General features: G+C 58.0%; 32 protein-coding genes and 1 tRNA gene. 20 read left to right on the top strand and 13 right to left on the bottom strand.

The window, feature by feature from the left end; all coding sequences use genetic code 11:
- Nucleotides 1–267 (bottom strand): hypothetical protein (locus tag VGK48_16970; GenBank protein HEY2382870.1); only part of this gene is annotated, 267 nt, incomplete at its 3' end.
- A 137-nt stretch (nucleotides 268–404) separates the two neighbouring features.
- On the opposite strand from VGK48_16970, the gene VGK48_16975 reads away from it, so the two are divergent.
- On the top strand, nucleotides 405–1,613 hold the full coding sequence (locus VGK48_16975; GenBank protein HEY2382871.1) for a PQQ-dependent sugar dehydrogenase: 1,209 nt from the start codon (nucleotides 405–407) through the stop codon (nucleotides 1,611–1,613).
- Nucleotides 1,614–1,652: 39 nt separating this feature from the next.
- Here VGK48_16975 and VGK48_16980 read toward each other — a convergent pair whose 3' ends face one another.
- The 3 genes from VGK48_16980 to VGK48_16990 all read right to left on the bottom strand — a co-directional run bounded on the left by VGK48_16980 (nucleotide 1,653) and on the right by VGK48_16990 (nucleotide 3,820).
- Complete coding sequence (locus VGK48_16980) at nucleotides 1,653–2,507, bottom strand: hypothetical protein (GenBank protein HEY2382872.1); 855 nt, start codon at nucleotides 2,505–2,507, stop codon at nucleotides 1,653–1,655.
- 98 nt (nucleotides 2,508–2,605) lie between these two features.
- Nucleotides 2,606–2,776 (bottom strand): hypothetical protein, encoded by a 171-nt coding sequence (locus VGK48_16985; GenBank protein ID HEY2382873.1) that lies wholly within the window; start codon nucleotides 2,774–2,776, stop codon nucleotides 2,606–2,608.
- An 81-nt stretch (nucleotides 2,777–2,857) separates the two neighbouring features.
- Nucleotides 2,858–3,820 carry a TIGR03435 family protein gene (locus VGK48_16990; protein HEY2382874.1) on the bottom strand — a complete coding sequence of 321 codons (963 nt, stop codon included), beginning with the start codon at nucleotides 3,818–3,820 and terminating at the stop codon, nucleotides 2,858–2,860.
- A 366-nt stretch (nucleotides 3,821–4,186) separates the two neighbouring features.
- Here VGK48_16990 and VGK48_16995 point away from each other — a divergent pair, with 366 nt between their 5' ends.
- Nucleotides 4,187–4,405: a hypothetical protein gene (locus VGK48_16995; protein HEY2382875.1), complete on the top strand. Its 219-nt coding sequence runs from the start codon at nucleotides 4,187–4,189 to the stop codon at nucleotides 4,403–4,405.
- A gap of 382 nt (nucleotides 4,406–4,787) precedes the next feature.
- On the opposite strand, the gene VGK48_17000 is transcribed toward VGK48_16995, so the two are convergent.
- Both VGK48_17000 and VGK48_17005 read right to left on the bottom strand, forming a co-directional pair.
- Entirely contained in the window at nucleotides 4,788–4,955 is a 168-nt protein-coding gene (locus VGK48_17000) for a hypothetical protein (GenBank protein ID HEY2382876.1), read from the bottom strand.
- A 373-nt stretch (nucleotides 4,956–5,328) separates the two neighbouring features.
- A complete protein-coding gene (locus VGK48_17005; GenBank protein ID HEY2382877.1) occupies nucleotides 5,329–6,444 on the bottom strand; it encodes a MerR family transcriptional regulator in 1,116 nt (371 codons plus the stop codon).
- A gap of 304 nt (nucleotides 6,445–6,748) precedes the next feature.
- On the opposite strand from VGK48_17005, the gene VGK48_17010 reads away from it, so the two are divergent.
- The 4 genes from VGK48_17010 to VGK48_17025 all read left to right on the top strand — a co-directional run bounded on the left by VGK48_17010 (nucleotide 6,749) and on the right by VGK48_17025 (nucleotide 11,379).
- A complete protein-coding gene (locus VGK48_17010; protein ID HEY2382878.1) occupies nucleotides 6,749–7,261 on the top strand; it encodes a sigma-70 family RNA polymerase sigma factor in 513 nt (170 codons plus the stop codon).
- Nucleotides 7,258–9,636 (top strand): VWA domain-containing protein, encoded by a 2,379-nt coding sequence (locus tag VGK48_17015; GenBank protein HEY2382879.1) that lies wholly within the window; start codon nucleotides 7,258–7,260, stop codon nucleotides 9,634–9,636. Before VGK48_17010 ends, VGK48_17015 begins: the two co-directional genes overlap by 4 nt.
- Before the next feature lie 26 nt (nucleotides 9,637–9,662).
- Nucleotides 9,663–10,064 carry a peptide-methionine (R)-S-oxide reductase MsrB gene (msrB, locus tag VGK48_17020; GenBank protein HEY2382880.1) on the top strand — a complete coding sequence of 134 codons (402 nt, stop codon included), beginning with the start codon at nucleotides 9,663–9,665 and terminating at the stop codon, nucleotides 10,062–10,064.
- 73 nt (nucleotides 10,065–10,137) lie between these two features.
- Nucleotides 10,138–11,379, top strand: coding sequence for a nucleoside transporter C-terminal domain-containing protein (locus VGK48_17025; protein ID HEY2382881.1), 1,242 nt, complete (start codon nucleotides 10,138–10,140; stop codon nucleotides 11,377–11,379).
- Nucleotides 11,380–11,404: 25 nt separating this feature from the next.
- On the opposite strand, the gene VGK48_17030 is transcribed toward VGK48_17025, so the two are convergent.
- Nucleotides 11,405–13,684: a protein kinase gene (locus VGK48_17030; GenBank protein ID HEY2382882.1), complete on the bottom strand. Its 2,280-nt coding sequence runs from the start codon at nucleotides 13,682–13,684 to the stop codon at nucleotides 11,405–11,407.
- A 147-nt stretch (nucleotides 13,685–13,831) separates the two neighbouring features.
- On the opposite strand from VGK48_17030, the gene VGK48_17035 reads away from it, so the two are divergent.
- The 10 genes from VGK48_17035 (at nucleotide 13,832) to VGK48_17080 (ending at nucleotide 27,123) form a co-directional block, all read left to right on the top strand.
- Nucleotides 13,832–14,863 carry a metallophosphoesterase gene (locus tag VGK48_17035; protein HEY2382883.1) on the top strand — a complete coding sequence of 344 codons (1,032 nt, stop codon included), beginning with the start codon at nucleotides 13,832–13,834 and terminating at the stop codon, nucleotides 14,861–14,863.
- Nucleotides 14,838–17,207 (top strand): Npt1/Npt2 family nucleotide transporter, encoded by a 2,370-nt coding sequence (locus tag VGK48_17040; protein HEY2382884.1) that lies wholly within the window; start codon nucleotides 14,838–14,840, stop codon nucleotides 17,205–17,207. Before VGK48_17035 ends, VGK48_17040 begins: the two co-directional genes overlap by 26 nt.
- 102 nt (nucleotides 17,208–17,309) lie before the next feature.
- On the top strand, nucleotides 17,310–18,689 hold the full coding sequence (locus VGK48_17045; protein ID HEY2382885.1) for a carboxylesterase family protein: 1,380 nt from the start codon (nucleotides 17,310–17,312) through the stop codon (nucleotides 18,687–18,689).
- Between the two features lie 137 nt (nucleotides 18,690–18,826).
- Entirely contained in the window at nucleotides 18,827–21,331 is a 2,505-nt protein-coding gene (locus VGK48_17050) for a DUF1592 domain-containing protein (protein HEY2382886.1), read from the top strand.
- Nucleotides 21,328–22,653 carry a DUF1552 domain-containing protein gene (locus VGK48_17055; GenBank protein HEY2382887.1) on the top strand — a complete coding sequence of 442 codons (1,326 nt, stop codon included), beginning with the start codon at nucleotides 21,328–21,330 and terminating at the stop codon, nucleotides 22,651–22,653. Before VGK48_17050 ends, VGK48_17055 begins: the two co-directional genes overlap by 4 nt.
- Before the next feature lie 92 nt (nucleotides 22,654–22,745).
- Nucleotides 22,746–24,062 carry an ankyrin repeat domain-containing protein gene (locus VGK48_17060; protein HEY2382888.1) on the top strand — a complete coding sequence of 439 codons (1,317 nt, stop codon included), beginning with the start codon at nucleotides 22,746–22,748 and terminating at the stop codon, nucleotides 24,060–24,062.
- On the top strand, nucleotides 24,059–24,892 hold the full coding sequence (locus VGK48_17065) for a DUF4159 domain-containing protein (protein HEY2382889.1): 834 nt from the start codon (nucleotides 24,059–24,061) through the stop codon (nucleotides 24,890–24,892). Before VGK48_17060 ends, VGK48_17065 begins: the two co-directional genes overlap by 4 nt.
- A gap of 25 nt (nucleotides 24,893–24,917) precedes the next feature.
- Nucleotides 24,918–25,694: a DUF4159 domain-containing protein gene (locus VGK48_17070; protein ID HEY2382890.1), complete on the top strand. Its 777-nt coding sequence runs from the start codon at nucleotides 24,918–24,920 to the stop codon at nucleotides 25,692–25,694.
- Nucleotides 25,695–25,729: 35 nt separating this feature from the next.
- Nucleotides 25,730–26,005: a MoaD/ThiS family protein gene (locus VGK48_17075; protein HEY2382891.1), complete on the top strand. Its 276-nt coding sequence runs from the start codon at nucleotides 25,730–25,732 to the stop codon at nucleotides 26,003–26,005.
- Nucleotides 26,002–27,123, top strand: a complete 1,122-nt coding sequence (locus tag VGK48_17080) for an exo-alpha-sialidase (GenBank protein ID HEY2382892.1) — start codon at nucleotides 26,002–26,004, stop codon at nucleotides 27,121–27,123. Before VGK48_17075 ends, VGK48_17080 begins: the two co-directional genes overlap by 4 nt.
- A gap of 437 nt (nucleotides 27,124–27,560) precedes the next feature.
- Here VGK48_17080 and VGK48_17085 read toward each other — a convergent pair whose 3' ends face one another.
- From VGK48_17085 to VGK48_17100, 4 genes are all read right to left on the bottom strand, one after another.
- Nucleotides 27,561–28,064, bottom strand: a complete 504-nt coding sequence (locus tag VGK48_17085; protein HEY2382893.1) for a hypothetical protein — start codon at nucleotides 28,062–28,064, stop codon at nucleotides 27,561–27,563.
- 168 nt (nucleotides 28,065–28,232) lie between these two features.
- Nucleotides 28,233–28,979: a glutaminyl-peptide cyclotransferase gene (locus VGK48_17090; protein ID HEY2382894.1), complete on the bottom strand. Its 747-nt coding sequence runs from the start codon at nucleotides 28,977–28,979 to the stop codon at nucleotides 28,233–28,235.
- 1 nt (nucleotide 28,980) lies between these two features.
- Nucleotides 28,981–30,993: a dehydrogenase E1 component subunit alpha/beta gene (locus tag VGK48_17095; GenBank protein HEY2382895.1), complete on the bottom strand. Its 2,013-nt coding sequence runs from the start codon at nucleotides 30,991–30,993 to the stop codon at nucleotides 28,981–28,983.
- Nucleotides 30,994–31,080: 87 nt separating this feature from the next.
- The gene (locus VGK48_17100; GenBank protein HEY2382896.1) at nucleotides 31,081–32,244 is read right to left on the bottom strand and encodes a DUF763 domain-containing protein; all 1,164 of its coding nucleotides are present in this window, start codon (nucleotides 32,242–32,244) and stop codon (nucleotides 31,081–31,083) included.
- Nucleotides 32,245–32,303: 59 nt separating this feature from the next.
- On the opposite strand from VGK48_17100, the gene VGK48_17105 reads away from it, so the two are divergent.
- Nucleotides 32,304–32,645, top strand: coding sequence for a rhodanese-like domain-containing protein (locus VGK48_17105; protein HEY2382897.1), 342 nt, complete (start codon nucleotides 32,304–32,306; stop codon nucleotides 32,643–32,645).
- Here the strand turns inward: VGK48_17105 and VGK48_17110 are convergent.
- Complete coding sequence (locus tag VGK48_17110) at nucleotides 32,632–33,174, bottom strand: Hsp20/alpha crystallin family protein (GenBank protein HEY2382898.1); 543 nt, start codon at nucleotides 33,172–33,174, stop codon at nucleotides 32,632–32,634. The genes VGK48_17105 and VGK48_17110 overlap by 14 nt on opposite strands.
- A gap of 86 nt (nucleotides 33,175–33,260) precedes the next feature.
- Between VGK48_17110 and VGK48_17115 the strand changes: the two genes are divergently transcribed.
- Nucleotides 33,261–33,347 (top strand) — tRNA-Ser (locus VGK48_17115).
- Nucleotides 33,348–34,133: 786 nt separating this feature from the next.
- Here the strand turns inward: VGK48_17115 and VGK48_17120 are convergent.
- Nucleotides 34,134–38,039, bottom strand: a complete 3,906-nt coding sequence (locus tag VGK48_17120; protein HEY2382899.1) for a carboxypeptidase-like regulatory domain-containing protein — start codon at nucleotides 38,037–38,039, stop codon at nucleotides 34,134–34,136.
- Nucleotides 38,040–38,209: 170 nt separating this feature from the next.
- On the opposite strand from VGK48_17120, the gene VGK48_17125 reads away from it, so the two are divergent.
- Nucleotides 38,210–38,905, top strand: a complete 696-nt coding sequence (locus VGK48_17125; GenBank protein HEY2382900.1) for a hypothetical protein — start codon at nucleotides 38,210–38,212, stop codon at nucleotides 38,903–38,905.
- Nucleotides 38,906–38,953: 48 nt separating this feature from the next.
- Nucleotides 38,954–41,485, top strand: coding sequence for a hypothetical protein (locus VGK48_17130; GenBank protein ID HEY2382901.1), 2,532 nt, complete (start codon nucleotides 38,954–38,956; stop codon nucleotides 41,483–41,485).
- Nucleotides 41,486–41,636 lie beyond the last annotated feature (151 nt).

Raw genomic sequence — 41,636 nt, forward strand, 5'->3', positions numbered from 1 at the left:
CATTGTGAAACGGACGACGCGGCCTTTCGGGACGTTGGGTTTTTCGCTGAAGGCCGGGTCGGGTGCATAAGGCGGGGCGATCCGGAAATTGCCGTCGACGTCCAGACGCACGGGCACCAGGGGCGGCGCCGTCGACGGCCGGGGCCCGGACGGCTGCGGCGCTGCGGTCGGTCCTCCCCGTTGCGCGTAAAGGCCCACAGTCAGCGCCGCGGCAGCGATGAAAACGACAAACAAAAGATGAATGCGCCCTTTTCCGGGATTCGGCATCGAAAACCTCCAGTTCAGATGTGCATGAATGTGGGTGTCAGCAAATCATAGATTCGCCGCCTTGGCAAGACGGCGTCTGCGTTTCACTTCGGAGATGCAGCGTAGTAATATCGCCTCCGACCCAAAGGTGCACATTCATGAAACGTTGGATGGTATTGGCGGCAATCGTCATTTCGGCGAGCGCCCTGGCCCGGCAACAGCAGCCCGTTCCGCGCCCCGACATTTCGGTGCCGCCGCTGGGCGCGGGACCGTTCGTTTTCGACACGGCCGAGCAGCATAAGATCCACGTTGTTGTGGTGGCGAAAGACCTCTCACATCCGTGGGGGATGGTCTTCCTGCCGGATGGCGCCATGCTGATCAGCGAGCGGGCCGGCCGGCTGCGCATCTTGCGCAATGGCGTTCTCGATCCCAAGCCGGTTCCCGGTGCGCCCGAGGTCCGGGCGCAGGGATTGGCGGGTCTCATGGATATCGCGCTGCATCCGCGTTTCGCCGAAAACAAATGGCTCTACTTCACGTATCACAAAGCGAACCCGAATCCTGCGCCGAATGCGCCCGCAAACAGTCCCGGTGTGATCACGCTGGCACGCGGCCGGTGGGCGGGCGACAAGGTCGAGGATCTGACGGACCTCTTCTCGTCGATTCCGGATAACAATGCATCCCGGATCGCCTTCGGAAAAGACGGAATGCTCTACATGTCGGTCGGAATCGCCGATCCGCCAAACGCGGCGCGCGCCCAGGACCCGAACGACCTCGCTGGCAAGGTTCTGCGCCTGAAGGATGACGGGACCATTCCGCCCGACAATCCCTTCGTGGGCAAAGCCGGCTACAGACCGGAAATCTTCACGATGGGCCATCGCAACCCGATGGGGTTGATCCTTCATCCGCAAACCGGAGCCATCTGGGAGAACGAGGACGGACCTAACGGCGGCGACGAAGTTAACATTCTTCAACCGGGCAGGAACTATGGCTGGCCAGTGGTCAGCGACGGCAGAGCCTATGCAGGTCCGCGCGTTACCGAAAAGCCGTGGCAGGAAGGCATGGAATTGCCGCTCGTGTTCTGGGTGCCTTCGATTGCGATTTCCGGAATGGCGGTTTACACCGGCGACCGGTTTCCCAACTGGAAAGGCAATGCGTTCGTCGGCTCGATGCGGCAAGGCGAAATTCCAGGCACCGGACACCTGGAGCGCATCGTCTTCAATGACAAAACTCAGGAACTTCGCCGCGAGCCCATGCTCGTCGAACTCCGGCAGCGAATTCGCGACGTGAGGCAAGGCCCAGACGATCTTCTATACCTCCTCACCGAAGAGAATCAGGCCGCGCTACTGAGGATCGAACCGGAAAATTAGGTTTGAGAACTCCTCCGGAAATCGGTTGCGGCGGACTGACTATGCCTGGATGCTTCCTCGAGCCCGGATGATTCCCGCGATATAAACGATCGCGAGAACCACGAGACACAACTCTCCGAGGCGAACATAGGTCTGCATCATTCCTGGGATGGTCCAGCCATAGTTCTCAACCAGCTGGCTCGGGTCGGTCTGAGTTCCTTCCTGAACACCGAATGGAATGTCTTCCTCGCGGCCTGACCACGTATGAAAAGCGTCCATGAATGCGGCAGCGCCGATGACGACGAACCCCCAGCGCAGTTCATTCTGATAAACGGCGGTATCTCTGCGCACGTACAAGCTCGTCATCAGCAGAGTGCCGAGGACCAGCGCGCCGCCATCTCCTCCGAAAATGATAAGCGCCTGCGCGCGGGCCCACGGCAGGTGCCGACAGTACAGGTGGACCAGGAACAGCAGAACGCTGACGGCAATCAGGTACCGGCGATCACTCTTCCAGCCCCAGGCGCCGAGCGCCGCAAGCCCCCCGATCACCACCAGCGATACCCACAGTTCCCTTTCCTCCGACACCGGTGTAAACCAGATACCGGGAGTCGCGCTGAAGCCGCAGAACCAGGCCGTCACAGCGTGCCCGGTTTCGTGGACGAGCATGGTCAGAAGCCGGACCAGAAAGGGAAAAACCGCGACACCGGCGCGGGCGACAAGCAAGGCCAGCGGAATCCCAAGCAGCCGGCATTGGAATTCCTGACGAAGCTCCTTTTGCAGTTCGGGATCCTCGACTGCAGGCTTGGCGGGCTTTGGAGCTTCCGTATGGGGATGGTATTTCGCGAAAACAATGCCGCAACGGTGGCATTCGACCGCTCCGTCTTCGTTTTCAAAATGACATTTCGGGCACTGCATCAGACAAGATACTTGTGGGCTGCGCAGGATGCCAAGATCCAATCGAATTCCACCGAAACAACGGGCGGTCATAGACCGCCCCTACAGAAGAACATACTTCAGGTCGGTTTCGTGATCGGCGGCACGGGCCGGCCTTGTTCGCGCAGAAGCTTCAGCGCGTATTCGTCGGCGTCCGGTTTATCACAAATCTCGGAGTACCGCTCCTCATCGCTCAAGACCAGCATGTGTTGCAGCTCCCCTTCCTGCAGCCGGTGGAGTGTATCCTCCATGAAAAGTTCGGAGAGCTCGCCGGCGTCGCAAGGACAGGCCGGCGTGGAACGACTCCAGCTTTTTCAAGCGCTTCTCTTAACTCAATTCTCGATCGGCTTTTGAGCCGATTCGACGACGAGGACCTCGATCGGCACTTTGACGGATTCCAACCTCAAGCCGAGTTGCTGGATCGCCGATGCAAGCGGCGGGACCGGATCGGTTGCGGCCGGGACTGTTCCCGGTTCGCCTCGCTGCGGCGGTACCGACCAGCGGTCCGGGCCGAACTGGAATTTGAAGTCGTACAGCTCTTTCAGATTCGTTTTGTCGATAACCGGGCGGCCGCTGTCGTTCGCCGCAACCATCAACAACATGTTTATTTGTACCGCGTTTCCAGTTACCGTCACCGATCCCGGCGCATACTGAAAACTGATAATGCCCCGCATTTTTGCCAGATCGAACGGCGCGACGCGCTGACCGGGAACAGGTGGTGGGGTTACCGACGCCGGTGGAGCTGTCGTTGGTGGAGGACACAGGACCGGTGCGTTGTTTCCGGCCGGATTGAGCGGCGTCTGGTCCGCAGAGAGCTTGAATTTCAGCCCTTCCTTCGCAACGACCAGGTCGTAACTCGGAGTTTCTCGCGGCTCCGTGTGCGCTTTCAGGTGAAACCGGTCCTCGAGCATCGATTGAATCATGAGCGCATACCGGGCTCGATCGATCGGGCCGTTGCTGCAGTCGGCCTTCGCCTCGATGTCGAACATGTCCGTATCCAGCCATGGCGGCCCTCCGATGATGTCGAGCTGACGGTTGGTTCCAGGGGCCGCCGGATACGCGGTCTGCAGCAGCGATTTCAGTGTCGTCCTCGACATCACGAGACGGTCTCCCCTCGGACCGCTGCTGCCACGTTGTCCATTTCCCGGCGCGCTCGGCTTGATGGAGACAACATCGAAGGAGAACTTTTGCGCTTGAACTGCGACTCCGGCCGTGAGTAAAGCTGCGGCGGCAAAAACTGCAATCGGTTTGCCGAGATACATATAAGCAAGATTCCCCTTAACCACTATAGACACCAGGGCTCATCCGTTGGTTCGCCCATCGAACTCGATAACTGGAAATGGGTGTGGATAAATATACAAGGGTCCGTGCGGCAGCGGAAAGAAATATAAGTTTTGCTGTCAACGGAAGCATACGGATCTCGCCGGTCTGTCCAACCTGGACTTGATCGAAAGGGCCGCCGACTTCCCGATCTTCCGCTGCCTCGCCAGCGATGATCAGTTCACTTAATTTTTCAGTTGGCCTCCGAACGTTGTCTATCACCAATACGTCTTCCTTTACGATGCCTCTTCTACGGAAAACGCTTTGCCGGAACGACGGCAACGAGGCAGGCCGGTTATCCGCATGTTAAAATTCATAATATGAAAACTATTGCAATAACGATGGATGAAAGCCTCATCCACCGTGTGGACCGGCTATTGTCTTCCAAAGGTGCGGCGAAGACGAACCGGTTGAGGATTGTCCGGGAGGCGGTGATGGATTACCTGTCGCGCGTCGAGCGCGAAGCGGAACAAGAACGCGAGAAGAACATATTCCGCAAGAACCGCGAAAAATTAGCAAAACAGACCGCCGCCTTGGTGAAAGAGCAGGCCAAGCCGTAAAACGTGGCGAGATTTACCGGTCGCTGGAGAAACTTCCCGAACGTGGGAACAAACCGGGATTCTATGTCGTGGTCTCACGGGATTTCATCGCCGCGAATGACGACGTCGAGACGGTGGTGTGCCCGCCGGTTTACAGCGAGATTCTCGATATTCGGAGCGAAGTTCTGGTTGGAGCCGACGAAGGACTCCCCCGGGATTGTGGGATCCGTTGCGATTTCCTGGCCCTCATGTTTAAGAGAAAATTGACATCTTTCGTGTCGACGTTGCCTGCACGGAGACAATCGGAATTGGACGCCGCCCTCTGCTACGCTCTTCAGCTTCGATAGAAGCTAAAATAAAAAAAGCGCGCCGCGGGTTTTTGCCCGCGGCGCGCCCAAGTGAGCTACTTCGCCAGCTGCCGCCCATCGGCATACGTGTAGATGTAACTGCCAAAACAGACGTTGGCCGGTCCCCACATGGGCGGCTGCGCTCTCGTGGCCTTCGCCATCATATTGGCGATGGCGAAGCAGTCGGTGGGCACCCCCATCATTAACAAAGGAGTCCGGGTCATTCATAGAGTCTTCACGGCGCCGTCAACGCCAGTGATAGCTGAAACCAATTGAGACACGATGAAGATGGTATGCGCAGCCGCCGCAGCAGCAGCAACTGCGTTCACTGGAACAGTAGTCGATATCAGAGTTATGCCGGCGGAATTCCCAGTTGATGCGACCGCCTCTCAAAATCGCCTAGCTTCTCGACAGAGTACGGATCCCATGCGCGTAAAGCTGGAATTTCGTGTCATCAAGCTTCGAGTGGACAGGCGCCACCTGTCGGCACCCACCTCACCCTTGAGCCCAAACGTCGACGAGCAGCGGAACGTTTGACTGCACGACGTCAGCGTCGGAATTAGTATCGGTAAAGGTTAGCGTGTTCTGATCTGCCATTTAATCCTCCGTTTTCGCGTATATCCGCGCTTCAGCGGACGCGACAGCCTTATCGATAAAGTTGGCGGCCTTATCGAATCGTTCGCCAGTCACCATGGAAAGAGCTTCCTCCAGCCAGCGTCGCGTAGCTGTCCAGTTCGGGCGGTCTGCCCACGTCTTGATCAATCCCGCTTTGACTCCCGGATCGCCGCCGCTGGCAGCATCCAAGTGAGCCATCCAGCGTATGGCTAGCCTCTTTCCGTTCTCGCCTGCGGGATCCTCGCCAAGAGAGGATTCAATTTCGCGGAAGATATCGACTCGGCTCTGCCACATCACCGAATACAGCGCAGGGTCTTTCCGGATTTCTACCATTTTGGCCCAGGCCTCTTCGCTGAAGTATTTCTTCCGCGAGGAGAGGACCGCCCGTTGGAGGAATCCGCTGACTTCCTCCAGATTGAACTCCGCGATTCTGCGCTTCATGGAGGGCGGCCAATTTTCCCGGTCCAACCAAGCCGTGGGGGAGTGGGTTTGGAGTTCGGGGTCGCCACTGTCGGCCCTTACGGCCAGCTTCAGCCAACGGTCCGCCAACTCTTGTGGTGCGTCGCTCGCGGGGTCTTCTCCGAGGGCTGCATCAACGTCGCGATAAAGTTCCTGCCATTCGCGCGACGGTCCCTCCTCATAGAATCGCCGGCGCTTCTCCCATGCTTCTTCCGTGCTGTAGTACTTCTTCATGACTTCGATGTCCTCTTGCATGTCGATCACCTCTATGATTTTCTTCAGAATCGCCGCGTCCGCTGGTCTACCTGCCCGAATCGCGTCTTCGGCCACGCAGATCGCGCGGACCGCACGAGACAGAAGGTGTTCCTTCTGCTCCAGCGCCTTGCGCTGCATCCGCAAAGCGGCCGGCAATTCGAGCGCCGGCCGATCCAATATGATTTTGATTTGCCTTAAAGGAACCCCGAGAAACTTGAGCGCGATGATCTGTTCGAGCCGCTCCAAATCGTGTTCCGCATATGTCCGGTATCCACCATTTGTTCGTCGGGGCTTTAACAACCCCAACCTATCGTAATGGCGCAGGGCCTTAACCGTAACACCGGCAAGTTCGGCGAATTCATGGATGTGAAAAAACCGGCTCAAACCGTCACCTCCGCGACCATACTCAGCTTTGACCTAAGGTCAGGGTCAAGCCCAATTTTACTTCGGAGCGAATCGTACTGTCGGGGATTCCTCCTCGCGATGCTTAAGGGTGAGTTGATGATAAATCGGGCGAACGCGCAGTTCACTTTGAGCGATCGAAAAACCGTGACGGGCGCTTTATTTCAAAATGTTCCAGAACGGGGCAAATACGACCCTGTTTCCCGGGTTGCGAGGATTCCGGGATTTTACAGTCTAAGAAACCGCGAACCTCAAACGTTATCTCTATGAAGGCGGAAAACAGCGGTTGAGAGAAACGCCAGAATCCGACTGGGTTGTCGAGGCCCTCGGCCTTTATGAAGCACGGCTTCTCCGGTATGCCACATGGGTGCTGCGAGATCCCGACCTTGCACGAGATGTTGTCCAGGAGACGTTCCTGCGGCTCTGCCGGGAACAGCCGTCGACTGTCGGCGGCCATCTCGCCCAGTGGCTGTTCACGGTCTGCCGCAATCTCGCCTTCGACACGCGCAAGAAGGAGGTTCGCATGGCTCCGCTCGAAGAAGTTCAGACCACTGTCGACGCTGCGATTCATTCCGGCATCGAACAGCGTGAAACCGTGGGCGAGATCTTTAAACTGCTCGAAGACCTGCCGAAGAACCAACGGGAGGTTATTTACCTGAAGTTCCAGTGCGACCTGAGTTACAAAGAAATCAGCGAAGTCACCAAACTCTCCGTCACCAACGTCGGGTTCCTGATTCATACAGCCTTGAAAACCATCCGCAAGCGCGTGCTTTCCGAGCCTGCAAGGAGGAATCCATGACACGCATCAATCCAGACGATCCCAAATGGACCGCATACATTCTCGGCGAGCTGAGCGATTCCGAACGCGCCGCCGTCGAAGCCGCACTGGAAGCGTCGGAGGAAGCCCGCACTCTGGTCGAAGAACTCCGTTTCGCGGCGGAGCTCACGAAAGCGGAATTGACGGAACAGGCGCCGGTCCGTCCGCTGACGGAACAAGAGCGCGAATCCATCCGCGCCGCGGCAGGCGTGGAAAGACCGCGAAGATGGTTCGGTGCGCGCCCGATGGCGTGGGCGGCAGGCCTGGCCGCCGCAAGTATCGCTCTGACCGTGGCCTTGATGCCACACCATGCGCAACAACAACATACCGCGGTACCTGTTCAGACAGCGCAATCGATCGCCGTGGAGCAACCAGAGAAACAGCCGGAGAAGACTTTCCGGGATGAGCATGCGTCATTGCCGATCACGAAGAAGCAGGCCATCACTTCGACCGCGGCTGATGGAACGCGGGCTCGAGATATCGCGTCCGCCGAACCCTCACATAGCGAGAAAGACAAGACTTCGGATGCGGCCGGCCGGATCTCTGGAACTGTAAATGATTCTGCCGCTGCCCGGATTCCTGAAGTTGTTGTGACGGCGAGGAACACACAAACAATCTCCGGCACAAGTGCGGATACAAATCAGCCGGGAACTGCGGATTCAATTTCAATAAGGACGGCTCCAGTTGCCGGTCCTGGCGTTGGCGCCGGACGCGGAGGAACGGCTGGACGTGGAGCTCAAGCAGCTCAAGCAGCTCAAGCAGGCCAACAGGGCCAGCAGGGTGCGATTGCAAAACAAGCACTTGCGCCGCCTGTGCCGTCCATGACGTTTATGCCACGGACGGCGGCGCCGGCCACCGAAACTCCTGGAACCGTTGGCGGAGCCGCTCCGGGTCTGCCTCGAGTCTTTGATCGCATCTTCCCACGGCCGAATATTCCCGGCGAGGCTTACAACGCCGTCACGGACAATCCCTTTCTCAACGTCGATCAGAATCCGCTCTCCACTTTTTCAATCGATGTCGATACGGCGTCGTATGCGAATGTGCGGCGCTTTCTGAACCAGAACCAGCTGCCGCCGCGCGATGCTGTGCGGATCGAAGAAATGATTAACTACTTCCCCTACGACTATCCGCAGCCTTCGGCCGGCAATCCGATTGGAGCGACGCTGGAAGCGGCGGCAGCGCCGTGGAATCCCCAGCATCGCCTGGTGCGGATCGCGCTCAAAGCCAAAGACGTCGATGTGCGGCGAAGGCCGCCCAGCAATCTGGTGTTTCTTCTGGACGTGTCCGGATCGATGCAGCCTGCGGAGCGCCTGCCGTTGTTGAAGCAAGGCATCCGGATGATGGTGGATCAGCTGACGGCAAACGATCGCGTCAGCGTGGTCACCTATGCCGGGACGACGGGCGTGGCCCTGCAGCCCACAGCCGGAAATCAGAAAGACACCATTCTGGGACTGATCGACAGCCTGGAAGCCGGCGGCTCGACGAATGGCGGCTCGGGTATCCAGCTCGCGTATCAGCAGGCAACTGCGAATTTCATTCCGAACGGAGTGAATCGCGTGATTCTTGCGACGGACGGCGACTTCAACGTGGGCATCACCGACAGGAATCAACTAGTCCGCATGATCGAAGACAAAGCCAAAAGCGGCGTGTTTCTGACCGTGCTGGGTGTTGGAATGGGAAACTACAAGGATGCGACTCTCGAAATGCTGGCGGATAAAGGCCACGGCAACTATGCCTACCTCGACACCGTCAACGAAGCGCGAAAAGTACTCGTGGATCAGATGAGCTCCACGTTCGTGACGATCGCGAAGGACGTGAAGGCGCAAGTCGAATTCAATCCTGCCATCGTCGGCGCGTACCGGTTGATCGGTTATGAAGACCGCGCGTTACGGCCTGAGGACTTCAATAACGACCTGAAAGATGCGGGCGACATGGGCGCGGGCCATACTGTCACGGCGTTGTATGAAGTCGTACCTCGAGGAGTGTCGATCGATTCACCCGGCGTGGATCCGCTCAAATATCAGCAGCCGGCCGCGGCACCGGCGCCAAAGAGCGCATCGAATGAAATGCTGACCGTCAAAATCCGCTACAAGGAACCGACGGCCAGCGACAGCAAGCTGCTGGCATTCCCTCTGGTCGATCGCGAGCAGGCCTTCAGCCGGGCGAGCGCGGACTTCCGGTTTGCCGCCGCGGTCGCCTCATTCGGGATGCTCCTGCGGGACTCGCCGTACAAAGGCACGGCCACATTCGATTCCATGCTCGCCATTGCCGAAGACAGCATGGGCTCCGACCGCAACGGCTATCGCCGCGAGTTCATGCAGCTCGTCGAGCGCGCCCGTCAGATCCGGGGACGTTAGGAACAGGCCTTGTGTACAATGTCGATATGACAGACAAAATCCAAAAATCCGAAGAGGAATGGAAGAAGGAACTGACGCCTGAGCAATATCAGGTCTGCCGGATGAAAGGCACGGAACCGGCGTTCACCGGAAAGTATTACAAGACGAAGGATCCGGGAGTTTATCTGTGCGCCGCCTGCGGGAATCAGTTGTTCGATTCAGACACCAAATACGAATCGGGAAGCGGCTGGCCGAGCTTCTACAAGCCGATCGGCGAGGAGAATGTCGAGACCGAAAACGACGACAGCCATGGAATGGACCGGACTGAAGTGATGTGCAGCAAGTGCGGCGCGCATCTGGGGCACGTATTCCCCGACGGCCCGCGGCCGACCGGCCTGCGGTATTGCATCAACTCCGCCTCATTGAAGCTGGATCCGAAGAAAAAATAAAAAATCAGCCGCAAAAAGCACGCAGGAATCCTTTTGTGCCTTTTGTGGCTAATTTCCCCTGTAGAATCTCGCGATGCGTCTACAGGGAGTCCTCGGCATCATTGTTTTTCTCGCGATCGCATGGCTGATCAGCGAGAAACGTAAGCTCGTCAAACTATCCACGATCGCCGCAGGCGTGGCGGTTCAGTTCGCGATCGCGGCTCTGCTTCTGTACGTGCCGTTCTTTCAAAGATTCTTTCTCCTCCTGAATAATGTCGTACTGGCTCTGGATTCATCGACCAGAGCGGGAACGGCATTCGTGTTCGGCTATATCGGCGGCGGCCCGCCGCCGTTCATGATGTCGGATCCCGGCGCGAACTTCGTTCTGGCGTTCCAGTCGCTGCCGCTCGTTCTGGTGATCGGCGCGTTGTCTTCGTTGTTTTTTTACTGGAAGATCCTGCCCTACATTGTCCAGGCATGCTCGTTGGTATTGCGAAAGACGCTGCACATCGGCGGCGCGCTCGGGATTGGAGCGTCGACCACAATTTTCCTCGGCATGGTGGAAGCGCCGCTCGTGATCAAGCCGTATCTCAAGAACATGACGCGAAGCGAGCTGTTCTCGCTGATGACGGTCGGCATGGCCTGCGTGGCGGGGACGATGATGATCGTCTATGCGACGATTCTTAACGGCATTGTTCCGAATCCGCTCGGCCACATCCTGGTCGCATCCTTTATTCATGTGGCGGCCGCGGTCACCATCGCCCGCGTCATGGTTCCGGAGACCGGAGAAGAGACGGCCGGCAGCCTGATTCCGCAGCGCAACGCCACGAGTTCGATGGACGCGATTGTGAAAGGCACCTCGGACGGCCTGAACCTTCTGTTCAACATTATCGCCATGCTGATCGTCATCGTGGCGCTGGTGCAGCTCGCAAACGTGCTACTGGGAGTTCTGCCGAATTTTCTGGGCCAGCCGATCACCCTGCAGCGGATTCTCGGATTCATCATGGCTCCGGTTGTCTGGTTGTTCGGCATCCCCTGGTCGCAGGCGCAGATCGCGGGGTCGCTGATGGGGACGAAAACCATCCTGAACGAACTGCTGGCGTTCATCGATATGTCGAAACTGCCGGCAGGGACGCTCGATCCCCGGAGCCGTCTCATCATGACCTATGCGCTGACCAGCTTCGCGAACCTCGGCAGCCTCGGAATCCTGATTGGCGGACTGGGCAGCCTGACGCCGGAACGCCGCGATGAAGTGGTCGCGATGGGCATGAGCGCCGTCGTCGCGGGAACGCTGGCGACCTGCATGACCGGCGCCGTGGTGGGGATCCTTCTCTGAACGCGAATTCCGGATAAAGGCCCGTTCACGAGAATGAGGGCAAATTCACGCGCTTGATGATCTCAAGGAAGCGGGGATGCGAACGCAGTGGCGCAAAATGAGCGGCCGATGGCATAAAGCCCAGCCACGGATCGCAGTCCTCGACGCCGGTGTCCAGCCAGTCCAGGGCGCGCTCCGTGTTACCCAGCGCCACGGCACAAAGCGCCGGCGCAAATGCGCATACAAACCTGTGGCGCCGCGTCTCTTCCCATTCCGCCAGCAGCCGCTCGGCTTCGGCGCGGCGTCCTGCGCGCACGTAAGCGAAGCCGAGATAACCCATAAAACCCGGAGTGGTCGGAATGGACTGCCGCGCCTTCTCCAGCCATTCCACGCCTTCATCCAGGCGCCCGAGACCCGAGTAAGCTTCACCAAGCATCGCGAGGGACCCTGCATTGGCGTTGAGATCGCACGCATGGATGGCATGCCGAAGGGCATGCTCATAGCGGCCGCGGTTGATGTTCAAAAAAGCCAGAAGATAGTGCGGGAGGGAAGACAGCGGATCCAACTCCAGGGCCTTATGGTAGCTTCGCTCGGCTTCGTCCAGCCGCCCATTCGTCAACCAGATGTTGCCGCCCCAAACGAAATACCAGAAAGTCGGCGGCAAATGTGCGGCCTCCCTGATTTGAGCCAAAGCTTCGGTCCAGCGATGCTCGTAGAAGCCATGAACCAGGCACAGAGCTGCTTGAGCCGCGCCGAGATCCTTATCCGCGGCGACCGCGTGCCGGGCGGCGTCCAATGCCTGAGACATATCCTCGCCGGGCAGACCGAACGCGCTCATGCTCCTGTGAATGTGGAATTCCGCCAATTGCACCCAGGCCCGGGCATGGCCGGGTTCGATGGCGACGGCCTCTTTGAGATACTCGCGGCCTTCGGCCATGTTGTCCGGCGTGAATTGGCGGATGTGAAAGACTCCCTTCAGGTACAGACTGTGGGCTTCCAGATTTTCCGTGTAATGCTTCACCAGCGGAACCAGCGGCCCGCCGGCCCCGGCTTCAAATCTTACTTTCAGCTTCTCGACAATTGCCTGAGCCACTTCATCCTGAATGACGAATATATCGGTCATGTCGCGATCGTAGCGTTCCGACCAGAGTTGCGATGCGTCGGCTACATTGATCAGTTGCGCAGTCACCCGGACGCGGCTCCCGGCCCGCCGCACGCTGCCTTGCAGGATATTGTTCACTTTGAGTTTCTCGGCGATCTCGCCGAGCGCATGCTCGCGCCCGCGAAACGCGAATGCCGAAGCGCGGGCGATCACACGCAGTCCCTGGAGTTGGGTAAGCGCGTTGAGGATATCTTCCGCGAGGCCGTCGGAGAAGTATTCATTTTCCTTGTCGGAACTCAAGTTCGAAAAGGGCAACACCGCAATCGAAGGAATTGTGGTTGGTTCACAAACCGCCGAACCCGTTCTGCCGAGATCTTCCAGCGCCAGTTTCAAATCCAAGGCGGTCTGGAAACGCTTGTCCGTTTCTTTGCGCAGGCATCTGGATACGATGCGCTCGAGATCGCCTGGAATCTGCGGTGCGGCTTCGCGTAACGGCCGCGGCTCCTGGCTGACGATGGCCGCAAGCGTGGTTATTGCATTGTTGGAGCGAAACGCCCGCTGGCCTGTCAGCATTTCGTAAAGCACAAGGCCGAGCGAGAAAATATCGGAACGCGCATCGACCGGACGGCCCACAGCTTGTTCGGGAGACATGTAGGCGGCGGTACCGAGAATTACGCCCGGTTCCGTCTCCGCCGTCACCGCGCTGCCGGCCGTACCACCCTGATCGTCGAGTTTGGCCAGACCGAAGTCCAGAACTTTGATGACGAGATCGGCCGTCAGCATAATGTTCGCCGGCTTCAGGTCGCGATGGACGATGCCCAGGGCGTGAGCCTTAACCAACGCCGCGACGATCTGATGGGCATGAGCGATGACGGTCGCGGCGTCCCATCCATCCGGCGGAATGGCATCGCACAAGGTCTTGCCGTCGACGTATTCCATGACGATGAAGTGGAGTGCCTCGTGCCGGCTGATGTCGTGGATGGCGACGACATTGGGATGATTCAGTTGCGACGCAGCCCGCGCCTCGCGCAGGAAGCGCTGCAAACGCTCCGGATCCAGCGTTTCCGAAGGCAGTACTTTGATGGCGACATCGCGGCCGAGACGGTTATCTCGCGCGCGATACACTTCACCCATGCCGCCCGCGCCAAGCGGCGCGAGGACTTCATAAGGACCGAGACGCTTGCCGCTGGAGAGAGCCATCGTTTCGTTTTGCCGCATGCTCATCGGGCCGCATGATACCACTCCGTTCTTGTACCTCTTGTGCTCATCGAGTCCGCTTCTTTCTGCCTGCCCAACGGACAGAGTGCCCGGCGCGACTCCATCAGCGTTGTTGACAATGCAGCAGTGGCACTCTAGGATTCGCTGCAAGCGATGAAGACGCTTCGATTTGCGTTCACGATTCCGCTCTTTTACCTTCTCCTTTCCGCCGCGGCGCCCGCTGCGCCAGAGCGTGTCGTCGCGATCGGCGATATTCACGGCGATTTCGACGCCTTCACCGGCATTCTGCAGCGTGCGCACCTGATCGATCCGATGCTCCGCTGGGCGGGGGAGAACGCCACGCTGGTTCAATTGGGCGATTTCCTCGATCGCGGTCCGAAAGCCCGCCAGGTTATGGATCTGCTGATGTCGCTTCAGAAAAGCGCGCCTCGTCAGGGCGGCCGCGTCATCGTCCTGATGGGAAATCATGAAGCGATGAACCTCTACGGCGACTTCCGGTACGTAACCGCAAACGACTATGCCTCATTCGCTCAGGACCGCGTTTCGGCAAAACGCCATCAGACCCTCTACCCCGGCCGGCCGGCCGGTTTCTCCGAACGCTGTGAGGCTTTGAGTGCCGACGGCATATACGGCAAGTGGATCCGCACATTGCCGGCCATCGTGCGGATTAACGATTCCATCTTTCTCCACGGCGGCATCAATCCCGAACTCGCTTCATCTACGGTTGAGGAATTGAACAATTCGATCGCGGCAGAGATTCGTTCGTTCGACGCATTCAAAGACTATATGGTTCATCGCAATCTCGCCCAGCCCTGCAGCACGCTGGACGAATTGATCTCAGCAGCCCGCAACGGAATCAAGCAGGCAAAAGGAAAAGACGGCGACCGGATGAAAGCATTTCTGACGTACGCCACCTGGCTGAGCATCAACCCCAACGGGCCACTTTGGTTTCGAGGGTATGCCGAATGGACGGATGCCGAGGGCGCTCCTCAAATCGAAAAACTGATTAAGGCGTTTGACGTCTCGCGATTCGTGGTCGGACACACGCCTCAACCCGGAAATATCGTTTCCCGCTTCGACGGCAAAGTCTACCTCATCGACACCGGAATGCTTTCCGGTTACGTCCCCGGCGGCCGGGCATCGGCACTGACCATTCTGGATGGAAAAATCACTTTCATTTATTAATCGCGTATTCAATCTGCGGCCGGGTGATTTCGCCCGTGCCCTGCCTTTATTCGTCTATAACCTCCTGATCATCACCTTTTACGCAATGGGACGGGCCGCTCGAGTCGCGATATTTCTCGACCATTTCAAAGCCGTGCAGCTTCCATATGCCGACATGTCGGTTGCAGTGGCCGCCGGTTTTATCGTCGCCCCGTATATTCGCGCAGGGCGCCGTGCCAGCCTGCCGACACTCCAGACGGGCTGCCTGCTTTTGTTCTTTGCGAACCTGATCGGCTTCTGGTGGGGACTTCACGTTCGGAACTGGACCTGGCTGGCGCCGGTCTTTTATGTCTGGGTTGGAATCTGCGGCGTTCTGACAGTGGCGCAAGTATGGACGCTGGCAAATTTCGTGTGGAACACGAGGGAAGCCAAGCGGCGGTTCGGAATGCTGGCGAGCGGAGGTATTGTCGGCGGCATCGCCGGAGGCTTTCTGACCAGCTGGATTGCCCGCCATCATGGGACGGACGCGCTGCTTCTCTGTATGGCGGGCATCCTGCCCGTCTGCGTCGCGCTTATCCGGGTTGTATGGAAGCAGAAGCAGGAGACCTCCGGCGATCCTGCTGCTGCCGATGATAGTGAGACACCGCGCAGCCTCAGCGACAGTTTCCGGCTGGTCCGCCAATCGCCGCACCTGAAGACGATCGCAGCGCTGATATGTCTTTCGTCGATTGTGACGACCCTGGGGGGCTGGCAGCTCAACGCGATCGCCAAGGACACACTCGTCAAAAAGGATGTGATGGCGGCGTTCCTCGGATCGTTTACCTTCTATGCCGGGATCGCTTCACTGGTGGCGCAATTGCTGCTCACGACCAAGCTGTTACGCCGGTTCGGTGTTGGAGTGGCGCTGTTGATCCTGCCGCTTTCGCTGGCTGGGGGTTCACTGGCTGTCCTGACCTGGGGCACGTTGTGGGCTGCCGCGATCCTGAAGGGCAGCGACGGAGTCTTCCGTTATTCCATCGACACATCCGCCGTTCAACTCCTCTACTTGCCGATTTCCGGACGAATCAAGGTTCAGGTGAAATCTTTCATCGATACCGTCGTCTGGAAATTCGGCGATGGGCTGGCCGGACTGACGCTCCTGGTGCTCGCGACGACTCTGCATTGGACTCCGCGGCAGATCAGCTGGGTCAATCTTTTCCTGCTCGCGGTCTGGATCGCAGTGGCTGTGATGGCGCGCAGGCAATATGTCGCAACTCTGCGTGAAAATATTCAGCAGGTTCGGATCCATCCGGAGCAGGAGTTGGTGCCGGTCGTGGATCGATTTGCCACGAACGTTTTCGCCGAGAAACTGAACTCGAACGATCCGAATGAAGTTCTCTACGCATTGAGTCTTTTCGAGATGGGGCAGCAGGCCAAAGGGCATTCCGCAATCCGCGCTCTGCTGGAGCATCCGTCTCCATACGTCCGGACCAAGTCGCTGTCGATTTTGAATAACGCGAATGACCACGCCGTGCGCCACCAGGTGCGCGGGATGATGTACGACAAGGATCTCGCGGTGCGGGCGGAAGTCCTGCATTATCTCAGCCGGCACGATGAAGCCGATCCGCTGACCTATGTCGAGCGGCCGCGGGATTATTCGGACTTCGCGATCCGATCCGCGACGTTTCTGTTCCTGAACCGGCCGGGTGAGGGCCAGAACACTCCGGTGGCAAGAATGATTCTCGACGGTATGGTTACAGATCTCGGCAATCCGGAATTGACGGCGGACGCCGTTCGGACACTCACGCAATTGGGCGACGATGCCATCGTCTCGTTGCACGACCATCTGGCCGACACCGCAGTGCCGGTAGAGATCAGAATCAGGATTCCGAATATTCTCCTGGAGATCGGCACGGACCCGGCGGCGGCGTCCCTTGCCGAAAATCTCATTCAGCCGGATCCGGACTTGCGGACGAAAGTGATCTCCTCACTGAACAAGCTTTGTGATGACAGGGGACGCCTCGCCGTCGACCGCAGTTTGGTCGAATCCGCCATGACCGCCGAAATGATGGGACATTACCGGTCGTACCAGATTCTGGGAAAACAGAACAGCGGCTCGAGCGACAAACTCAAACAATCGATGGCGGCGGAGCTGGAGCGGATTTTCCGCTTGATGAAACTGCTTTTTCCATCGCTCGATCTTCAAAATGCCTACGACGGAATTCAGTCCAGCGATCAGACCCGGCATGCGAATGCCCTGGAATTCCTCGACAATACGCTGAACCTGCACCTGCGCGCTCGTCTCGTGCCATTGATCGATAGCGAGGTCACCCTCCAGGAGCGAGTGCGGCTCGCCGACCGGTTCCTCGGCTTTACCTCGGCCTGAATTTGGAGCATTCATTCGCGAGGATGCCCGGCTTGCCTATTGAGTAAATCGATTACTTTGAGTAACCTTCGCGGTTAACTTCAGACCAATAAGGAGAACGCAATGCATAAAAACGTAAACGCTGCGCGCCTGGCGGTGGCGACAGCCGTCGCATGCGTGTTCATCGTGACGGGAATCGCGCAAGCGCAACTTCCCGCACAGGTGGAGGCAGAGCTTCGGAAACTTGGACCGGTGGTCGAGCCCGGCTGTACGGCGAAACTCATGCGGCCGCTGTTCGCGACAAAGAACGACTACAACACGTATTGGCCGGTCGACGCGGCCACGCCTAACAAAAATGTGAGGCTTTATCCCGGCGTAACGCTGATGCGGGATGTTTCCTACGGTCCCGAGGCAAAGGACGTGCTTGATGTCTTCGTTCCAGATAAAGGGCCTGCCAATCGTACTGTTTTGATCTATATCCCCGGCGGCGCCGGCAACAAGATCGAGCAGCAGGCGGTGGAAGGCAATCTCTTCTACGACAACGTCGGGAAGTGGGCGGTCGACAACGGCATGGTCGGCATCACGATTCAGCGTGGCGGAACGGCGGCCGGACAGAACATCGCTCTTGCCGTCGATTGGGTGAAAGCCAATATCGCGAAATACAAAGGCAATCCCGACAGCATCTTCCTGTGGGCGCACTCGGCCGGCAACGGCCCGCTTGGCCAATACATCGGACGGCCCGATCTGTACGGGCTGGGCGTGAAGGGCGCAATCTTCATGTCGGGTAATCCTCCGAATCCGAACCCGCCTGCGGCAGGCGCCGGCGGCGGACGCGGTGCCGGCCGTGGCGCCGGTGGCGGACGTGGCAGCGCGGCGGGAGCCGGCAGCGGCGGACGCGGCGGCGGATTCGCTCTGGGTGGAAATGCGAACGGTATGATCGGCACCAGCACGTGCACCAACACGGGCGGAGCCGGGAGTTCGGCGGGCGTGATCCGCGGACCGAGCAGTTCCCTTCCGGATCAAGGCGCCGCGGCGGCCCAACATCGCAAAGACTGGGCGGGAACGTCTCCGTGGCGTTGGGATGGAAATAAATGGGTCTCGACCGGCCAGCAGACAACTCCGCCAGCGGCGGCGAACGCGGGCCGTGGCGCCGGGGGCGGCAGGGGCAGCGGCGGCGTGTTTCAAGTTGGCGGCGGCGTCAGTTCACCGGGTTTACCTGCATCCTTCACAACCGCGGATGGCATCAAGACGACGCGCGCGGCCCTGGCTTTTGCCTGGGCTGAACTCGATGCCGGTTCGGCCGAAGGACCACCGACCGCAGTGAAGAACATTCACGACGAGCTTTGCAAGCTCGAAGGCCCGAAAGCAAAGGACGGCGTCGGCCATTGCCCGACCATGATGTGGTTCAAAGGCGAGAGTCACATGTCCGAGGTTTTTTCGGTCGGAAGCATCGATAAAACGGTCTCCGGACCCGTCCTCGCATTCATCAAAAAGGAGCAGTAGCCGCAGATGACGCGGATGACGCAGATCGAGCATCACAAGCGTTGATGCCCCATCTGCGTCATCCGCGTCATCTGCGGCTAAATAGCCTCTTCTCTGCTGCTTCCCTTCCTGTTAGTTTTCAGAGACAATTGGTGCCAATGCTCCTCATTGCCATTCTTCTGGCCGCGGCTCAATCCGCGGCGGCGCAGACGGCGCCCCGGGCGATGCTCGACACGTACTGCATCACCTGCCACAGCGACAAATTGAAGACGGCAGGCTTATCCCTGGAGTCCATCGACGTCAGTAAACCCAGCGCGAATCCGGAAGTCTGGGAAAAGGTGATCGGGAAATTGCGTGCCGCCTCGATGCCGCCGCCGGGCAGACCCCGCCCGGATGCCGCGGCCTATCACGCGATGGCCGTCTGGCTGGAGAACGAAATCGATCGCGACTGGCTGGCCCACCCCAACCCCGGACGCATCGGAGCAGTCCATCGCCTGAATCGCACGGAATACAACAACGCCATCCGGGATCTCCTTAAGCTGGATGTCGATGTGAAATCGCAACTGCCCGGAGACGAAACCGCGGACGGCAGTTTCGACAACTTCGCGGATTCCCTGACCATCTCGACCGCGCACATGGAGCGCTATCTCTCCGTCGCGCGGCAGGTGACGCGCCTGGCAACCGGCCTCCCGCCGACCCTTCCAACCGTCGACCGCTTCGAGATCAAGCTGCATGTCCTGCAGGATGACCGCCAGGATGAAGATCTTCCTCTCGGTTCGCGTGGCGGAATGGCGATCCATTACAACTTCCCGGTCGACGGCGAATACTCGATCAAAGTCCGCCTCCAGCGGCAGTATCAGGACTACATCAAAGGCATGGGTTGGCCACAGCAGCTCGACCTTCGTCTCGACGGCCGTCTTCTGAAGCGCTTCACGGTCGGCGGCGAAGCGAAGGGCCGTGCGGCCGCGGCGAGCTATGAAGGCGATGGCGAGCCCGGCTTCGCCGGCGACGACTCGTGGGAAAAGTACATGCAGATCGGCGGAGACGCCGGTCTTGACGTCCGCATTCCCGTCGGAGCCGGTCCGCATGTGGTGGGAGTTTCGTTTGTCCGGGAAATGTGGGAACCGGAAGGCCTGACTCAGCCGATCCAGCGCGGGCGCGTCATCACGAACGATGCGGTCTACATGGACTTCGCGAACGTCGGCGCGGTCCAGATCGGCGGTCCGTATAATCCCGCCGGCATCGCCAAGGACACACCGAGCCGGCGCGCCATCTTCGTATGCCGGCCGAAATCCCCTTCCGAAGAAACGGCGTGCGCTACAAAAATTCTTTCCAAAATGGCGCGCCTCGCCTATCGCAGGCCGGTCAAGCCGGCCGATGTGAGCACGCTTCTCGACTTTTTCAACAGCGGCCGCCGCGAAGCGCAAGCCCGGCAGGGCGCAGCCTCAAGTCGCGACGCGCAAGCCCGGCAGGGCGCAGCCTCAAGTCGCGACGCGCAAGGTAAAGACGGCGGCAGCTTCGATGCCGGCATCCAGTTCGCTCTCGAACGGCTGCTCGCCGATCCGGACTTCCTGCTGCGGATTTACCGCGATACCCGGCAAAGCGAAAACATCTACAAACTGAGCGATCTCGAAGTCGCCTCGCGCCTCTCGTTCTTCCTGTGGAGCAGCATCCCGGACGAGCGCCTGCTCGATCTTGCGGAAAAGAATCAGCTGACGAATCCCGACACGCTCGAAAAAGAAGCCCGCCGGATGCTGGCCGATCCGCGCGCCACCGACTCTCTCGTCAACAACTTCGCATCGCAATGGCTGAACCTGCGGCGGGTCGAGGAGTCGGTTGTCGATCCGGAGAAGTATCCGAGCTATGACTTGAGCCTGATTCAGGGTTTTCAGCGCGAAACGGAATTGTTCGTCGGCAGCACCATCAAAGACGACCGCAGCGTGCTGGAGTTGCTGAACGCCAATTACACCTTCGTCAACGAACGGCTGGCGCGGCATTACGGAATTCCCGGCGTTTATGGAACACGCTTCCGCCGCGTGACGCTGCCGGATCTGAATCAGCGCGGCGGTCTGCTTGGACAGGGTTCTCTGCTGGTCACGACGTCGTATCCGGATCGAACGTCGCCCGTGTTGCGTGGAAAGTTTCTGCTCAACAACATCTTCGGTCTGCCGATTCCGCCGCCACCGCCGGGCGTCGACACCAATCTCACGGAAAACAAGGCCGGAGCAGCGCCGAAATCCATACGTGAAAGGCTGGCACAGCACCGGACGAGTCCCACCTGCAACAACTGCCATTCGGCGATTGACCCGCTGGGATTCGCGCTCGAAAACTACGATGTCATCGGGGGCTGGCGAACGATCGATGAAGCCGGCAAGCCCGTCGATGCGACCGGCACCACGCCGGGCGGGAAAAGCATTCAAGGCCTTCCCGGATTGCGTGCTTTGCTTCTGGAAGATCCCGAGCAGTTCCCGCGGACGGTGACGGACAAGTTGATGGCATATGCGCTGGGACGGCGCGTGGAATATTACGATCGTCCTTCAATCCGCAAGATCGTGCACGATGCGGCGGCTCAGAACTACAAGTGGTCGGCAGTCATTATCGGTATTGTGAAGAGTCCCGCATTTCTAATGCGGGAAAAGGAACCACAGAAGGGACAAATATGAACTTCCTTGAATCGAAGTCGTTGTCGCGCCGTACTGTTCTGCGCGGAATGGGCGCCGCGGTTGCACTGCCCTTCCTGGACGCGATGATTCCCGCAGCAAAGGCTGCGTCGAAGCCGGCGAACCGTTTCCTGACCTTCTATGTGCCGAACGGCATGGCGATGGAATACTGGTCGCCGAAAGGCGAAGGCAGCACGTTTGAACTCTCGCCGATTCTCGAACCGCTCGCGCCATTCAAGGATCAGATGATCGTGTTGTCCGGAGTGCATGCGAGCTGGAATTACATTCACGCGGGGGCTTCCGGCTCGTTCCTGACCGGCACGCCGCGCGGCGGAAAGAACGAGATCGAGATCATTGCCGATGTCTCCATCGACCAGCTCCTCGCGCGGCATTACAGCAGCGAAACGCAGGTCGGATCGCTGGAACTATCGTTGGACACGCCCGCCAATGCCGGCGCCTGCACAGGCAATCTGAGCTGCGCGTACACGCACACGATTTCCTGGCGGAATCAGACGCAGCCCCTGCCGATGGAATACAACCCCCGCGCGGTTTTCGAGCGGCTGTTCGGCGACAGCGGCAAAACCGATTGGCCCGCGCGTGAAGCGCGTATGATGCAGCACAAAAGCATCCTGGATTCGGTGATGACCAAACTCTCCAGCCTGAAGCAGGAACTGGGTCCGCAGGACCAGGCGAAGGTCAGCGAATACACCGACTCGATCCGCGATGTCGAACGCCGCATTCAACGGGCTGAGGAACAACGTGATATTCCATTGCCCGCTGTCGAGCAGCCCCAAGGTGTGCCGGCGGTGTTCGAAGATCACCTGGCGGTGATGTTGGACCTTCAGCTTCTCGCGTTCCAATCGGATCTGACGCGCGTGATTTCGTTCATGATCGGAAAGGAACAGAGCGCGAGACCGTATCCTCAGATCGGCGTACCGGAAGCACACCATCCGCTGTCGCACCACGATAATGTTCCGGAGATCGTCGCGCAGATGTCGAAGATCAACCGCTACCACGCCGAATTGTTTTCGAAGTACCTCGCGAAACTGCGCGCCACACCCGACGGTGATGGGACCCTGCTCGATCACATGATGATCCTGTACGGCTCGGGCATTTCCAACAGCACGCGCCACGCGCCGGACAATCTGCCGCTCCTTCTGATCGGCGGCGGAGCCGGCCGGCTGAAAGGCGGCCGGCACATCGTATATAAGGAGAAACCGTCGATGGCCAACCTCCTGGTCACCATCATGGACAAGATGGATGTCCCCGTCGATAAAGTCGGCGGCAGCGACGGCAAACTCCAACTCGACGGCGTCGGCATATGAGAGAAAGAAGATTAGCCACAAAAGGCACAAAAGGGCTCCTGATGTGCCTTTTGTGGCTAATTCCCTCTTTCGCTGCGGACCTTCGTCCACCCTTGGTAGATGCCGCAAAAAAAGGCGATCGCGAGGCCATCCGCTCTCTCCTGAAACAACCCGGAGCCAATGCCAACATCACCGAAGCCGACGGCACAACCGCCCTGCACTGGGCGGCCTACCACGACGATCTCGAAACGGCCGATCTGCTGATTCGTGCGGGAGCGAAGGCCAATCTCGCCAACGATCTTGGCGCGACGCCGCTTTGGGCAGCCTGTGAAAACGGGAGCGAAGCGATGGTCAAGCGCCTGCTGGCAGCCGGCGCGAATCCCAATGCGAAGCTGCTCTCGGGCGAAACCCTGTTGATGATTGCTTCCCGGACCGGCAATCCCGCCGTCGTCGAGCAGCTTGCCGCGAAAGGCGCTGAGGTCAATGCGCGGGCGGCGCGCAACCAGACGGCGCTGATGTGGGCGGTCGCGCAAAAGCATCCGGAAGTGACCAGGGTGCTGCTGGCGCATCATGCGGACGTCCACGCGAAATCGGACGCCTGGGATTACGTCATGGCGGTCTCGCCGCACGGTTATCTCGAATACAACAAGGCGATTCCGCATGGCAACGACACGCCGCTGCTCTTTGCGGCGCGCGCCGGCGATCTCGAATCCGCGAAAATGCTGGTCGCGGCAGGCGCCGATGTGAATGAAGCCGATGCCTGGGGCATCAGTACCACAGTTCTCGCTGCTCACGCCGGGTTCCCCGATGTGGTTGCGTTTCTGCTCGACAAGGGCGCCGACCCGAACGCCGCCAAGGCCGGCTTCACGGCCCTGGACGAAGCCATCATGCATCGTGACGAGCAAATGGTCACCGCGCTGCTCGATCACGGCGCGGACGCCAATGCGCCGTTGCGCACGTGGACGCCCACACGGCGAACCTCCAAGGATTACAATTACGATCCCGAGCTGGTCGGAGCGGCGCCGTTCTGGCTGGCGGCTCGTTTTACTGAGCCGAATGTCCTGCGCCTGCTGTTGAAGCATGGCGCCGATCCGCATTTCGTCCATCACGGCGATAAAGTCGTTGAAGGCCGTGGCGGCAATCCATTCGAACACCGCAAAGATGTCACTACCCCGCTGATGGCGGCGATGGGGATCGGCGGCGGCGCCGCATGGATCGAGATCGAGCGCGCTCAACGCGAAGCTCTCGCCTTGGAAACTGCCAAACTTCTGGTAGATTCCGGTGTCGATATCAATGCGGCCAATACCGACGGCAGAACGGCACTTGACGGCGCCCGCACACTGCGGTATCAAAGCGTGATTCAGTATTTGACGGATAAGGGCGCCAAGGCCGGCACTGGAGCAGGCCGCGGGGCAAGGCAAACCAGATGAAGAAAAAGATTTTGATCGTTGCGGTTTTTCTGCTCAGCGTATCCGCCTTCGCCCAGTTCGGCGGACAACTCGGCGGACGCCGTGGCGGCGGTTTTGGAGAAGGGGCCACGGGCGGACAATGTCTGGTTCCCGGCTACAGAGGGACCGGCGAAGAAGACCTGCCCACTCCCCGCAAAATGGAGAAGCTCGGTTTTGTATATGCCCGGGTCCGCTATCACCTCCAGCCGTTCTGGCGCGGCGAAGTCCCCTGGCACCACGACTATCCGGACGGCGACACAATGTTTCCGACATCCCTCGGCCGCCTCACGATGACCGATACGGATTTCAACTCGTTCCAGATCGTCGATATCGACAGCAAAGAACTATTCAAGTATCCGTTCGTCTATATGTCAGAGCCCGGTTTTCTCGATTTACTTCCGGCCGACGTCAAAAATCTGCGGGAATATCTGGATCGAGGCGGCTTCTTATTGATGGACGATTTCCGCGGAAACGAGTTCGACAATTCCCAGTTCGAAAATATGCATGAACAGATCAGGAAGGTCTTCCCGGACCGTGAGATGGCGCCGGTGCCTCCGACGCATCCGATCTTCCACTCTTTCTATGACATAGAGCCCAATAAAATGCTTCCGCCTTATCGCATGTACAACTCCGGCGAACCCCAGTTCCTCGGCATTTCGGATGCAAAAGGTAACCTCCAGGTGATGATCGATTTCAACAACGACATCAGCGAATACTGGCAGGCTCTGGATACCGGTGCGTGCTCCATTCATGAGGCCGGGGTGGCCGTTGAACTTGGCGTCAATTATGCTGTTTACGCAATGACGCACTAGAGTTAAGGTTGGTTGAGTAACTCTTTTGAAACGTTTCCTCATTCTGCTTGTTCTGGCTCTACTCTGCGCAGGTCCTGCCAGGTCCGACTGGTACGAACCGGAGCCGGAATTTGTCTATGCCCGTCTGCAGTGCACGAACCGCCTGTCTGAAGCTTGGTCAATCTGGCCGAATTACTTTCCGGACAATCCACCCTGGCACCACGACTATCCGTTAGCCGATGAGTTTTTCGTCGGGTTGATCCATGAACTTACGGGCGTAAGAGTCTCTTCAAAGTCCTACAAAGTCGTCCGCCTCGACAGCGATGAGATCTTCAAGTATCCCTTTATGTATTTGTCCGAACCGGGATTCCTGGACCTGACAGACAAAGAGGTCAAAAACCTCGGGGAATACATCGGGCGGGGCGGGTTCATCATGGCAGATGATTTTCGTCAGGCAGGCTACGTTTCAAACGTCAATGAACTCGAAGTGTTGCGTCACTACTTGAAGTTGGCGGTCCCCGACCGCGAGTTGGTGCGGCTCGACATCACTCACCCTATTTTTCACTCGTTTTACGACATCCCTGACCTGAATATGGAGCCTCCTTACGGAAATACGGCGGCGGATCGCGCCCTGGGCCGTAATTTCTTTCCACAGTTCTGGGGAATGTCCGACGAAAAAGGCAATCTGCAATTGATCGCCAACTACAACAATGACATTGGCGACTTCTGGAAGTACCTCGACAAAGGCGAGGCGCCTCTTCAGGAAAGCACACGGTCGATCCGGATGGGCATCGACTACGTGATGTACGCCCTGACCCACTGATCCCGCCCAGAAATTCTGCTAAACTACCGGCTCCCATGGCGACGGTGCGTTTCACCCAGAACATTCAACGACACGTTTCATGCCCGACGCGCGAGGTTTCCGGATCGACGCTGCGCATCGTGCTCGATGCGTATTTTCAGGAGAATGAACGCGCCCGCGGATACGTCCTTGATGAGCAGGACCGGATCCGGCAGCACATGGTGGTATTTATCGACGGCGAAATGGCCCGCGACCGCGATTCCCTCAGCGATCCGGTAAAGCCGAATTCGACAATCGACGTGATTCAGTCATTATCAGGAGGTTCGATATGAGCGATCGTTGTTACATTGCGACAAGAAAAGGGCTGTTTACCGTGGATCGTGGAGCATCCAAATGGTCGATCAGCCACGCCAATTTTGTCGGGGACAATGTCACGCTCGTATTGCACGACCATCGTAGCGGCAACCTGTTCGCAGCGTTGAATCACGGACACTTCGGAATCAAAGTGCACCGTTCGACAGACCGCGGTGAGACCTGGCAGGAGATTTCGACGCCCCAGTATCCCGCCATGCCCGAGGGCTACACTCCCAAGATCATTCCCTTCATCAACAAGCCGCTCGACTGGTCGCTGAAATTGATCTGGGGCCTGGCCGCGGGCGGAGCCGATCAGCCCGGTCGGATCTGGTGCGGCACGATGCCGGGCGGACTGTTCAAATCAGAAGACAACGGTGATTCCTGGGAACTGAACCGTCCGCTCTGGGACCATCCGAAGCGCGAAGAATGGGGCCCGAACGGCGCGGAGTGGCCGGGGATCCATTCCATCTGCGTCGATCCGACGGATTCGAAGCACGTCAGCGTCGGCGTTTCGACCGGCGGCGTCTGGATCACACGCGATGCCGGAAAGTCCTGGTCGTCGACCGGGGGCGGAATGCGATCCGAGTATGCTCCGCCGGAGCAGCAAGGCGATCCGAACGGCCAGGACGTTCACTGCCTGGTTCAATGCGCCTCAAGCCCCGGCACGTTCTGGATTCAGCACCACAATGGAATCTTCCGGTCGACCGACGGCGCCTCCTCATGGACTGAAATCGAGGACGTGAAACCGTCGGTGTTCGGATTCCCGGTAGCCGTTCATCCGAAAAACCCGGACATTGCGTGGTTTGTGCCTTCAACGAAGGACGAAAAGCGATGCCCCACAGATGGACGCGTCGTGGTGAATCGCACGAGCGACGGCGGAAAGACATTTGAAACGCTGCGCCGCGGGCTGCCGCAGGAATACGCCTACGATCTGGTCTACCGCCACGGCCTCGACGTCGACGAATCGGGAAACCGGCTGGTCTTTGGCTCAACCACCGGATCGGTCTGGATCAGCGGCGATGGAGGCGATTCCTGGCAGACCGTTTCGTCCAATCTGCCGCCAGTCTATGGCGTTCAATTCGCCAAAAACTCATAGTGCCGGCGGTATGAGGCCAGATCCGGCCTGGAGCAGCGCAGCGTGAAAAGAACTCTCTCGAAGGCTTCCGGAGATGCCCACAACTACAGGCATTTCATGTGTTTAGCACATATTTGACGGCCCGTAAATTTTCGCCCCGACTCCGGGGTGTCGTTTAGGCTAAGATAGGCCCGCCTGAATCCTGAATCCCAAGCGGATCCCGTTTTCAGGCGATCTGCTTTAAAGAGGTCTGTTTTCGCGTCATGAAAAACCTAACGCAAAAAATAAAAACAAACGATCCGACGAAACCCATCTGGTGCGCGCACTGCTACGTGCGGATCGCGCCTTCCGAGCGGCATGCCGTAAAGAGCGGCAAGACTTATCATCAAGGTTGTTACTCCAAACTACACGATAAAGACCGGAATTCAGGAAACTGACGGGAGCCCGAACACCTGATCTTATTGCGGGGGATCTCGCGTGATCGTCGTCGCATCGAGGTCGCCGCCGCTGCCGTTTTTCGGCGTTCCGGCGACGGCGATGCGGTCGCCGACGTGAAGATCGGTAAACGTGAGATCCGCGTTCGCCAGCTTGATGACGGTGTCCTTGCTGACATAAACCTTGTATTCCTTAGGCTGACCGGATTGCGAACCTGAGCGCGATCCGCCGGTGTTGCCTCCGGGATAGCCGCCGCGCCGCCGCCCGCCGCCGCCGCCGGGAAAGCCGACACCGCCGACACCACCCCCGCCTCCGCCGCCCTGCCGGCGTGTGTTGCCGTTGTTGCTGGGGTTACCGCCCGTAGCTGCGGACTGGATGTTTCTAACGGTCAGCATCTGCTTCTTTGCGTCAACCTTCGTGATCTCCGCAGTGCCGACAATCTGCGCCTTATCGCTGTTCTTGTCCTGCGCGGACGCCGGAATCGCGAACAAAACTACTGCGCTCATCGAGATGAGCCATCGTTTCATATCGATTCTCCTCATCAACAGCCATTATAGACGTCCGCAAAATCAAAACAGGGAGATTAGTGCCGCAACCAAACTTCTTTAGCCGCAGATGACGCGGATGACGCACATGGGGCGCAAAAACGAACTTTTGAGGCGCCCCATCTGCGTCATCTGCGGCTAAAACCTTTGTTACTTCTTCGGGACGAGCTTAATCTCGAAGAGCTTCGGCCAGAGCTTCCCCGTGACGAAGAGCCGGTCTGCAGCGGCGTCATAAGCGATGCCGTTGAGCACGGCATCCTGGTTGGTTCGATCCGCTTTAGGAAGGATGCCCGAAAGATCGATCCATCCGAGAACCCTGCCGTCGGCAGGCGAAATCCGTGCAATCCGGTCGGTCTGCCAGACATTGGCGAAGATCTCACCCTTCACGAATTCGAGCTCGTTCAGTTCCGTTACCGGCGTGTTTCCGTCCTTTACCGTGATGCGCCGGATCTCTTTCAGTGTGGCCGGATCCCAGACGCGAATCTGGGACGTGCCGTCACTCATAAAGATCTGTTTTCCGTCGTTCGTGAGGCCCCAACCTTCGCCGGAATACTGAAAGCTTCGCAGCACAGTCAGCTTGGCCTTGTCGTAGACGAAGCCGGTGTTCGACTGCCAGGTGAGTTCGATGAGTTGATTCCCGACCAGCGTGATGCCCTCGCCAAAAAACGGCTGCGGCACGTCGAAAATCTGGAGGACACGGCCGGTGGTCAGATCGACCTTACGAACCGAGGAATGGCCGGGAATACCGGTGCCTTCGTACAGGAATCCGTCACGATATTCGAGGCCTTGGGTGAAAGCGTTTTTGTCGTGAGGATAGGTGTTGATCACGCGGTACGAGTATTGCGGCGCGGGAACCAGCCACAAAAGGCAGGAAAACAGCAGTTGTGAAATCGGCATTTCAGTATTCGAGAAGTTTCGTGACCTGGCCCCGCAGATCGTCCACCGACGGCAGCACTTCTTCTTCGAGCGATACGGCAGACGCCACGAAGGAGTCTTTTGCGCCGACGCGAAGCACCGGCGCATCGAGGTGATCGAAGCAATTTGACGCAATGCGCGCCACCACTTCCGCGCCCCATCCCATGGTTACGGCATCTTCGTGAAGCACGAGAACACGGTTCGTTTTCCTGACGCTCTCAAAGACCATTTCATCATCCATCGGCACGATTGTCCGGAGATCGATGACTTCGAGGTCAAACTCATCCGCGATCTCCAGGGCAGTGTACACCGTCGCGCCCCAGGTTACGATGGTGGCCGCATTTCCAGCCCGCCGGATTCTGCCTTTACCGAACGGGACAAGATAGTCCGCGTTCGGTTCACGTGCTTTGGCCGAAATATGCCGGTACAGCCGCTTGTGTTCAAGGAACAGGACCGGATCATCGCATCGCGCAGCCGTTTTGATCAATCCCTTCGCGTCTTCCGCATTGCTCGGAAAGACGATGTACCAGCCGGGCGTATGCGCGTAGATCGCTTCGACACACTGCGAATGAAACGGGCCGCCTTTGATGCGGCCGCCACAGGCCATGCGCACGACAACAGGGTCCGACCACATGCCGTTGCTGCGCCAGCGCAGCGTCGGAATTTCGTTCCGCATCTGCATGAAGCCCGGCCACGAATAATCCGCGAACTGGATTTCGACGATGGGTTTGTAGCCGTCGATCGCCATGCCTCCGGCGACACCGACGATGCTCGCTTCGGAGAGTGGCGAATTCTGGACGCGGTCGGGATAAAGATTCGTGAGGCCGCGCGTCACACCGAATACTCCGCCCTTGGGATCCGCGATGTCCTCTCCCCACATCACAATTTTCGGATTGCGCTCCATTTCCTCGCGCAGGCCGCGATTGAGAGCCTCCACCATGGAGATCGTATCTTCCGAAACATATCCGGGCGGTTTCTCTTCGAAGAAAGGCGTGCGGTCGCTATAGATGTGCGCCGTCACATGTCCGGTTTCCGGTTGTGCCGCGGCGTCGGCTTCATCGGCCGCCTTGCCGACCTCTTCCTGAATGCCGGCCCGCATTTTGTCCATGTCCTCACGGGACATGATCCGATGTTTGAGCAAATACGTCTCGGTTTGCGCGATCGGATCACGCTCGCGCGCCCGCGCCAGTTCTTCCACACTGCGATATTTGGTCTGGTCATCCGAAGACGAATGCGATTCCAGCCGCACGACCTCGGCTTCAACCAGAATCGGTCCTCCGCCCTCTCGCATCCGTTCGATCAGCGGCGGGAGAGTCTGGTAAATCGACTCGTACCAGGTGCCATCCACGTGGTAGCTGGGAAGCCCGAAGCCGGCCGCAATGCGATGAATTTCCGAACTCGTCTGGGCGTTTTGAGGAACGCTGATCGCGTAGCCGTTGTTCTGTATGAGAAAAAGAACCGGCAGTTCCTCACGGGTCGCCCAGTTCACGGCCTCGAAAAACTCGCCTTCACTGGTTGCGCCTTCGCCGGATGAAACGTAGACAATCGCGTCGCTGCCGTCTTTGCGGAGTGCCTTCGCCATGCCAACTGCAGGCAGATACTGCGTGCCGGTACATGCGGTTTGAGAAACCAGATGCAGTTCGCGCGATGAAAAGTGCTCCGGCATGTTGCGGCCGTTCGAGCTGGAATCGCCTTCCCGGCTGAGCATGTGCAGAAAAATGTCTTTCATCGGCATGCCGAGGGCATAGGCGATGGCCTTCTCGCGGTAGTACGGAAAGAACCAATCATGGCCGGGTTGCATCAGCATGACCGTTCCAACCTGCACTTTCTCGTGACCGCGGGTTGAGGCAAGAAATGAAATTTTTCCCTGCCGGGTGAGGATCTTCAGGCGTTCTTCAACGTAGTAAACGCCGAGCATCTTCCGGTAGAGTTCCCGAATCACCGCATCGGGCACGATCCGGTGTTCGGCGCCTTCCTGTAAGTCAGCTGTTCCCATAGACTTCCTGCTCATAACCCCCGTCCTTCATGCGATCAGGATAATCCCAATATATGTTTGGACGGCACTTTCGCCAGACAAGCGGCGTTAATCGAAGACACTTCGGCCATCAAGCGCAGCAGAAATCTTTTTCTCATGCGCGACCGCGGCTTGGAAATCCGCGTGCGGATCGCAGCGCTGCTCGACGACGCGCACGAAACGATGGAGGCGTTCGAACCCGCCGATCTTGTCGGTATCTCCGAGTTTTGCGGCATCGAGCGCCGATGAGAGCACGGACAAGGATTCGTCATAGGTTTTCAGCGGAACCGGAAACGGATGGCGGTCCTTGCCGCCCAGGGCAAACGAAAACCGCGCCGGATCCACGAACCGCGCCGGCGCTCCGTGTACGACCTCGGCAACCAGAGCCAGTGTCTGCAAGGTTCTCGGACCGAGCTTTTCGAGCAGTAGAAGTTCGGCGAAATTGTGGAACTCGCGTTCATAAGCCACAGCCAGGACAGCGCCAAGCCGCTTGAGATCCATATCCGAAGCCCGCACATCGTGGCGGGTGGGAACGACGAGACGGTACGCCTCATCGAGAGTCTCCACCGGTTTCTGACGGACGATATCCAGCAGCGCAAGCTGCGCCGGCCCGGCATGGCCGTCGACCAGGTTCATGATCTCGCCTTGCGGCTCGCCGACGATGCCGGTATGGGGATCGGCGGTAAAATCCCGAACCGCTGGAGAATGCCAGTGATACCGCCGCGCAAGACCGCTCGCGTCATTCATGCCCTGCTGCACGACCGCCCACTCGCCCTCAGCAGTGATTACAAAATTGTGCAGATAAATCTGGAAGCCGTCGGCGATGGCATTGTTATCGATTCTTGCCGTAAGCCGGCTGGTGCGGACCAGCGCCTCGCCGTCGAAGCCCTTGCGTTCGGAAATCGATCGTAATTCGTCCGGCGTATTTCGCGAATGCCGCCCGCGGCCGCCGCAAATATAGATGCCGAGTTCGTCTGCGCGGCCCTGAAGCCCGCGCTTTAGCGCGCCCATGACGGAGGTTGTAATACCCGAAGAGTGCCAGTCCATTCCCATGACCGAACCAAAGGCCTGAAACCAGAACGGATCGCTCAGGCGGGAAAGGAACTCGGAGCGGCCGTAACGGACAACGATCGTTTCAGTAATCGCTGTGCCCAGTTTCGCCATGCGGTCGGCCAGCCACTGGGGCACACGGCCGCCATGCAACGGCAGATCTGCAGTGCCCGAACGTTTCATAGGAAAGATTTTAGCCGCGGATTGGCCCTTAAGATGCGGCAAATCCAAAGGAGGTACATATGGCTTCCAACCGAATATCGCCCGATGAAGCAAACGCCCGCGTGCTGGCCGGTGAGCCCATGGTCTTCGTCGACGCTCGAAACGCAAAGGACTGGAGCGAGTCCAGCCGTAAAATCCCCGGCGCCATCCGAATCACTGCGGACGATCTTCCAGCCCGGCTCGATGAAATCGATCGCGATGCAACGGTCATCACCTATTGCACTTGTCCGAACGAAGAATCCAGCGTCGCGCTGACTCAGGTTTTCAGAGATAACGGCTATCGCGCCTTCGCGCTTCGCGGCGGCTTCAACGCCTGGGCTGCGGCCGAGTACCCGCTGGAACGGAAACTCAAGGCTGCTTAGACCGGCTCTTTTTGGCCGGAGCTTTGCGCATCGCCGGAGCGCGCTTCGGAGGCTCCTCCGCGCTGCCTTGTTTGGCTGCGCTGACGTGAACCATCCCCTCTTCGAAATCAACTTTCACCGTGTTGACGTCGATGGGCTGCGGCAACTGGATCGACCGGAAGACCGTCGCCGACTTGAAATCGCATAGATGGACAGTCCCGCTCCCGGCATCATGCTGATGCGTAAATTGCGACTTCAACAGGATCTGGTCTGAGGTCACCATGATATTCACGTCGTCCGGCTGGACACCGGCAACCGCAAACTTCACATCGAACATCCCATCGCGCTCGAGCAGTTCGACCGGCGGCACGGAAATAACTTCAGATTCCGCCGCAATCCAGTCGTATAACTCATGTGCATCGGGCGGCCGCCTGTGGGAAAGCTCGAAGGCACGCTGGCGGATGCGGGCCTGGATTTCTTCGGTTTCAGCGGTGATGGGATCGTTATTATCCAGAACAACGAGCTTGGCAGACTTCTGATCTCTTTTCATGCTTCACTCCGTGTTCGATCACGAAATACTAGAATAGCAAAAGATTTTCCCGGCGTTTGCGGCTAGAATTGGGTGCTTGTTCTTGCGGAGAGGTGCTGGAGCGGTTGAACAGGCCGGTCTCGAAAACCGGAGTGGGGGTAACTCCACCGTGGGTTCAAATCCCACCCTCTCCGCCTTATTACTAGTATTGTCAATAAGTTGTTGAATCTAGAATTCGTCCCACAGAATATCGCGATCAGGAAGCTAAACGGAAAGTTCGTATCACTGCAAATGTGCGATTGCAGCCTTTGCGATTGCGGCCTTAGTCGCAGTCTCCGCTCTTCGCTTCCTCTACGCTTTAAAGATCTGCGAAAACTCTTTTTTCAAATAAGTAGCGTCTTTTTCGAATAAGTTGCGTCTTTTTCAAATAAGTGGCGTCTTTTTCGAATAAGTCGCTGAACTTTTCAGTTTGTAGCTGCTTTTTCAAAACTTAAGCGTCTTTTTTTGAATCGTCAGTTATTGTTTTGAAAAAGACGCTGAAGATTTGAAACTTCAGCTTCCTTTTTCGAATAAGTGGCGTCTTTTTCAAATAAGTCGCTGAACTTTTCAGTTTGTAGCTGCTTTTTCAAAACTTAAGCGTCTTTTTTGAATCGTCAGCTATTGTTTTGAAAAAGACGCCGATGATTTGAAACTTCAGCTTCCTTTTCGAATAAGTGGCGTCTTTTTCAAATAAGCCGCTGAACTTTTCAGTTTGTAGCTGCTTTTTCAAAACTTAAGCGTCTTTTCCTAACTGACTCCTTCACTAACCCGATCGACTCGAACTCTGGCTGTTTTGATAGCACACGGGGAACAGCGGAGCACCAGTCCGCCGGAAGTTAGTTAGTAACTTAACTTATGTTCCGACTTCTCAGTTCGTTGACGAGAGACCCAAATAGGGGCGGTCCATGGATGTCTATTGGACCGCCCCAAAATAAGAAAAGTCAGAAGTTGATCCGGGCGCTGAGGATGAACCGGCGGGCAGCCGAAGCGCTGGTGATCTGTCCGAAGGTCGTGGAGTCGATATTAACTGTGGGGGCGCCGAAGTTCGCGTGGTTCAGGATGTTCGTTGCATCCATGCGGACCTCAAACGATTTGCTTTCGGAGATCCGGATTCGCTTGATCAGGTCGGCGTCCAGCGTAAACCTGCCCGGGCCTTGGATCACGTTGCGCCCGAGCGTTCCGACCTGTCCGGGTTGCGGATTAACCAATACGGGATTGCCTTGAGCATCGGTGATCGCGAAGTTGGTGTAACGCGTGTTCAAAGAGTTCGTCGCCGTGACGCCGGCGGCGCCGGGATCGGTGATCTGCTGGAATCCACTGAAGTAGACAACCCCGTTAGAGCGTTTGGTCACCTGGCCGGAGCTTTTCGGAAAGTTCCCGACCAACATGGGAGTGGCGCCTGAGGTCGTTTGCCAGATGCTCGACACCGGCGCCGTAATCGAGAGCGGCGAGCCGGAAGTAAAGCCCATGATGGCGCCAAACTGCCACTGCTCCACAAGACGCTGGATCCAGCCGTTGGAATTGGCGAAAAGCAGCCTGTTGGGTCCGAACGGCAGTTCAAAAGTACCGTTGCTCGTCACGGCGTGGGTCCGATGGAAACCGAGCACGGCCTTTTCGAGCGCGAGATTGTTGGGATTGCGTGGCGCAAGCGTCCCCTGTTCGGTTTCGAGGCTGCCGATCGTCCGGCTCCAGGTATACGATGTCTGGTTCGACAAGCCGTGCGACAGCCGCTTGGTCACCACGACTTGCAGCGAATGGTAGGTCGAACTGCTCGGGTTGCCCTCGATGGTGGCCTGCGCAAACTGCGGATTCGTGACCAGCCAGTTCTCCGGGAAGACTCCGCTGTTGCGGACGATTCCGCCACCGCTGCCCGCAATTACCGTGGAGTTATTGGTCAGATAATCCGCGAGCTGGCCGATGTTGCCGTTGGCGAGAAACACGCGGGTCGCCGTGGAATTCCGCAGCGCGGCCGATCCGGTAAGCGTCGTTCCATTGACGGTGCCACCGGCGCCCGGCAAGCTCAGTCCATTCAGCAGGAGGTTGAACAAAGGAGAACTGCCTCCGGCCCGTGTCGTGTTGAACGCCTGCAACAACGTTTCCCCGCCAGGAGCTGTGGCGTTAATATTCTCGACGTTGAGCGGAATCCCGCCGAACAGCTTCGTGCCTTTTGTTCCGACGTACGAGACCCTCAGCGAGGTGCTTGCCGACAGTTTGCGGTCGATTTCGAAGTTGATGTTCTGAATATACGGCGCCACCCGATGAGCCGCGAAAGCCGAAATACTCTCGGCCCGCGTTCCGTCGATAGGCGACGGCGTGAGCGGAGGAACCGCATAGGGCAGCGGGAAGCTTACATTGGTCAGATCCGTATAGGTGTTGGGTGTGACTGTTGCCCCAAGAGTTCCCGTACCGGTAAACAACCCCGGCAGCGACCCAGCCACCGAATTGATGCCGCCAGGAACGTTCTTCAACTCGCCGCCCGTGTAGCTGATGCCGTAGCCGGCGCGCAACACGGTCTTGTCCTTTCCGAACCACGGCACCGACCAGCTGAAGCCGAGCGCCGGCGCCAGGTTGTTCCAGTCGTCGTTCCGCAGCTTGATGTTCGGATTCGGGGAGTCCTTTCCGACAAACTGCACGCGCGTCAGGTTGGCGAGACCGCCGCAGGAGTATCCGCACAGGTTCGCTGCGCCGCCGACAGGCGCTCCGAGAATGCCGTTGGCTTCATAGGGAACGCCAAACCATTCCCAGTGAATGCCGAGATTCATGGTGAGTGAAGATGTAACTTTCCAATTGTCCTTGAAGAAGCCGCTGAATTCGTTGGCATGGTAGTCGAAAAGTTTCAGCGTAACGCCGTTCTGATAGCCCAAAAACACAGGGTTCTTGGAACTGCGCACGACGGCGCCCTCGCGAAGCGTCCCGACGGATCCGGACAAGTCATACAATAGATTTGCCGCCAGAGTCGCATTCGTTTGCGTCAGACCGGTAACGGTGACGTTAGTGGGATTCGGACCGGCGCCGAAGATCGCCTGCGGCGTGAAGTTGCTGTCGTTCCAGCCTTGCGAACGGTCGCGCCGGTATTCCGCGCCCGCTTGGAACGCGTGTTTGCCCTTCGTCCAGCTGATGTCATCGGCGTAGCTCCAGAGCGGGCTGATCGAGCCGCGCGTGGAACCGTCCCCGGCGCTCCAGTTCAGGATGTTCGTGCTGGGAATCGCCGAATTCGTCGTCGTCGGCTGGAACGGGATACCGTTCACGACCGGAAGCAGTGCGAAAGCCTGTTTCGCTGTCGGATCGGGCGAGGGACCGTCTGCGGATCCCTGCCGGCCCACGTACCACGGCGCCCAGCTGGCAATTGACGTTTGGCGCAATCCGACGCGCACTTCGTTGAGAAGAGTCGGCGAAAGAGTCGATGTGAACGAAAAGTCGTACAAGCGGGGCCATTTGTCGTTCTGGCCCTGGTAGCCGCCCGGCCAGATGGGAAGGCCGGCCTGCGAGGTGTGATCCAGTCCGCGCTCCCAGGTGTAAACGAAACTGAGTTTATTCGCCGAGTTGAAGTTGTGATCGACGCGCAGGTTGAGCTGGTCGCGATTGTTCTGGTCGTAGGAGTTTCCGTTCGCCATGTCCTGGCCGCTGATGCGCTGCGTCCATTGATACCCGGCCGTGTTCAGGCCGTCGCCGATCGTCCAGTTGTTCGGCATCGGCATATTGGCCAGCAGCGTCTTCTGTACGAAACCGGTCGGATCGTAAGTCGGCCGGTTCGCATCGAACGTGAACATATTGATCGTTTTCAGGTCCGCCGCGGTCTGGCCGGCGGGCGGCAGCGGACTCCCGTCAAAGTTGACTGTCCGCACGGGAGAACTGGCGTTTCCGTTGTTCGCGTTCGCAAAGTAACGGAAGATTCCCTGCCGGGCCTGCGGCGTCAGCACCTGTCCGATCACCAACTGCCTGGCCACATCCCTCTGCTCTTCCACCAGAAAGAAGAAAAATGTCTTGTTCTTGATGATGGGGCCGCCCAGGCGGCCGCCGAACTGGTTGCGGTTTTCCCAGTTGGCCGGCGTGTGGTTGAAGTTGTTGAACCAGTTTGCCGCATCAAGCGCAGAGTTCTGATTGGTCCAGAACGCGCTGCCGCGGAACTGATTGGTGCCCGAGCGGGTCGACATCTGCACCTGGCCGGAACCACGGCCGGCTGCGGCGTCCACGGTTGCCGTCTCGACGCGGACTTCTTCGACGAGATCCGGGCTCACATAGGTGGATGCATACGTGCCCTGATCGTAACGCCCGTTGCTGACGACAAAGCCGTCGCGCGTCATGTTGAGGGCGCTTGTCCGGCCTCCGGCAAAGTACCCGTCGACGGAACCATCCGACGGGCCCGTTCCGGCCGTTATATTCACCAGATCCATCACATTGCGGCTTCCCAAAGGAAGGTCGCGGATTTTACTGTCCGGAAGCACATCGCCTACCGATGATGACGATGTCTCAATCTGCGTATCGGCTTCAGCAGTGACTTCAACAGCCTGCGCAACGGTGCCGACCGACAGCTTGAAATTCAATCGCGCCTGTTGCGACAAGCCAAGCGTCACATTATTGAAAGTCTGAGTCTGAAAGCCGGTAAGCTCCGCGCTTACTTTATAGTTTCCAGGCTGCAGGCTGGCAAATTGATACGAGCCGGACTCGTTGCTGATCACGGTCGTCACAATGCCGGTTCCGGTGTTTGCCGCGGTGACGGAGACCCCCGGAATCAAGGCGCCCGACGAGTCGGAAACGGTTCCGCCCAGCGTCGCGTTGCTTGTTTGCGCGAATAAAAATGCAGGAAACAGAAGAAACAGGATCGCAAAACACGGGGATCTTTTCATTGGTCTCTCCACATATCGACAAGTTGCCTGAATATTACCGATTCGCATTCTAATCGAGAATCAAAACCCTTGTTGCATTAGTCCACTCTGAGGGAGTAGAAAACCTTTCCGGACGTCGTTTCATATGGCCGGTTTTGGGGTGGCCACCGAGGAACTGGCAGGAGGAAGAAATGCCTGATAAAACGATCGCGACCAATTCGACCCTCAGGACAAAGTATCTGAATCTGGTTAAAGAGGTATTCGGCCGCTATCGCGCCCAGGTGGTGAGGGAGTCCGATTATACGGAGCAAGATCTCGGTGATTTATTCGTTATGACGAAGCCGGACGATGATAGCGAGGCACCGCCGCACGGCACAGTCGTACTGATTCCAGAGATCCACGAAGATTCGCACGAGGAGATCTATACCCCGGCAAGCCAATTGGCCGGCGTCATAATGTCAGCAGGGGCGGCGCTCAGCGTCGGGGTGGAGGAGCCGACATACCCGGACCACCATTCATGGCTTCCAAATGTTGCAGCCGACAGCAAGCATCGCCCCGACGTGATCGCGAATAAGAAGAAGCTGTTTGAAGCCGAGCCGAAGGCCCAGGCTGGCGTAGCGTACCAACTGTACGTGCTGCAAGTGGAGAAGGCCCCCAAGGCACCGGCATTTGTGTGGCACCGATTCCCGGCAGAACCCCGGAGGACACATCATGTCAACCGCAATGACGATGCAGTCAACACGGACATGGCGCGGTTGATTGACGAGCAGGCGGCAGCGGATCGTATAATCGTTTACCCCGTAGGTGCATACCACCTCGGCAGCGTCCACAATAAGACGTCATTGCTTCAACGCCTATCCACATTGGGATGGGAGCTTGAATTTTAGTCATTGTAATGGAGTCGACTCTTTCGAGTCTGGCTGCGCGGCAACGAGATGAAGGCCAATCCGGAAGAAACACACGATAGTCCGGTCAGGATCTATGAAGGGGCATCCCTCACGGTCAAAGGCGAGGTTGCAGCAAACCAGGCGGACCTTGTCCAGGACGTCACGTTCAAGTTCTACATCGACGGGAAACCGAATACCGACACCGATAAGACCATATCCATGTCGGAGGGCACAAAAGGCGCCTCTGGAGCCGTTACCGTCACGCACACACTGAATGCCCCTGTCGTACCGGACGATAAGGACTTCTACACTCTCGACTATCACGTCTTTTATAACGTCAAGAACAAAGCCGGCGATACGGAACCGCGGGAAACCTTCGCCGTCAAGAAGTTCGAAGTCCTGCCCAGAACCGCTCAGCTCAAGGTAACTGCAGCGGCAGATGGCTCTGCCCTGGGAAACTTTCAATTCAAGGTGCTTCAAGGCGGGAAACAGTTCGGCGGCATTCAAAGCACATTCGTGGTGGACACCACGAACGCCAAGGGGGACACGATTCCATCGGGCTCCGCCGAGTTCAATCTGGATTTGAAGCCGGGCTTCATCATCGTCCAGATGAATCCGTGCGAAATCACAGAGCAGACGGTCACGACCGGACGGAAGAGGGAGGCCAAGGGCGAGATCAAATTCAAAGCCTGTTTTGTGATGCCGAAGCAGGGGAATGTCCAGCAGTGGGTCAATGAGCCTTCGGAAAATCATGGACAAACCGGACTGGCCAACGAAGTTGTCATCACCGTCGGTGTCGATGGAGACGAGGACCGCCTGCTCAAAATCGCCAGCGACAAAACCGAAGTCCACTTCCGCGTGACATTTGGACCGGACGATACGGAACAAGTCAAGAAAAGCGCCCGAAACGACCCCGCTTTTCCCACGAAAGTCGTGAAGGTTTCCGACACCGATACGACAGCGACAATCGAAGAAAAGACGGCCAACACAAAATACGAAGGGAAAGTGACGTTACCGGGCGGAACCGGCTCCTTCAAAGTCCAACTTGGGGTCGCCGGAGGTGATACCTGCCTGGTCGAGATTGCCGGATCGGATAAGTTCCTGACGGATGCCAACATACTTCCCGATCAGACACTCCGGTTCGAAAACTGGCGCCGCATCTATTACGAGTTGATGGTGAATTACTCACTGACGCCGCACGTGTTCTCGAGCGAATATCTGGATGAGGAGCGGGAGGTAACAAAGAAAGAGGCCGAGCAGGGCGGGAGAATTAACCTCGGCTATGGCGCCACTGCCTCTGGTACCTATGACAGCAGATTTCCACAAAGGAATTGCCTGCTCTGGAGCACGAAACTCCGCATGCAGGATCTAGGCAAACACCTGTTCATCGAGTTTGAACATGCGGGAACTCAGGTACCCCTCTTTGACAAGTCAGACGCGACAACAGTAACCAGGAAATTTCTAGGTTTGCCGGCCGAAAGCGACAACGACCCCGCCTATGTTCTCACCGGCTATAACTGGCGGGAATTGCCCAAAGAGCACTCCTGGTTCGCAAGAAACCCGGGGAGGACGCTCTACATGACTCCGTGCGATGCCATGATGCTGTGGCGGAAAGAGACCAAAGAGCCGCAAGCCGCCACGAAGGATTACAGCGGCACTCTGACCACTGCGACCGATTTCATCGATATGGAAGAAACGTTTGGCGGACGGTTCGTGCCGGTTTCCGGAGATGATGGAAACGATAGCATCACCGAAATCTCCTGGGTGGCCGACATCACAAAGGATGCTGTCGGCGCGCCCAGTCTCGAATTCAAAGAAACCCGTTTCGAAAAAATCGGCACTTATGCGTCGACAATGGAGGCCTCGATCACGGACCTGTCGTATACGTCTATCCTTGTCGATTTCCAGATAGTGGGCGGTAAATTTTCAGCCGATGGGATCGCAGCCTACACCGCCCACATTGGGAATTATCTCAAGACTATACTGTCGGATCCCGACTCGATCATCGCGAACGGACGCAAAATCACTCTCAACATCACTTTCCCGAAAGACACGGGCTCGGGGGAAGATGCATGCGTCAAAGCGCTCAAGGACAAATTTACGGAAGCGCTGGCTTCGAGCGGGGCAACTTTGCCCCATCGCGGACTGGACGATAAAGGCGCCCCTCGAACCGGCATATTGTTTCTTCATCAGATTACCGACGACAAAACCACTTCACGCAGGTGGCGGTACAAGCTTCCCGAATTCGACCAAGACGGCTTGCCCGGTCCAGGTTCATTTGTCGGACCGCTCGTTAACAGCACACAGTGCCCCATCAAGATCGACTTTTCTGTACAGCCTCACCAGTCCGCTATAGGGGCTGCGGACGGCAAGCTGCTGGCATGGGTCTACAGGCCGCCGGCGGGCGACGTGAATCTCCGGCGCCTTATACTCAGGTCTTTCGCGAAGATAAACGATGACAAACGGATTGCTCCGGGGCACAGCGACGGCAATCCTGGAGATTGTCTGGCGACCGGCGACGTGCTTTGCGATGCCTGCGCTGCGTTCGGAAGATCGGTAAGACTGGACCTGATACCGTGACGCATTAGCGCAGTGCCTGCCCGCCTTGCTTTCCCGTCGGCTGCCCGTCTTTCAGGACCATCGTGCCGTTCACAAATACATACTTCATGCCGGACGCAAGCGAGGTGGGATTGAAAACCACAATATCGGCGGGCGCCCCCTTCTTCAAGAC

The organism is Terriglobia bacterium, from assembly GCA_036496425.1.
GTDB lineage: Bacteria > Acidobacteriota > Terriglobia > 20CM-2-55-15 > 20CM-2-55-15 > 20CM-2-55-15.

Excerpts from the sequence above, each read along its gene's own strand:
- VGK48_17110 (HEY2382898.1), bottom strand. The coding sequence starts at position 33,174 with ATGAAAAGAGATCAGAAGTCTGCCAAGCTCGTTGTTCTGGATAATAAC.
- VGK48_17095 (HEY2382895.1), bottom strand. The coding sequence starts at position 30,993 with ATGGGAACAGCTGACTTACAGGAAGGCGCCGAACACCGGATCGTGCCC.
- VGK48_16995 (HEY2382875.1), top strand. The coding sequence starts at position 4,187 with ATGGATGAAAGCCTCATCCACCGTGTGGACCGGCTATTGTCTTCCAAA.
- VGK48_17030 (HEY2382882.1), bottom strand. The coding sequence starts at position 13,684 with ATGAGCATGCGGCAAAACGAAACGATGGCTCTCTCCAGCGGCAAGCGT.
- VGK48_17125 (HEY2382900.1), top strand. The coding sequence starts at position 38,210 with ATGCCTGATAAAACGATCGCGACCAATTCGACCCTCAGGACAAAGTAT.
- VGK48_17035 (HEY2382883.1), top strand. The coding sequence starts at position 13,832 with ATGAAGACGCTTCGATTTGCGTTCACGATTCCGCTCTTTTACCTTCTC.
- VGK48_16985 (HEY2382873.1), bottom strand. The coding sequence starts at position 2,776 with ATGGAGGATACACTCCACCGGCTGCAGGAAGGGGAGCTGCAACACATG.
- VGK48_17130 (HEY2382901.1), top strand. The coding sequence starts at position 38,954 with ATGAAGGCCAATCCGGAAGAAACACACGATAGTCCGGTCAGGATCTAT.
- VGK48_16975 (HEY2382871.1), top strand. The coding sequence starts at position 405 with ATGAAACGTTGGATGGTATTGGCGGCAATCGTCATTTCGGCGAGCGCC.
- VGK48_17055 (HEY2382887.1), top strand. The coding sequence starts at position 21,328 with ATGAACTTCCTTGAATCGAAGTCGTTGTCGCGCCGTACTGTTCTGCGC.
- VGK48_17100 (HEY2382896.1), bottom strand. The coding sequence starts at position 32,244 with ATGAAACGTTCGGGCACTGCAGATCTGCCGTTGCATGGCGGCCGTGTG.
- VGK48_17090 (HEY2382894.1), bottom strand. The coding sequence starts at position 28,979 with ATGCCGATTTCACAACTGCTGTTTTCCTGCCTTTTGTGGCTGGTTCCC.
- VGK48_17065 (HEY2382889.1), top strand. The coding sequence starts at position 24,059 with ATGAAGAAAAAGATTTTGATCGTTGCGGTTTTTCTGCTCAGCGTATCC.
- VGK48_17080 (HEY2382892.1), top strand. The coding sequence starts at position 26,002 with ATGAGCGATCGTTGTTACATTGCGACAAGAAAAGGGCTGTTTACCGTG.
- VGK48_17025 (HEY2382881.1), top strand. The coding sequence starts at position 10,138 with ATGCGTCTACAGGGAGTCCTCGGCATCATTGTTTTTCTCGCGATCGCA.
- VGK48_17075 (HEY2382891.1), top strand. The coding sequence starts at position 25,730 with ATGGCGACGGTGCGTTTCACCCAGAACATTCAACGACACGTTTCATGC.
- VGK48_17120 (HEY2382899.1), bottom strand. The coding sequence starts at position 38,039 with ATGAAAAGATCCCCGTGTTTTGCGATCCTGTTTCTTCTGTTTCCTGCA.
- VGK48_17000 (HEY2382876.1), bottom strand. The coding sequence starts at position 4,955 with ATGACCCGGACTCCTTTGTTAATGATGGGGGTGCCCACCGACTGCTTC.
- VGK48_17045 (HEY2382885.1), top strand. The coding sequence starts at position 17,310 with ATGCATAAAAACGTAAACGCTGCGCGCCTGGCGGTGGCGACAGCCGTC.
- VGK48_17015 (HEY2382879.1), top strand. The coding sequence starts at position 7,258 with ATGACACGCATCAATCCAGACGATCCCAAATGGACCGCATACATTCTC.
- VGK48_17050 (HEY2382886.1), top strand. The coding sequence starts at position 18,827 with ATGCTCCTCATTGCCATTCTTCTGGCCGCGGCTCAATCCGCGGCGGCG.
- msrB (HEY2382880.1), top strand. The coding sequence starts at position 9,663 with ATGACAGACAAAATCCAAAAATCCGAAGAGGAATGGAAGAAGGAACTG.
- VGK48_17040 (HEY2382884.1), top strand. The coding sequence starts at position 14,838 with ATGGAAAAATCACTTTCATTTATTAATCGCGTATTCAATCTGCGGCCG.
- VGK48_17085 (HEY2382893.1), bottom strand. The coding sequence starts at position 28,064 with ATGAAACGATGGCTCATCTCGATGAGCGCAGTAGTTTTGTTCGCGATT.
- VGK48_16980 (HEY2382872.1), bottom strand. The coding sequence starts at position 2,507 with ATGCAGTGCCCGAAATGTCATTTTGAAAACGAAGACGGAGCGGTCGAA.
- VGK48_17105 (HEY2382897.1), top strand. The coding sequence starts at position 32,304 with ATGGCTTCCAACCGAATATCGCCCGATGAAGCAAACGCCCGCGTGCTG.